General features: G+C 44.6%; 56 protein-coding genes and 1 other RNA gene (2 of these 57 only partly in view). 33 read left to right on the forward strand and 24 right to left on the reverse strand.

Annotated elements, in window-relative coordinates; genetic code table 11:
* The 3 genes from hemE to AABA11_RS03905 form a co-directional block, all read right to left on the reverse strand.
* On the reverse strand, positions 1–648 hold the 5' portion of the coding sequence (gene hemE, locus AABA11_RS03895; protein WP_265728725.1) for a uroporphyrinogen decarboxylase. It extends 453 nt beyond the left edge of the window; the window shows 648 of its 1,101 coding nt (coding positions 1–648); its start codon is at positions 646–648; the stop codon falls past the left edge of the window.
* 165 nt (positions 649–813) lie between these two features.
* Positions 814–1,572 (reverse strand): DUF2927 domain-containing protein, encoded by a 759-nt coding sequence (locus AABA11_RS03900; RefSeq protein WP_338265537.1) that lies wholly within the window; start codon positions 1,570–1,572, stop codon positions 814–816.
* Positions 1,573–1,582: 10 nt separating this feature from the next.
* Entirely contained in the window at positions 1,583–2,119 is a 537-nt protein-coding gene (locus AABA11_RS03905) for an NUDIX hydrolase (protein ID WP_265728727.1), read from the reverse strand.
* A 216-nt stretch (positions 2,120–2,335) separates the two neighbouring features.
* Between AABA11_RS03905 and astE the strand changes: the two genes are divergently transcribed.
* The 8 genes from astE (at position 2,336) to traF (AABA11_RS03945) (ending at position 10,991) form a co-directional block, all read left to right on the forward strand.
* Positions 2,336–3,352: a succinylglutamate desuccinylase gene (gene astE / locus AABA11_RS03910; RefSeq protein ID WP_338265542.1), complete on the forward strand. Its 1,017-nt coding sequence runs from the start codon at positions 2,336–2,338 to the stop codon at positions 3,350–3,352.
* A gap of 130 nt (positions 3,353–3,482) precedes the next feature.
* The gene (znuA, locus tag AABA11_RS03915) at positions 3,483–4,457 is read left to right on the forward strand and encodes a zinc ABC transporter substrate-binding protein ZnuA (RefSeq protein ID WP_338265545.1); all 975 of its coding nucleotides are present in this window, start codon (positions 3,483–3,485) and stop codon (positions 4,455–4,457) included.
* Positions 4,458–4,596: 139 nt separating this feature from the next.
* Positions 4,597–5,571 (forward strand): KpsF/GutQ family sugar-phosphate isomerase, encoded by a 975-nt coding sequence (locus AABA11_RS03920; RefSeq protein ID WP_338265548.1) that lies wholly within the window; start codon positions 4,597–4,599, stop codon positions 5,569–5,571.
* Between the two features lie 25 nt (positions 5,572–5,596).
* The gene (gene kdsA / locus AABA11_RS03925; protein WP_265728730.1) at positions 5,597–6,463 is read left to right on the forward strand and encodes a 3-deoxy-8-phosphooctulonate synthase; all 867 of its coding nucleotides are present in this window, start codon (positions 5,597–5,599) and stop codon (positions 6,461–6,463) included.
* A 3-nt stretch (positions 6,464–6,466) separates the two neighbouring features.
* Positions 6,467–7,048 carry a KdsC family phosphatase gene (locus tag AABA11_RS03930; RefSeq protein WP_338265550.1) on the forward strand — a complete coding sequence of 194 codons (582 nt, stop codon included), beginning with the start codon at positions 6,467–6,469 and terminating at the stop codon, positions 7,046–7,048.
* A complete protein-coding gene (kdsB, locus tag AABA11_RS03935) occupies positions 7,048–7,842 on the forward strand; it encodes a 3-deoxy-manno-octulosonate cytidylyltransferase (RefSeq protein WP_338265552.1) in 795 nt (264 codons plus the stop codon). Before AABA11_RS03930 ends, kdsB begins: the two co-directional genes overlap by 1 nt.
* A gap of 199 nt (positions 7,843–8,041) precedes the next feature.
* Positions 8,042–9,319, forward strand: a complete 1,278-nt coding sequence (gene traF / locus AABA11_RS03940) for a conjugal transfer protein TraF (protein WP_338265553.1) — start codon at positions 8,042–8,044, stop codon at positions 9,317–9,319.
* 103 nt (positions 9,320–9,422) lie between these two features.
* Positions 9,423–10,991 carry a conjugal transfer protein TraF gene (traF, locus tag AABA11_RS03945; RefSeq protein ID WP_338265555.1) on the forward strand — a complete coding sequence of 523 codons (1,569 nt, stop codon included), beginning with the start codon at positions 9,423–9,425 and terminating at the stop codon, positions 10,989–10,991.
* A 15-nt stretch (positions 10,992–11,006) separates the two neighbouring features.
* On the opposite strand, the gene AABA11_RS03950 is transcribed toward traF (AABA11_RS03945), so the two are convergent.
* From AABA11_RS03950 to AABA11_RS03960, 3 genes are all read right to left on the reverse strand, one after another.
* Positions 11,007–11,591 carry a 5-formyltetrahydrofolate cyclo-ligase gene (locus AABA11_RS03950; protein WP_338265557.1) on the reverse strand — a complete coding sequence of 195 codons (585 nt, stop codon included), beginning with the start codon at positions 11,589–11,591 and terminating at the stop codon, positions 11,007–11,009.
* A 4-nt stretch (positions 11,592–11,595) separates the two neighbouring features.
* Positions 11,596–11,773, reverse strand: a non-coding RNA gene (ssrS, locus tag AABA11_RS03955) — 6S RNA.
* A gap of 129 nt (positions 11,774–11,902) precedes the next feature.
* Positions 11,903–12,202 (reverse strand): cell division protein ZapA, encoded by a 300-nt coding sequence (locus tag AABA11_RS03960; protein ID WP_265728587.1) that lies wholly within the window; start codon positions 12,200–12,202, stop codon positions 11,903–11,905.
* A gap of 144 nt (positions 12,203–12,346) precedes the next feature.
* Between AABA11_RS03960 and prfB the strand changes: the two genes are divergently transcribed.
* The 6 genes from prfB to AABA11_RS03990 all read left to right on the forward strand — a co-directional run bounded on the left by prfB (position 12,347) and on the right by AABA11_RS03990 (position 18,416).
* Positions 12,347–13,442, forward strand: a protein-coding gene (gene prfB / locus AABA11_RS03965; RefSeq protein WP_265728586.1) for a peptide chain release factor 2 whose coding sequence is annotated in 2 segments (ribosomal slippage) — positions 12,347–12,418 and positions 12,420–13,442 — 1,095 coding nt in all. Because the reading frame shifts where the segments join, the coding sequence is not laid out codon by codon here.
* 46 nt (positions 13,443–13,488) lie between these two features.
* Entirely contained in the window at positions 13,489–14,991 is a 1,503-nt protein-coding gene (gene lysS / locus AABA11_RS03970; protein WP_338265561.1) for a lysine--tRNA ligase, read from the forward strand.
* 183 nt (positions 14,992–15,174) lie between these two features.
* Positions 15,175–16,236: a histidinol-phosphate transaminase gene (gene hisC, locus AABA11_RS03975; protein WP_338265564.1), complete on the forward strand. Its 1,062-nt coding sequence runs from the start codon at positions 15,175–15,177 to the stop codon at positions 16,234–16,236.
* Between the two features lie 234 nt (positions 16,237–16,470).
* A complete protein-coding gene (locus tag AABA11_RS03980; protein WP_338265566.1) occupies positions 16,471–17,040 on the forward strand; it encodes a sigma-70 family RNA polymerase sigma factor in 570 nt (189 codons plus the stop codon).
* On the forward strand, positions 17,037–17,804 hold the full coding sequence (locus AABA11_RS03985) for an anti-sigma factor (protein ID WP_338265569.1): 768 nt from the start codon (positions 17,037–17,039) through the stop codon (positions 17,802–17,804). The genes AABA11_RS03980 and AABA11_RS03985 overlap by 4 nt, the downstream gene beginning before the upstream one ends.
* 186 nt (positions 17,805–17,990) lie before the next feature.
* Positions 17,991–18,416 carry a DUF7282 domain-containing protein gene (locus tag AABA11_RS03990; protein ID WP_072839543.1) on the forward strand — a complete coding sequence of 142 codons (426 nt, stop codon included), beginning with the start codon at positions 17,991–17,993 and terminating at the stop codon, positions 18,414–18,416.
* Positions 18,417–18,468: 52 nt separating this feature from the next.
* Here AABA11_RS03990 and AABA11_RS03995 read toward each other — a convergent pair whose 3' ends face one another.
* Complete coding sequence (locus AABA11_RS03995; RefSeq protein ID WP_338265576.1) at positions 18,469–19,419, reverse strand: LysR family transcriptional regulator; 951 nt, start codon at positions 19,417–19,419, stop codon at positions 18,469–18,471.
* A gap of 89 nt (positions 19,420–19,508) precedes the next feature.
* On the opposite strand from AABA11_RS03995, the gene AABA11_RS04000 reads away from it, so the two are divergent.
* The 4 genes from AABA11_RS04000 to AABA11_RS04015 all read left to right on the forward strand — a co-directional run bounded on the left by AABA11_RS04000 (position 19,509) and on the right by AABA11_RS04015 (position 21,428).
* Positions 19,509–19,937 carry a DMT family transporter gene (locus AABA11_RS04000; protein ID WP_338265578.1) on the forward strand — a complete coding sequence of 143 codons (429 nt, stop codon included), beginning with the start codon at positions 19,509–19,511 and terminating at the stop codon, positions 19,935–19,937.
* An 11-nt stretch (positions 19,938–19,948) separates the two neighbouring features.
* Positions 19,949–20,410, forward strand: a complete 462-nt coding sequence (locus AABA11_RS04005; protein WP_100185950.1) for a DMT family transporter — start codon at positions 19,949–19,951, stop codon at positions 20,408–20,410.
* 216 nt (positions 20,411–20,626) lie between these two features.
* Positions 20,627–21,070, forward strand: a complete 444-nt coding sequence (locus tag AABA11_RS04010) for a GNAT family N-acetyltransferase (protein ID WP_338265583.1) — start codon at positions 20,627–20,629, stop codon at positions 21,068–21,070.
* Between the two features lie 25 nt (positions 21,071–21,095).
* Positions 21,096–21,428 carry a YnfA family protein gene (locus tag AABA11_RS04015; protein WP_265728576.1) on the forward strand — a complete coding sequence of 111 codons (333 nt, stop codon included), beginning with the start codon at positions 21,096–21,098 and terminating at the stop codon, positions 21,426–21,428.
* 62 nt (positions 21,429–21,490) lie between these two features.
* Here AABA11_RS04015 and AABA11_RS04020 read toward each other — a convergent pair whose 3' ends face one another.
* Positions 21,491–21,991 (reverse strand): lactoylglutathione lyase family protein, encoded by a 501-nt coding sequence (locus tag AABA11_RS04020; protein ID WP_338265589.1) that lies wholly within the window; start codon positions 21,989–21,991, stop codon positions 21,491–21,493.
* A gap of 92 nt (positions 21,992–22,083) precedes the next feature.
* Here AABA11_RS04020 and AABA11_RS04025 point away from each other — a divergent pair, with 92 nt between their 5' ends.
* Complete coding sequence (locus AABA11_RS04025) at positions 22,084–22,956, forward strand: LysR family transcriptional regulator (RefSeq protein WP_265728574.1); 873 nt, start codon at positions 22,084–22,086, stop codon at positions 22,954–22,956.
* A 67-nt stretch (positions 22,957–23,023) separates the two neighbouring features.
* Here AABA11_RS04025 and dxs read toward each other — a convergent pair whose 3' ends face one another.
* From dxs to AABA11_RS04040, 3 genes are read right to left on the reverse strand one after another with little or no spacing between them, the layout of a single operon-like run.
* Complete coding sequence (dxs, locus tag AABA11_RS04030) at positions 23,024–24,901, reverse strand: 1-deoxy-D-xylulose-5-phosphate synthase (RefSeq protein ID WP_338269630.1); 1,878 nt, start codon at positions 24,899–24,901, stop codon at positions 23,024–23,026.
* 48 nt (positions 24,902–24,949) lie between these two features.
* Complete coding sequence (gene ispA / locus AABA11_RS04035; protein WP_338265592.1) at positions 24,950–25,831, reverse strand: (2E,6E)-farnesyl diphosphate synthase; 882 nt, start codon at positions 25,829–25,831, stop codon at positions 24,950–24,952.
* Entirely contained in the window at positions 25,828–26,070 is a 243-nt protein-coding gene (locus AABA11_RS04040) for an exodeoxyribonuclease VII small subunit (RefSeq protein ID WP_338265594.1), read from the reverse strand. Before AABA11_RS04040 ends, ispA begins: the two co-directional genes overlap by 4 nt.
* Before the next feature lie 174 nt (positions 26,071–26,244).
* Here AABA11_RS04040 and pomA point away from each other — a divergent pair, with 174 nt between their 5' ends.
* The 3 genes from pomA (at position 26,245) to dapB (ending at position 28,957) form a co-directional block, all read left to right on the forward strand.
* Positions 26,245–27,000, forward strand: a complete 756-nt coding sequence (gene pomA, locus AABA11_RS04045; RefSeq protein WP_338265597.1) for a flagellar motor protein PomA — start codon at positions 26,245–26,247, stop codon at positions 26,998–27,000.
* 25 nt (positions 27,001–27,025) lie between these two features.
* Positions 27,026–28,018: a flagellar motor protein MotB gene (locus tag AABA11_RS04050; RefSeq protein WP_338265599.1), complete on the forward strand. Its 993-nt coding sequence runs from the start codon at positions 27,026–27,028 to the stop codon at positions 28,016–28,018.
* Between the two features lie 138 nt (positions 28,019–28,156).
* Positions 28,157–28,957, forward strand: coding sequence for a 4-hydroxy-tetrahydrodipicolinate reductase (dapB, locus tag AABA11_RS04055; RefSeq protein WP_338265600.1), 801 nt, complete (start codon positions 28,157–28,159; stop codon positions 28,955–28,957).
* Positions 28,958–29,045: 88 nt separating this feature from the next.
* Here dapB and AABA11_RS04060 read toward each other — a convergent pair whose 3' ends face one another.
* From AABA11_RS04060 to AABA11_RS04090, 7 genes are all read right to left on the reverse strand, one after another.
* The gene (locus AABA11_RS04060; protein WP_338265603.1) at positions 29,046–30,218 is read right to left on the reverse strand and encodes a quaternary amine ABC transporter ATP-binding protein; all 1,173 of its coding nucleotides are present in this window, start codon (positions 30,216–30,218) and stop codon (positions 29,046–29,048) included.
* Positions 30,211–31,110: an ABC transporter permease gene (locus AABA11_RS04065; protein WP_338265605.1), complete on the reverse strand. Its 900-nt coding sequence runs from the start codon at positions 31,108–31,110 to the stop codon at positions 30,211–30,213. Before AABA11_RS04065 ends, AABA11_RS04060 begins: the two co-directional genes overlap by 8 nt.
* A gap of 92 nt (positions 31,111–31,202) precedes the next feature.
* The gene (locus tag AABA11_RS04070) at positions 31,203–32,207 is read right to left on the reverse strand and encodes an ABC transporter substrate-binding protein (RefSeq protein WP_265728567.1); all 1,005 of its coding nucleotides are present in this window, start codon (positions 32,205–32,207) and stop codon (positions 31,203–31,205) included.
* 287 nt (positions 32,208–32,494) lie between these two features.
* Positions 32,495–32,977 carry a MarR family winged helix-turn-helix transcriptional regulator gene (locus AABA11_RS04075; RefSeq protein ID WP_265728566.1) on the reverse strand — a complete coding sequence of 161 codons (483 nt, stop codon included), beginning with the start codon at positions 32,975–32,977 and terminating at the stop codon, positions 32,495–32,497.
* Positions 32,978–33,119: 142 nt separating this feature from the next.
* Positions 33,120–34,532 carry a deoxyribodipyrimidine photo-lyase gene (gene phrB / locus AABA11_RS04080; RefSeq protein WP_338265611.1) on the reverse strand — a complete coding sequence of 471 codons (1,413 nt, stop codon included), beginning with the start codon at positions 34,530–34,532 and terminating at the stop codon, positions 33,120–33,122.
* Between the two features lie 14 nt (positions 34,533–34,546).
* The gene (locus AABA11_RS04085) at positions 34,547–35,527 is read right to left on the reverse strand and encodes a YbgA family protein (RefSeq protein ID WP_265728564.1); all 981 of its coding nucleotides are present in this window, start codon (positions 35,525–35,527) and stop codon (positions 34,547–34,549) included.
* Between the two features lie 33 nt (positions 35,528–35,560).
* The gene (locus AABA11_RS04090; RefSeq protein ID WP_338265620.1) at positions 35,561–36,598 is read right to left on the reverse strand and encodes an NAD(P)/FAD-dependent oxidoreductase; all 1,038 of its coding nucleotides are present in this window, start codon (positions 36,596–36,598) and stop codon (positions 35,561–35,563) included.
* Positions 36,599–36,770: 172 nt separating this feature from the next.
* On the opposite strand from AABA11_RS04090, the gene AABA11_RS04095 reads away from it, so the two are divergent.
* Together AABA11_RS04095 and AABA11_RS04100 are read left to right on the forward strand one after the other, a co-directional pair.
* Positions 36,771–37,715: a MerR family transcriptional regulator gene (locus tag AABA11_RS04095; RefSeq protein ID WP_338265622.1), complete on the forward strand. Its 945-nt coding sequence runs from the start codon at positions 36,771–36,773 to the stop codon at positions 37,713–37,715.
* A gap of 92 nt (positions 37,716–37,807) precedes the next feature.
* A complete protein-coding gene (locus AABA11_RS04100) occupies positions 37,808–38,047 on the forward strand; it encodes a DUF2061 domain-containing protein (RefSeq protein WP_338265625.1) in 240 nt (79 codons plus the stop codon).
* Between the two features lie 88 nt (positions 38,048–38,135).
* On the opposite strand, the gene AABA11_RS04105 is transcribed toward AABA11_RS04100, so the two are convergent.
* Positions 38,136–39,494 (reverse strand): sodium-dependent transporter, encoded by a 1,359-nt coding sequence (locus AABA11_RS04105; protein WP_265728560.1) that lies wholly within the window; start codon positions 39,492–39,494, stop codon positions 38,136–38,138.
* Positions 39,495–39,905: 411 nt separating this feature from the next.
* Here AABA11_RS04105 and ectA point away from each other — a divergent pair, with 411 nt between their 5' ends.
* From ectA to AABA11_RS04125, 4 genes are all read left to right on the forward strand, one after another.
* Complete coding sequence (gene ectA, locus AABA11_RS04110) at positions 39,906–40,403, forward strand: diaminobutyrate acetyltransferase (RefSeq protein ID WP_338265629.1); 498 nt, start codon at positions 39,906–39,908, stop codon at positions 40,401–40,403.
* Between the two features lie 95 nt (positions 40,404–40,498).
* Positions 40,499–41,812 (forward strand): diaminobutyrate--2-oxoglutarate transaminase, encoded by a 1,314-nt coding sequence (gene ectB, locus AABA11_RS04115; protein WP_265728558.1) that lies wholly within the window; start codon positions 40,499–40,501, stop codon positions 41,810–41,812.
* Positions 41,813–41,958: 146 nt separating this feature from the next.
* Entirely contained in the window at positions 41,959–42,348 is a 390-nt protein-coding gene (locus AABA11_RS04120) for an ectoine synthase (RefSeq protein ID WP_265728557.1), read from the forward strand.
* A 300-nt stretch (positions 42,349–42,648) separates the two neighbouring features.
* Entirely contained in the window at positions 42,649–44,091 is a 1,443-nt protein-coding gene (locus tag AABA11_RS04125) for an aspartate kinase (RefSeq protein ID WP_265728556.1), read from the forward strand.
* A 169-nt stretch (positions 44,092–44,260) separates the two neighbouring features.
* Here the strand turns inward: AABA11_RS04125 and AABA11_RS04130 are convergent, their stop codons facing one another.
* Together AABA11_RS04130 and AABA11_RS04135 are read right to left on the reverse strand one after the other, a co-directional pair.
* The gene (locus AABA11_RS04130) at positions 44,261–46,459 is read right to left on the reverse strand and encodes a bifunctional diguanylate cyclase/phosphodiesterase (RefSeq protein ID WP_338265634.1); all 2,199 of its coding nucleotides are present in this window, start codon (positions 46,457–46,459) and stop codon (positions 44,261–44,263) included.
* A 234-nt stretch (positions 46,460–46,693) separates the two neighbouring features.
* Positions 46,694–47,278, reverse strand: a complete 585-nt coding sequence (locus AABA11_RS04135) for a HupE/UreJ family protein (protein ID WP_338265636.1) — start codon at positions 47,276–47,278, stop codon at positions 46,694–46,696.
* Between the two features lie 219 nt (positions 47,279–47,497).
* Between AABA11_RS04135 and AABA11_RS04140 the strand changes: the two genes are divergently transcribed.
* Positions 47,498–47,761 (forward strand): DksA/TraR family C4-type zinc finger protein, encoded by a 264-nt coding sequence (locus AABA11_RS04140; protein WP_100185968.1) that lies wholly within the window; start codon positions 47,498–47,500, stop codon positions 47,759–47,761.
* Between the two features lie 135 nt (positions 47,762–47,896).
* The gene (locus AABA11_RS04145) at positions 47,897–48,481 is read left to right on the forward strand and encodes a hypothetical protein (RefSeq protein ID WP_265728553.1); all 585 of its coding nucleotides are present in this window, start codon (positions 47,897–47,899) and stop codon (positions 48,479–48,481) included.
* A 78-nt stretch (positions 48,482–48,559) separates the two neighbouring features.
* On the opposite strand, the gene AABA11_RS04150 is transcribed toward AABA11_RS04145, so the two are convergent.
* Together AABA11_RS04150 and AABA11_RS04155 are read right to left on the reverse strand one after the other, a co-directional pair.
* Positions 48,560–49,771 carry a ribose-phosphate diphosphokinase gene (locus AABA11_RS04150; RefSeq protein ID WP_338265642.1) on the reverse strand — a complete coding sequence of 404 codons (1,212 nt, stop codon included), beginning with the start codon at positions 49,769–49,771 and terminating at the stop codon, positions 48,560–48,562.
* Between the two features lie 300 nt (positions 49,772–50,071).
* Entirely contained in the window at positions 50,072–51,598 is a 1,527-nt protein-coding gene (locus AABA11_RS04155; RefSeq protein ID WP_338265644.1) for a DUF3612 domain-containing protein, read from the reverse strand.
* A gap of 142 nt (positions 51,599–51,740) precedes the next feature.
* On the opposite strand from AABA11_RS04155, the gene AABA11_RS04160 reads away from it, so the two are divergent.
* The 3 genes from AABA11_RS04160 (at position 51,741) to AABA11_RS04170 (ending at position 56,582) form a co-directional block, all read left to right on the forward strand.
* Complete coding sequence (locus AABA11_RS04160; protein ID WP_338265646.1) at positions 51,741–53,915, forward strand: malate synthase G; 2,175 nt, start codon at positions 51,741–51,743, stop codon at positions 53,913–53,915.
* A 59-nt stretch (positions 53,916–53,974) separates the two neighbouring features.
* Positions 53,975–55,576: an isocitrate lyase gene (locus tag AABA11_RS04165; RefSeq protein WP_265728549.1), complete on the forward strand. Its 1,602-nt coding sequence runs from the start codon at positions 53,975–53,977 to the stop codon at positions 55,574–55,576.
* A gap of 526 nt (positions 55,577–56,102) precedes the next feature.
* Positions 56,103–56,582 carry an MgtC/SapB family protein gene (locus tag AABA11_RS04170; RefSeq protein WP_265728547.1) on the forward strand — a complete coding sequence of 160 codons (480 nt, stop codon included), beginning with the start codon at positions 56,103–56,105 and terminating at the stop codon, positions 56,580–56,582.
* A gap of 14 nt (positions 56,583–56,596) precedes the next feature.
* Here the strand turns inward: AABA11_RS04170 and AABA11_RS04175 are convergent, their stop codons facing one another.
* Positions 56,597–57,274, reverse strand: partial view of a GGDEF domain-containing protein gene (locus AABA11_RS04175; RefSeq protein WP_338265653.1) — the 3' portion only. 360 nt of this gene lie beyond the right edge of the window; 678 of the gene's 1,038 nt are visible here — the last part of the coding sequence; the start codon falls outside the window, past its right edge; the stop codon is at positions 56,597–56,599.

Here is a 57,274-nt window from a genome sequence, read left to right on the forward strand (position 1 = left end):
ACCACTTAATACGCCGCCCCATGTGTCAAAAATTTGCAGTGCTTGGGCACCGGCTAAAATCTGGCCATTCAAGTATGCCGTAACAGATTTGGCGATTTTGCTTAGTAGAGCATGTAGGGTTTCTGGTGAGCGGTACATCATGGCTTTGATGTGGCGGAAGTCTTTGCTTGATCCACCTTCGACCATGTAGGTCGCGAGTGTCCATGGACTTCCAGAAAAACCGATCAGAGGAACGTCTCCGTTTAACGCATGGCGAATAGTGGTAACCGCCTTCATCACATAGTCTAGATCATTGGCGGTGGTAACGGGGATGGCATCGACGTCCGCTTGATTTCGAATAGTGTGTTTGAATTTTGGGCCTTCTCCTGTTTCAAAGTACAGACCCAACCCCATTGCATCTGGAATGGTTAAGATGTCAGAGAATAAAATCGCCGCGTCAAGATCATAGCGTTTGAGTGGTTGTAGTGTGACTTCACAGGCGAATGAATCGTTTTTGCAAAGGCTTAAAAAATCTCCTGCCGTAGCGCGACTTGCTCGGTATTCAGGAAGATAGCGTCCAGCCTGTCTCATCATCCATACAGGGGTAGTATCGACAGGTTGTTTGAGTAATGCGCGCAAAAAGCGATCATTTTTTAGCTCAGGGAACATTAGGACTCTCCGGTGTGAATTTTCAGTTGGCGCATTTTACCTAACTTGGGAAGGAAAAGCAGAGTGAATAAAAACAATTTATGAGAAGGGCGCTTAAAAGACCAATAATATTGATCTATGGCAGACTTTTATTATCGCTATAGAAAGGCGATTTTGTCTGTCAGACTAGTCGCCCAAGTAGGTTTTTAGACTGTATTGTTGTACGCGTTGCGCGGCATTTTCTATGTCTTTATTGGCATGTAATTCTTTTAGTACATTGTTAAATGCGGCTTTTGTTTGTTCGACATTCATGCCAGGCTTGAGATGAGAAGAGTACAACGCCTTGAGTAAGATATAATCTAAAGGGCTTAAATAGGTATCAACACTGACATCATTGAACACGGAAGGAAATACGTCGTTGGAGTCGTTTGGAAGCCCCATTAATTGGGTGATTTCTTCGACAATACAATCTAAGAAACGTGCTTTTCTACGAGCATAGTCAACCGGAATAATAATGCTGCCTTTTGTGATTTCGTAACGGCCATTGCGTCTAAAGTTTCCCAGACAAATGGCTTCGTTTAATGCAGTGCGGATTTTTTCAGGGTCACCTATGTATTGCCTGACTTTGTTTTCAACATTGTCATAATCGGTGAAGATAACAAAAATATTGGCGCGCTTAGGGTCATTCGTAAAATTAATGGGCACCCCTGTAATGTGAGACAGGTGCTGAGCGTGAACACTGAGCAGTTCTTTTTGTAGGCTGGCGTCGCCGCTGTCACTTTCGAAAAAGAGCTTTATTGGCTGAGTCCAGCGTATGAGCTTTGGGAATTTGGTTTCTTTGTATTCGCGTTCCAAGGCAATTTTGATAAAGCTGTCTTGAATATACGCATCATTCTGCCATCTTTCCTCTCCAAAACTGAGGGAAGAGACACAAAAAACGAGCACCCAAAACGCGTTAAAGCGGATCATCGGGCTGGGGTTGGGTTAGCTGGTCGGCATAATGCTGCAATGCGCTTAACGAGTCAGGCGTGAACAATAGGTTGTCTGGGTTTTTTAAGATGGAATCGATGCTCATCTCATGGACGGAAGCGACTTCTTTAGGCTGAAGTGTGAGTGCACCGTGCGCTTTTTCATCATAATGGCAGGTAAAGATTTTCCCCCAAATTTTAAAGCCTTCTCCCTCAGTTAGAAATACGCCTTGGCTTTCAAGAGGAGCGTCAAACCCAAGTTCTTCCTGCAGTTCTCGATGCGCAGAATCGATATAAGATTCGCCTTTTTCAACGACGCCACCTGTGCTAACACCGAAATACCCAGGACAAAAGGCTTTGTCATCGGTTCGTTTTTGGACGAGTAGATTGCCCTTTGTGTTAAAGACCAGAATATAGGTGACACGATGGTAGTCTTTACCAAAGTTCATTAGTCGTCGTGGGATGTCGCCAATAATCTTGTTGCTTTTATCAACCAAGATAATGACTTCCTCAATGTCAGGCATAAAAATACTCAATGTGACGGTGAATACGGTATAAACCGAAAGGGTATCGGCATTTTATCTGAAAGAAAAGGTTTCTAAGGTATTTAAAAAAGGCGTTCGATGTAAAGAAAGCGACCTGTTTTTATGTTTTGTGTACAGCTTGATAAAATCTGCCTAAATGTGGATGCAAAAACGGTATGATAAATATTTATTTTAGGCGCAATTCGGCGAGAGAAAATGACCATGTTGAACAATGATTTTTTGGCCTTAACATTAGCGAACCAAGATGCGCTGGTGCCGTTTCAATTTACGTTTCCTCAAGGTGATGCGTTTGTTGAAGATACGGGGATTTTACGTCTAGAGCCAAATGTTCCAAGCACTGTGAACTTGGTTGTCTCAGTAGGGATTCATGGAAATGAAACGGGGCCTATTGAACTGGTGAATCAATTGGTGACGTCTATTTTAGATGGGCGTGTATCGCTCAATGTTAGATTGTTAATACTGATCGGAAACCCTGTGGCGGCTAACGTGGGCAAGCGTTTTTGTGAGGTTAACTTGAATCGCTTATTCAATGGGGCTTGGCAGCAGTATGATGGCTTTGAATCGAAAAGAGCGGCACGGTTAGAAAAAGCCATAGAAGATTTTTTTGCTCCAGTAGCGAACGACGCACAGCAAATGAAACTGCATTATGACCTTCATACTGCCATTCGAGGTTCTGTGCATGAGAAATTTGTCGTGTACCCTTTTGTTAAAGATGGCATTTACAACCAAGAACAATTGGGATTTTTGGCCGCAAGCGGTATTGACGCCGTATTGTTGTCGCATCAACCAACAACGACGTTTTCCTATTACAGTCACGCTGTTCATGGTGCTCATGCTTTTACCGTTGAGCTTGGGAAGGTGTTTCCTTTTGGAGAAAACGATTTGACCCGTTTTGCGGATCTCAAGCAAAGTCTGATTGTGCTTTTTGAACAGGGAGTTTTGGCGCAAAGCGAGTGGTCTTCAATGAACGTGTTTCGTGTTCTGGATAGCCTGATAAAAGACGATGATAGTTATGTGTTGAATATTGCTGATGACGTTCGCAATTTCACGCAGTTTGAGGCTGGCTATCGGTTAGCGCACTCTAACAAAAGTGACTACCATATTGAGCAATCGGGTGATGCTATTGTCTTCCCTAATACGAATCTACCTATTGGTCAACGCGCCGGATTGATGGTTCGTCTGATTGATCCAAGTGCTTTAAAGCTGGGTTAAGCCTAGGCATACACGCAGTTTGACGGTGTTTTACGTTTTGTTAAGCAAAGAGATTTGAGCAAAATGGCTTGAATCTCTTTTTTTTATATCGTATTGTTACGTTATAACATTTATTTGATGGTATTTAATAATGAATAAACTTCTCTTTGCGCTTGGCGTTTCAGCCTTGTCTCCCATTGCGTTAGCAAAACCTATCATAACCACCAGCATTAAGCCTGTTTCAATGGTTGTCGCCGCAATCGCAGGAGACAAAGCAGAGATACAGCAAATTGTTTCCAGTACCGCATCGCCTCATGATTTTGCAATGCGCCCTTCTGATCTGAAAAAAATCTTAAATGCAGATGTTGTCGTTTGGGTTGGGGAGTCTTTAGAGCGCTTTTTAGAAAAGCCACTTGAAAATGCAGGTAAAGAAAACTCGTCCATTGAGTGGCTGGCTTTAGAGGGCATGTCGTTGCATAACTTTGCTAAAGAACATCATCATGATGATGAAGGCGAAGCAGAAGAAGGTCATCACGACGACCATGAAGCACACGAAGATCATGATCACGAAGCGCATGGTGATCATGATGAGCATGAAGGTCACCATCATGATGGTGTCGATCCGCATGTTTGGTTATCTCCTGATAACGCGAGAGTGTTGGCAAAAGCAGTGACAGCTCGTTTAGTATCTCTAGACGCTGCGAATGCTGAGTATTACAACGGCAATCTTGCGTCTTTTGAGAAGGGTTTGAGTGCGAAAGACGCTGAAATTCGCAGCGCGTTGAATAAGGTTAACAGTGTTCCTTATATCGTATTTCATGACGGTTATAGCTATTTTGAGCAGCATTACGGATTGAGTCATGCCGGTGAAATTACCGTGAGCCCTGAGCGCAAACCAGGCGCAAAGAAAGTGGCGGAGATTCGACATGAGATTGAGGAACACAATGTGCAGTGTGTGTTTAGTGAGCCACAATTCAGTCCAGCCATTGTAAAAACGTTACTGGACGGAACTGATGTTAACACCACGCCTTTAGATCCATTGGGTGCTCAAGTGAAAATGGGAACCAATGCATACTTGTCATTTTTAGACAGTTTGAGTGGCCAATTTTTGAGCTGCTTAGGCTAACGTTTCCCATCAGCACAACTTGCCTACTACCATCTCGCCTACCAAAGAGTGCCATGGAAATTTGCTCTTTAGTAGGCGACTTGCCTTGTCCTCTGTATAATAATGCCACTTTATGTGGATTACAGAGCAAAGAGGCTTTATGAGCGATTCATCCCTATCGAGTGTTCACTCCGATGTTCTTATTGCAAGTGCTCGACAAACCTTGTCAACACAAGCGCAAGCGCTAGCCAGTTTGGCCAATCGCGTCACTGATGAATTCCCCAAAGCGGTGCGTATGATACTGTCTAGCAAAGGCCGCACTGTTATCTGTGGCATGGGGAAATCCGGTTTAATTGGCAAAAAAATTGCGGCCACACTGGCTTCTACTGGCACACCGAGTTTTTTTCTTCATCCTGGTGAAGCGTTTCATGGCGACTTAGGGATGATTCAAGCAGAAGACACCTTGGTGCTCATCAGCTACTCTGGAGAAACGGAAGAGTTAATGCGGTTGCTTCCTTCTCTAAAAAGCTTTGGTAACCCAAGTATTGCTTTAGTGGGCAACATGGATTCTACGTTAGCAAAACATTGTGATTGTGTTTTGGATATTTCCGTAGACAGAGAGACCTGCCCGAACAATTTGGCTCCCACCACCTCAACCACCATGACGACAGCAATGGGCGATGCATTGGCCGTGGCTTTGATGGAATGTCGAGACTTTCAACCTCAGGACTTTGCTCGATTTCATCCTGGTGGCAGCCTAGGCCGTAAGTTATTAACGCGTGTTAAAGATTTAATGCACAAAGATAATTTGCCTGTTTGTGCCCCAGAAACCACCTTGAAAGATGCCATTTCGGTCATGACCCAAGGGCGAATGGGGGTTGTCTTAGTTCAGGATGCTGGCAAGTTATTAGGGATTTTTACCGACGGTGATTTGCGTCGAGCTATGCTCAAAGAAAGTGAAGGCATGATCCATAAAACCATGGCTAGCCTGATGACGGCTAACCCAAAAACCATCAATGAGAATGTAATGATAGTGCAGGCTGAAGAGCAAATGTTGCGCGATAAAATTACTTTGTTAGTGGTGGTGGATGACGCCTTGCGTGTGTCAGGAATCTTAGAAATTTACGATCGCTAATTTAGACTCAAAAAACGGAGTTACCATGTTAAACACGTCACAAGCGTCAAAAGTTATTAAAATTGGTCAAAAAATCGAAGTAGCGAACCACCTTCCCTTTGTTTTATTCAGTGGCGTTAACGTATTAGAGTCCCGTGACTTAGCCATGCGCGTAGCAGAAGAACATGTAAAAGTGACGGAAGAGTTGGGCATTCCTTATGTGTTTAAAGGCTCTTTTGATAAGGCAAACCGTTCTTCTATTAACTCTTTCCGTGGACCTGGCATGGAAGAAGGTTTGAAAATCTTACAGGAGATCAAAGATACCTTTGGTGTGCCTGTGATCACGGATGTGCATGAAGAATATCAGTGTGCGCCTGTTGCTGAAGTCGCCGATGTTATTCAATTGCCAGCGTTCCTTTCTCGTCAAACCGATTTGGTTATCGCTATGGCTAAAACTGGGGCTGTTATTAACATTAAAAAAGCACAGTTTTTAGCGCCTCATGAAATGAAACATATTCTGACAAAATGCCAAGAAGCAGGGAATGACAACCTTATGCTCTGCGAACGTGGCACCATGATGGGCTACAACAACTTGGTGGTGGATATGCTAGGTTTTGGGGAAATGAAGAAGTTTGGTTTCCCTGTCATGTTTGACGTCACCCATTCTTTGCAGCGTCCAGGCGGTCGTGAAGATTCTGCGGATGGCCGTCGTGCGCAAGTCACTGAATTGGCTCGTGCAGGCATGTCTCTTGGTTTGTCTAGCTTATTCTTAGAAACGCACCCAGATCCTGATAATGCTAAATGCGATGGTCCATGTGCTTTGCCTTTGGGTAAATTAGCGCCATTCCTGAAGCAAATGAAGCAGCTTGATGAGCTGGTAAAAACCTTCGAAACATTGGATACGAGCGTTTAAGAAATGGATGCGGCTTTTCTTTCTTCTTATCCGGCGCTAGATGAAGGTCAAGCGTTGTTAGTCAAACTGCAGGCCTTGAAGCTGGTGGTGTTTGATGTGGATGGCGTGCTAACCGATGGTCGTTTGCTTTACACCGAGCACGGAGAAACCATAAAGCGTTTCAATGTAAAAGATGGTGTAGCAATGAAGTTGCTGCCCAAGTGGGGCATTCAGGTCGCTGTGATTACCGCAAAGGATTCCGCACCATTAAGGCAGCGGATGAAAGAACTAAAAGTAGAGCATTTTTATCCGGGTTGTCATAACAAAGCCGAAGCCTTTGATGAGTTGGTTGAGCGCTTGGGTATTGCACCAGACGAAACGGCGTATGTGGGGGACGATGTGATAGACCTTCAGGTAATGCCTAAAGTGGGGCTAGCATTGTGCCCATCGGATGCACATATTTTAGTGCAGCGACACTGCTCGATTACGCTCAAAAAAACCGCTGGAGAAGGCGTTGCTCGAGAAGTTGCCGATATGGTATTGGCTTCTCGCATGACCTTGGAGAGTGCGTACGAATTAGCTCAAAAACCGGAGTTTGAGAAATAATGATGATTCAATCTTTACCTGAGTTTCACATCGTAATCCCTGCTCGCTACGCTTCTCAGCGATTTCCGCAAAAGCTGATGGCCGATTTAGGTGGTAAGCCAGTATTGCAATGGGTATATGAGTTAGCACTAAAAGCGGGCGCTCAGTCGGTTATCGTGGCAACGGATCATGAAATAATCCAAAAAGCCGCGTTAAAGTTTGGTGCGACGGTTGTGATGACACGCGACGACCATGAAAATGGTACAGAACGTCTTGCTGAAGTCGCTGCAAAAATGGGGTGGCAGAGCGATGAAATCGTGGTCAACGTACAAGGTGACGAGCCGTTTCTTCCAGTCGATTTAATCCATTCGGCTGTTATGGCGCTTAGCCGAGATCAGGATGCTGAAATGGCCACCGTCGCGTGCTCTATAGAGCAGCTTGAAGACTTTTTTAACCCAAACGTGGTGAAGGTCATTTGTGACGAAAAGCAGCGTGCGCTGTATTTTAGTCGTTCACCAATGCCTTGGGACAGAGATGGTTTTGCCAGTAACTCAGATCGTATAGGCGTGTTGCCAGCAGACTTTCCAGCGCTTCGTCATATTGGCTTGTATGTGTATCGTGCTAGTTTATTGGCTCGATACGCAGATCTGCCAATGTCACCCATGGAACGGTGGGAAAAACTGGAGCAGCTCCGTTTCCTGCATCAAGGGATAAAAGTCCAAGTGGCAATGGCGGAGGGCTTACCGACTCACGGAGTGGATACCCCTGAGGATTTGGAAAAACTTCGTCACCAACTTTCCTTGGCTTGCATGTAGCTTTTTATAAAGATCTTGCCTGCATTATAAAAGCGACCAATCGTCACTGATTAGGTCGTTTTTTTGTGCTTTTTATTTTTACAATTTGGCCTTCTACCTCATTTAGGGTAGGAAAAATGTAAGTAATGCGTATACAATTAATACAAAGGTGATTGTTTTTTGCTATTTGCTTACATTTCGGTTTTCGAAGGACTAAATCATGAAAAAACTAATACTCGTTTCAAGCAGCTTATTCAGTACCGCTGTACTAGCGGCAATGCCAGTAAATCAGCCTGTTGGGTCTAGCTTTACCCTGAGTAGCGCCCCAAATCAGCGCGCCTTGGCCACTGCATTGGCTAACCCAGCAGCACCATTTCTCATGGTCAACCAAGAAGATGACGATAATTTCCGCTTTGGTATTTTAGGGCCATTGAGTATCGGCATTGAGATGGGGGATGTCAGTGATTTATCGGATCGCGCTGAAAAAATTGAAGATATCATTGACAATTCAACTACAGGAACTGCTGCAGCTGATGAAACGAGAGTGGAAGCTATATTGGCTGATATTGGTGATTCGGCTTATGTGAAGACGTCTGCATCTTTGCAAGTGCCTCTTATGCCTGTGATTTATAAAACAGATAATAACGGCGCATTTGTTTTGGATGCCAGTATTTCCACTGTTGCTAAGGCGAATGTGGTTTCGAGTGATGTAAGTGTAGATCCCGGTACTAATGAATTAGATACTGATGCTTCCTTTAATGCTAAAACTGCAGTGGACTTGGCAATTGGTTTAGGCTACAGCCAATCCATGTGGGAAAACTCCCATGGTATGTTAGTGGGTGGTATTAAAGCGACCATGCATAATATTTCTATGGGTCATGCTTTAGTATCCTTGAATGATGATGATACCGACGCAGGGGATGCGATTTCGGATGCCATTGATGACAAAGCAGTAGAGTCTACCGGTTTTGGTATTGATCTAGGCGCTGTGTGGGTATCCAACTACTATCAACTGGGTGTGACCTTTGCTAATGTCAACGAGCCAGAGTTTGATGGGGTGTCATTGGACACAACTTGTATTACAAAAAGCTGTACTGCAGCTTCTTCTCTGGTTACCGCAGGGAAAGTGACCTCAGGCGGTAAGTATGTGATGGAAATGCAAACTACAATCGATGCGGCTTTTTCTACTAGAGGCAAGCAAGTTACTCTGGGGATGTCTTACGATACAAATGCCGTAAAAGATGCGGTGGGCGATGAATACCAGTGGGCAGCAGCGTCCTTGTCTTATTACGGTGATTCTCATTTCTTACCAGGCATTCGTATCGGCTACCGTCAAAACATGGCAGGTACAGAGCTAAGCTACGCTTCTCTTGGTCTAACGATGTTTAAGCGTTTAAATATCGATTTGGCTGTAGCGCTGGATACGGTAGAAGATGAGGATGGTGATGAGCTACCTCGCGGCGGTTACTTCTCAATCGGTTATGACACTGCATTCTAAAAGTGTAAAGATTTAATAAAAAAAGCCGATAACCTAACAAGGTTTCGGCTTTTTTTATTAATAGGGCTGTTACAAAAGTCCTTTGGTTTATAAGAGCGAATGAATGAACAAGTTTTTGGCGACTTTATGCATCAGTATTGCAAGCTCTTCTGCTGTGGCGAGTATGGCAATTTATCAACCTATAGGGTCTAGCACCGTATTAGGTGGGTATGGAAATCGTCATGCTTTATCCACGTCATTAAGCAACCCTGCTGCCGCGTATTTAATGGCTAATTTGCAAGGTTTTCGTGTCAATTTTCTGGGGCCATTAAGTATTGGACTTGAGGCGGGGGCTGGACCTGATTTGGGGGATAGAGTTGATGCGCTAGAAGCTACCGTTGATGGGGATTTTCCATCTGGATTAGATACCATTGAAGCGGATGCTGAAGCGGTTGCATTAGACGCAATTTATAATTCGACAGAAACGTATGCAGACGCTTATGTTGCCGGAGGTGGCAGTGTTTCTCTTCAAGATTACAATGGTGTGAATTACCGTCTTCCTGATGACAGCTCCGCCGCGTTAAATGCCGCAATTGCTCAGGCAGAGGCTGACGCGACGGCTGCCACCGATGAGTTTGTGGTGGATAAAGTTGCTGAGGTTAAAGCCGAAATAGAGGACCTTATTAATCAAACTAACTCATTGCTCGATGAAGTTGGTGAAACAACTTTTGTGAAATTTTCCACTTCCGTACAAGCGCCTTTTTTACCGTTAATTTATAAAACGCGTCGTCGTGGTGTTTTTATGATCGACGCGAGTGCGTCTATAGTCGGTCGGGCCAGTATTTTAGCGGATAACTTAACGGTAACTGGGCTGGATGATTTGGATAGCATAACATCAGTCGAAGATTTAGCTGCCTTTGATATTGATGGACTTGATTACTCATCTGACATGTCTGTGTATATGAAGCGAGCAAGCGATTACCACTTTAGTATCGGCTACAGTGAGATGGTGTCTCGTACGGAAAGCAGCGCCGTGATTTATGGTGGGCGCTTAAATTTTCATAAACTGTCGTTAGATCGAAAGCTTACCGTGCTGACAGAAGATGGAGATTCCAGTGTGTCTTACGGTGATTATTTCCTGAGTAGAGACGTCGTAGAAGAAAATATCGGTTTAGATTTAGGGGTTATATTAGCCAGCAAGTACTATCAAATGGGTGCCACAATTTCCAATATCAATGAGCCTGAATTTGACTATATACCATTGGGGGATTGTGCTGGCTTATCTGGAACCGATTTAAATACCTGTAACGCCGCCATAAGGCTAGCGGACAAAGGGTATTTGTCACTAAAAGAATCGTACAAAATGAAAGCACAGATGACGTTGGATTTTGCCCTTAAGTCCAAAGATCAGGCTTTCTCCCTCGCTACTTCGTTTGATGCAAATTCTATAAAAGACCCTTTAGGTGATAAATATCAATGGGCGACCGCATCGATCTCATTTTTTAGTCCGACCGCGCTTTTTCCAGGAATTCGAGCAGGCTACCGCAAAAACATGGTGGGCTCGGAGTTAAGTTATATCACTGCTGGGGTTACGATTGGGCGACGTTTGGATATCGATATTGCTTATGCCGCTGAAAACGACCAAGGGGCCAGTGGTACATACTTCTCCATTGGCTATGGCTTTATGTTTTAGTGAAAGGTGTGTCGGTTAAATAAACAGCGTTTTTGTTGGCGTAATTATCGCTTCCAATGGCACGTCCCAACCTTCAACAGGTAGGCTTTTTACTTCTTGGCAATCGTGTGCAAGGCCTATTAGGCGCGGTTTCTCTGTGGTTTTTTTATTAGCAAACGTCCTATCGTAAAAGCCTCCCCCCATACCAAGGCGTCCACCTTTTGAGTCAAACCCAACTAATGGCAACAGCACTAAATCTAGCACTTCACCGGAAACATAGTCCATCGTGACGGGTTCTTTGATGCCGAAGATATTTTCTTGCCAGACTGTTTCTGAGCTATAGCGTGCAAATGTTAGATGCTTGCCTTGCACCACAGGAAGGTAAGTCTCAATGCCTTGTTCCCAAAAATCAGCACACAATACATGAGGTGAAATTTCACCATCATTCGTTAAGTACAAGGCAACACGATTACCACTTGTTAGATGGAAGTGGTCAGCATACTCTTCGAAACGAGAAGATAATTGCAGGGCGGCAGACTGTTGCTCTTGCGAAGATAAATTTCGTCTTGTTTGACGTAATTGGCGGCGTAGGATTTGTCTTGGATCAAGATGAGACGTCATAAAAGGGTTTCCCGAGTTGCCGTTTCGGCTATTGGCCTTGAACCCAGTGGTTCAAGGTGGAAAGAACTGTGACTCTTTAGGCTTTCCGACGCACGGACATGCACACCAAACCAACAGGCTCTTTCCGGGGTATTACTCATAGGCTCAAGGGCGTTAAGCCGCTTCGAACAACCCAGGAAACGAAGTGAAGTATAGAGTAATCTAAGGTAGAAATCACGCCATGTACGATTTCGTTTTCTGGACTGTATGAAGAAAATTCGTGTTATATCCTTGCAATCAAAAAAGTAGATCAAAGAATAAACCAACAATGATTATTCATTGACCAACTTTGTTTGATGCGTCAATGCAGCATCCAGCTGAGAGGTCAGTTCTCGCAACTGTTGTTCGTTCGAACGCGCGTATTTTCGGCCAGAAAGCATATCGTGAGTAATATTCAACGCGGCCAATACCGCAATCTTTTCTAGACCGATGATCTTTCCACTGGCTTTGATCTCACGCATCTGACCATTTAAGTATTCTGCCGCTTCTTTCAAATCGGCTTCGTGCCCTTTAGGGCAATTAATCTTGTAATTTTGTCCCAGTATGTCGACTGAAACGGTTGGCTTATCCATATTGACTCCATTTGATAGCAAGGCCCACAAAAAATGGTCTGTTTTTCCATCATTGGGTAGCGAATGGCATTTTATGCTGCGAGTAAATTCGTTACAATTCCGAATTAACTTTATCCACACTGTTTATAGCAAATTGACGCCAATATGGAAATAAACCCGATACTTTCTAAGATAAAAGACCTCTCTGCCCGTGCTTTAACCCTTCGGGGGTATCTTTGACTATGAGTCAAAGAAAGAACGCTTAGAGGAAGTTAACCGTGAACTGGAAGATCCAGCCATTTGGAATGATCCAGAATACGCCCAAAAACTCGGCAAAGAGCGAGCAGCGCTTGAAGCCGTGGTTGAAACACTAGACAGCATGGAATCGGGTGTAAACGATTCTAAAGAGCTGTTAGACATTGCCGTAGAAGAAAACGACGAAGATTCTGTTGAAGCGGTCGAACTCGAACTGGAAGAGCTAGAAAGCTTATTAGCCAAGTTAGAGTTTCGTCGCATGTTTTCCAAAGAAATGGACGAAAACAGTGCTTTCTTGGACATTCAATCTGGTTCTGGCGGCACTGAAGCTCAAGATTGGGCCAACATTCTATTGCGCATGTATTTGCGTTGGGGTGAAGACAAAGGTTTCAAAGTCGAACTGATGGAAGTATCGGCTGGTGATGTGGCGGGCATCAAATCTGCGACGATTCGCTTTGAAGGTGAATACGCTTTTGGTTGGCTACGAACGGAAACGGGTGTACACCGTTTGGTTCGTAAGTCGCCCTTTGACTCAGGTAACCGTCGTCATACTTCCTTTGCATCTGTCTTTGTGTCCCCTGAGATCGATGATAACGTTGAGATTGAAATCAATCCGGCCGACATTCGTACCGATACTTACCGTTCTTCTGGAGCGGGCGGTCAGCACGTAAATACGACCGATTCTGCGGTACGTATTACTCACGTTCCGACGGGCATCGTGGTGCAGTGTCAGAATCAGCGTTCACAACACGCCAACCGTGATTTCGCTATGAAACAACTTCGTGCCAAATTGTACGAATTTGAAATGTTGAAGCGTACAGAAGCGGCGCAAGCGGTTGAAGACAGCAAATCTGATATCGGTTGGGGCAGCCAGATTCGTTCTTATGTATTGGACGCATCACGCATTAAAGATTTGCGTACGGGCGTAGAAACGTCAAATACGGGTGCTGTGCTAGATGGCAATTTAGACCAGTTTATCGTGGCAAGTTTAAAACAAGGCCTATAAACGCCGTTCCTAATTTAGATAATTTAAAAAGAGTAGATAGCAAATCATGGCTAACGAAAATATCACAGAATCCACAGCACAATCCGATGACAATCGCTTAGTAGCAGAACGCCGCGGTAAATTGTCGGCCATTCGTGCCGAGCGCAATGCTTACCCAAATACCTTTCGTCCAAACGCATACGCTGCGGATCTACAAGCAGAATTTGGTGAATTAGAAAAAGCCGAGTTAGAAGAAAAAGACCATAAAGTGAGTATTGCTGGTCGTATTATTCGTAACCGCGGTGCTTTCATGTTGTTGCAAGACATGACGGGACAAATCCAAGCGTATGTCAACCGCAAAGCCTTGTCTCCTGAATTGCTTGCTGATCAAAAAACGTGGGATTTGGGCGATATTATCGGTATTTCAGGTCCAGTACACAAATCTGGCAAAGGCGACTTGTACATTGATATGCAAGAAGCGCAATTGCTAACCAAATCTCTACGTCCATTGCCAGATAAGCACCACGGTTTATCTGACATGGAAATGCGTTACCGTCAGCGTTACGTTGATTTGATCGTAAACGAAGAGTCTCGCGAGACGTTCCAAATGCGTTCAAAAATCATCTCTACGATTCGTCGCTTCCTAGAAGACCGCCGTTTCATGGAAGTTGAAACGCCAATGCTGCAAACGATTCCAGGTGGTGCGTCAGCACGTCCGTTTGTTACCCATCACAATGCGATGGACATGAGCATGTATTTGCGTATCGCACCAGAGCTTTATTTGAAGCGTTTGGTGGTTGGTGGTTTCGAGCGTGTATTCGAGATTAACCGTAACTTCCGTAACGAAGGTACATCGACTCGCCACAATCCAGAATTCACCATGATCGAATTCTACCAAGCGTACGCAGACTACAAAGATCTTATGGATCTAACGGAAGACATGCTTCGCACAGTAGCAGAAAAAGTTCTTGGTACGACGAAAGTGACATACCAAGGTTCTGAATACGATTTCGGTGCGCCGTTTGTCCGTATGAGCATGCTTGATTCAATTTTGCACTATAATCCAGAATTGACCGCAGCGGATCTAGAAACATTAGAAAGCGCAACGGCTGTAGCGAAGAAACTAAAAATCGACGTGAAACCAATCTGGGGCTTGGGTAAACTTTGGACAGAAATCTTCGAAGAAACCGCAGAGCACAAATTGGATCAACCGACTTTCATTACCGAATACCCAGCGGAAGTATCACCTCTGGCGCGTCGTAATGATGACAATGATTTCATTACCGACCGTTTTGAATTCTTTGTTGGTGGTCGTGAAATCGCTAATGGTTTCTCGGAGCTTAACGATCCAGAAGATCAAGCCGAGCGTTTCATGCGTCAGGTTGCAGAGAAAGACGCGGGTGATGACGAAGCCATGCATTACGATGCAGACTACATCAATGCACTAGAATACGGCCTACCACCCACCGCTGGTGAAGGTATTGGTATCGACCGTTTGGTGATGTTGTTTACTAATGCACCTTCGATCCGTGACGTATTGTTGTTCCCACATATGAAGCCTCAGGACTGATCCTAGGCCGGACAGTGACTGACAAATTCTAATGTATTTATAAGGCCTCAAATGAGGCCTTATTTTGTTTCTATTAAAAGTATTAAAGGGGTCAGATCCCATTAATAGAAACAAAATTTGCCTTATCTAATATCTACTTTTAAAGGACTCTGACCCCCTTTATAAAAAGTAATGGAGAGTTATATGAGTCGTTTTTGGACAGATAAAATTGCTTCTCTTGACCCTTATGTGCCAGGCGAACAACCGCAAGACAAAAAGTACATCAAGCTAAACACCAATGAAAGCCCATATTCACCGTCGCCTAAAGCCTTAGAAGCAATGGCGCTTGAGGTCAGTGAGCGTTTACGTTTATATCCAGATCCAAACTGCGTGACCTTGAAAAACGCTTTAGCAAAAAGCTACCAATTAGAAGCGAACCAAGTGTTTGTAGGGAATGGCTCGGACGAAGTGTTGGCGTTGGCGTTCATGGGGTATTTTGCTGGTGGCAAACCATTGGCTTTCGCTGACATCACTTATAGCTTCTATAAAGTGTACGCTGGTTTATACAGTATCGAACCAAAGCTAATCCCACTTAACGAAAGTTTTGATATCGTACCTGCGGATTACAATAACCTAGATGTGTCCGGTGTGGTGATCACCAACCCGAACGCGCCAACGGGCAAGGCGTTACCTTTGGCGGATATTGAAACGATTCTAAAAGCGAATCCAGATGTGGTTGTGCTAGTGGACGAAGCCTACGTGGACTTCGGCGCACAAAGTGCTGTGTCTTTGATCAATCAATATCCGAATTTATTAGTGGTACAAACCTTGTCGAAATCCCGTGCCTTAGCAGGGATTCGTGTTGGCTACGCATTGGGTCATCCTGATTTGATCGAAGGCTTGGAGCGATTGAAGAACTCCTTCAACTCCTACCCAATCGATCGCGTTGCTTTGGCAGGTGCGACAGCGGCGGTGGAAGATGAAGCCTACCTAAAAGAGATTTGTGATAAAACCATTGCCACTCGCGAGCAATCTGTTAAAGATCTGGAAGCGTTGGGATTCAGTATTATTCCGTCTGCGACCAACTTTGTATTTGCCACTCATCCAGACAAGGACGCCGAGCAAATTTACTTGGCTCTAAAGGAGCGGGGCATTCTTGTTCGCTTCTTTGGCAGCAACAAAGCACGAATTGGCAATTATCTTCGTATTACGATCGGCACGGACGACGAAATGGCTTCGCTTACGGCTGCGTTGAAAACACTGTAATTGCCTATTTAAAGCTTCTACTAAAAGCTGTATCTAAAAACCGCTCCTTGATGAGCGGTTTTTATTGGCTTTAGTGCGTTTGTTGTTTTTAAATAAAGCGAAACGCTTCGAGTGCGCTTAAAGGAAATAGCGCTTAAATGGCTTATTGAGGTTATGCTTTCTTGGATTGGGTTTGGTTAAAAATAGTGCAATACTGGTACTCTATAAAATGGATACTTAACCGATGCGAGCCTTATGACGTCACCTTTATTATCGGAACAACCCACTACAGAATCCCTCGCAAATTTGCTTATTCGCGTGGCAAAAGAAGATCGTCTTGCCTTTTCTGAATTGTATGAGTCTACCCATCGGAAACTTTTTGGCATTGTTTATCGTATCTTGAAGAATCAAGCGGTATCCGAAGAGGTGCTGCAAGAGGTTTATCTTAGAATATGGGATAAAGCATCTAGCTTTGATGCGAGCGTCGCGTCCCCCATTACTTGGATGGCAACGATTGCGCGAAACCGTACGATCGATGAGATACGGAAAAATACGCTGCCAGACAGTGAGGTCGATGTGGATTTTGATTTAATCGCTGATGACTCGATGACGCCAGATGACTCTTTTGCTAAAAGCCGAGATTTATTAAAACTGGAAGCGTGTTTAGATGGCCTTGAATCGCCTCGTGCAGAAATGATTAAAGCGGCGTATCTGGACGGGTTTTCTCGTCAAGAACTTGCAGAACGTTTTGGGCAGCCGTTGGGCACCATTAAAACTTGGCTTCATCGCAGCATTAAGCAGCTGCAAGGTTGTATGAATTTATGAATAACGACGAAGAAACATCCATTCAAACAGTGGCGGCCGAGTACGTACTCGGTACCTTGGATAAAGACGAGCGCGACGCGGTAGAAGCTCGTCGTGTGAATGAGCCTTTGCTTGAGCAAGCCATTGCACAATGGCAGGCTCATTTTTCTGGGTTGAACGATTATGTGCAAGATGCAGAACCAAGAGCAGGCTTGTTTGACGAGGTTTTGGCCAAACTCGATCAGCAAACGAATAATAATAAACCCCTGAGTAAGAATGCACTAAACTCAGCGGCCTCTTCTGTTGTGGTTGAAATGGAGGCGATGCGAGTCAAGTTGAAACGTTGGCGATTTGGTGCGTTTGGCGCATCGGCTATGGCGGCTTGTCTTGCCATCGTTATGGTGGTTAAAGCACCCGTTGCGCCAGTGGTTCAGGCTAATGCGCCTTTTGTTGCTGTGTTTCAAGCAGACGATCAGCAACCTGCTTTTATTATGTCGCTGGATATTGAGACTCGTCAGTTGACGGTTCGCCCTGTTACTGCACAAGGGCAAGGGGAAGGTAAAACCTATCAGTTGTGGATTAAAGCAGATGAGATTGGCCCAGCGCCACGTTCTTTAGGGTTATTAGCGAATGTGGCTGCGCCCATTCAAAAACAGATTGATTATGATCCGGCGGTGATTCGCCATGCGACGTTTGGTATCAGTGTGGAACCCGCTGGCGGTTCTCCAACCGGTGTGCCAACTGGTCCTGCTATTCATGGTCGACTCTATCCAACGTCTTTATAATTTAGACATCATGATCGTCAAAGCCAATCTAAACAGGTTGGCTTTTTTATGTTTTAACCCTTATTTTGAGGTTTTAGAAAAATAATTAAAAAAACATGTATTTGCTGAAACCTTTTTTAATTGTGCTCGTAGCTATGAATGTAAAAGAAAAATACTACTCAATAAGACACAATGTAGAGGTTTATTATGAAAAATACATTTTCACGTATTGCGCTTGGTTTAGGTATTTTGACAATGACTGGTGCTGCGTTAGCGGATGGAATGAGCGGTAAACTTGCGGTAAAAGGCAGTGATCAGGATGTATCGGGCGGAACAGTCAGCGCTGACATGGTAATGGCGGATAGCAACGGTTGGTTGGTAGTACATCGTACAGATAAAGCGATGAAGCCCGGTCCTGTGGTGGCCTATGCACCACTTAAAAAAGGTCAAAACCATGATGTGGCAGCGATCCTTACTGAACCTGTTAAGTCTGGTGAAATGTTAATGCTGATGTTGCATGGTGAAGCTGGTGGCATGAAAACAGGTATTTTTGAATACACCTTAGGTGCGAAAGAAGATGGCCCGATCAAAGTAGACGGGAAGCTAGTGATGGACGTTATTACAGCAAAATAATATAGAAAATTATCCAATAAGGGGCAGATGGATTTTTATCTGCTCCTTATTTTTATGTATTTTCAATTAGGCGTTTATCCCAGTAAGGATGCGAACGGCCAAAAAAATCTGCCATAAAGTCGAGAAAATACACAACCTTTGATGACTTCATTCGATTGCCTGGATAGAGAGCGTAAATACTTTGTTGAGTATCTTTTTCTGATCCTTCCCAGTGTTCTAGCAAGGCGACCAATTCCCCAGACGCCAAATGCTGAAACACCAACCAGCGTGGAAATAAGATAACCCCTTGGCCAGCTAAAGCGGCTTGTACCAAAATATCCGCATTATTGCTGCATAAGTTACCAGCGACTTCAATACATTCGAATACTGGCTTTTCTTCTTGTCGGAAGAACCAGTTACGACGTCCGTTATTACCCTTATAAACCAAGCAGTTTAAGTCGAGAAGTTGCTTAGGCTGAATTAGGGAACCGATTTTTCCTTTCATGTTTTCAAGATAACTGGGTGCTGCACACAGTACGAATTGCTCATCTGCGATGGCTTGGTAATTCAGGCTAGAGTCTTCAAAACCGCCAATGCGAATAACAATATCTGACCCATTTGCCACGGGATCGACATAGGCATCAGTAAGCATCAATTCGACATTAATGTCTGGGTAGCGTTGCTGGAACTGACCAATTAATTGAGATAAGTGTAGTCTACCAAATGAAACGGGCGCATTGATGTTCAGGTTGCCTTGTGGCGTAAGAAGCGAGCCTTTGGCGTGCTCTGTTGCCAAATCCAAGCTGGTTAATGCTTCTCTTACTTCAGCGAAATAATAATCGCCCACTTCGGTGAGTTTTACCGCGCGGGTATGTCGATAAAAAAGGCGTTGGCCAAGTTCTTCTTCCAAGGCTGAAATATATCGAGAGATAGAGGAGGGCGGTAAATCCAACTCGCGCGCTGCTGCAACAAAGCTGCCTGTTTTGGCAACGGAAAGAAAAACCCTAAGAGGTTTGATGCTCATAATGCAATTATCACTTGTTATCTGTGTTATTGATTTAATTTAAGCACTAATGAAGAATGCCCGCAACGAAAACGAGTGGAATAAAATATATGCAAATAATGGTTTATCTCTTGGTGTTGGCTGCGGGCATGGGATTGTCTATTGAAGCTGGGCTCTTAGGGCCTTTAGGCGAATTGGTCGGGCACTTTTCAGCCACGTTGGCGATTTTTATGATTGGTTCGATATTGTTGTCATTGATTATGATTTTCTTTGCCAAGCCTAATTTGCCTGAACTATTCAAACAGCCTAAATGGTTACTGACGGGCGGCGTATTAGGTCCCGTTTATGTGGTTTTTCTTACTATAGCCACACCAATTATTGGTGTCGGTATGACGATGACCAGTGTTTTATTAGGACAAATCGGTATGAGTCTGGTGATTGATCATTATGGTTTGTTGGGCAGTGAAAAACGCGGGATTGATCCGTATCGAATTTTGGCCGTGGTGATGATTGTTGTCGCCCTTTGGCTTTTGAGTTAGGAGCAAATAGTATGACCGTATTTTTCGCAGTTTTTATGTTGATATTGGGCGGTGTTGCCCTGTCTGTACAATCTTCAATTAATGGACGTCTTGGTAATAGTGTTGGCGTGATAGCCAGTGCTTGGCTGACTTTTGTGATTGGTTTCGCTATCTCGTTCTTATTGTTTTTCTTCTTTGAATCGAACCATGAGGTCACCCTTTTTAGTGCGCCAAAATGGCAACTTAGTGGGGCTTTATTTGGCGTAATGTACATGTTGATCGTGGTGTTTGCGGTGCCCAAAATCGGTATCGCAGCGGCGACAGTGTGTACAATTTCTGGTCAGTTGATCATGAGTTTGATTATCGATCATTTTGGTTGGTTAGATAACAATATTATTCCATTAGACAGTAATCGATATGTTGCCATTTTATTATTAATTGGTGCCATCACAATGATTTATATGAGTAACAAACGTATCGCAAAATCAGCTTAATAATTCATCCTGTCCATCTTTAATGGCCTAGCCGATCTGTAATCAATAGATCGGCTAGGCCATTTTTGTCTTTATTCCTTCATCACGAGAAGTCTTCTCAATTTAGCTGTTTCAATAAAAGTCTCCGAACTGCGTTCTGTATTTTGCATTTAGCTTGTAAACTGGCATTTTTGGCGAAACACTGTCGACTATAGATTCAGTAATTACGGAGTAGAAATGGATATTCAGAAAGTTGATATGGCTGATTTGGAACTTGTTAAGCACTTTATTGGCCAAGTATCTGCTGTGGATGTGTTGCCTCATTTTAATGATCAGGGAAAAGCTGAATACAAGGCGCGAGTCTTGGCAGATATCGTAACAACGTTTGATATAGAACGTTTTCAGACTCTTAAAGCCGTTTGTGCAGGAAAAATTGTTGGTTTTGGTGCGTTACGCGATGGCAATTATCTTACTCACTTATTTGTGTCTAAATCGCTGCAACGCCAAGGAATAGGAAAGCGACTCCTTAGTGCTTTATTAAATATGACAGAAGCTAATGAAATCAGCCTGCGCTCGTCGGTGAATGCGATTGGCTTTTATGAATCTTACGGGTTTAAAGCAACAGGGAGTGAGGCTGATTTTAATGGCATCCGCTTTGTGTCTATGTGTTTAACGCGTTGATTAAATTATTAGAAGGAAAGTTCTTTTGCCTGAGTTAAAAACAATAGGTCTTTTTATGGTGACAGCACTGGCAGAAATTGTCGGCTGTTATCTACCTTACCTTTGGCTGCGTGAGGACAAAACAATCTGGTTGTTAGTACCAGCGGCGTTAAGTTTAGCTGTATTTGCATGGCTGCTGACTTTGCATCCAACGGCATCAGGCAGAGTGTATGCGGCTTATGGCGGTGTTTATATCTTCGTGGCGGTTTTGTGGTTATGGGTTGTTGACGGTATTCGTCCAAGCACTTGGGATATAGTTGGTTCGGCGGTGGCTATTATGGGGATGGCCATAATCATGTTTGCGCCAAGAGAATCATAAATCGAAAGGCTCGGTGGTTGAATGTCATCGAGCCATCAATAGGTCGCTTAACTCAAAGCCTGTTAATAAGCCCCTTCACTGTATATCAATTCATAACTGTGACTGTAAATTTCTAAGATATTACCAAATGGGTCTTCCATGTAAATCATGCGATAAGGCTTGCTGCCCGGATAATAGTAGCGTGGTTCTTTCATGCGTTTTTTCCCACCGGCGGCGACAATTTTTTCTGCCAGCTCTTCTACATTTGGATCTTGTACGCAAAAGTGGAATATTCCTGTTTTCCAGTATTCGAAATTATTTTCTGGGTTCTCTTGCCCTTTAAATTCGAATATTTCCACCCCAATTCGATCACCTGTTGATAGGTGTGCAATGCGAAATTTCTCCCAGCCTTTACCAAAAACATCGGTACACATTTCACCAATTGGGCTGCTGTCTTCAATGATGTCGGTGGGTTTCATAATTAAATACCAACCCATGACCTGAGTGTAAAACTCGACTGCTTTGTCTAAGTCGGGTACGGAAATGCCAATGTGTGAAAAATTGCGTGGATAAACATTACTCATAATTTCTTCCAATGTTGAGGTTTTAAGTAGGTTACAAACCCACGATCATTAAGTAAAATTATCATTTGAAATATTTATGAGTATATTTTGTAATGATTAATCCTCATTGGCTGCGCAGCTTTTGTTCTTTAGTGGAAATAGCCCATTTTACTCGAACCGCTGAGCAACTAAACATGACGCAATCGGGTGTGAGTCAGCACATTCGAAAACTCGAAGAGCAGCTTGGGAAGCCGTTGTTAATCCGTCATGGAAAGCAGTTCACTTTGACAGATGCCGGTGAGTGCTTGTATCAAGAGGGGCGGCATGTTCTTAACAGCCTAGAGCAGCTTGAAAAACAAGTGGGTGAGGATTCGGCATTTGAAGGCGTGGTGCGAGTGGTGTCGCCAGGCAGTGTTGGTCTTAAGTTGTATCGCCAGCTGTTACTTCTGCAAAAAAAACACCCTAATCTGATCATCGATTATCGTTTTGCACCCAATCGAGAAGTGGAGCGATTTATTTTAGAGCACAAAGCCGATATTGGTTTTATGACCAGCTCGTCTGTAATGAATGATGTTCATATGCAAGCCATCGCGGAAGAAGAATTGCTTTTGGTGACGCCCAATACTCTTCAATCGCCGAGTTGGCGGGAACTGCAGGCGTTAGGTTTTATTGATCATCCAGATGGCGCCTACCATGCTGGATTGTTGCTAGGGGCGAATTACCCTGAGTTTGAAGCGGGTCAAACCTTTAGAAAATCGGGTTTTTCGAACCAGATTAGTTTGATTTTAGAACCGGTTGCTATGGGGCTAGGATTTACCGTATTACCACGTCACGCGATTTCCGCGTTTAATAATCCAGATCGTATTTTTGTCAATTCCTTGGCGAATTCGGTGTCAGAGACTCTTTATCTCGGTGTTCATCGTCACAAGCGTTTGTCGAACCGAATGCACACTGTGATCGAAGAGGCGAAGCGTTGCTTGCGATAAAAAAGCCACGTAGATGGTATTAAACTGCGTGGCTTTGCATACGTTGCTTTCTACAAAGAGGGTAGTATTAGAGACTGTTTTGCTTTTTTTCGATGCTTTGCAAAATCCCTTCCGCATCCAATCCAACGCGTTTTAGCATAGCTGCATGACTAGCGTGTTCTTCATATTGATCCGGTAAACCTAGGTGAAGCGTTGGGATGGTGATGTTGTTCGCCAATAAAAATTCGCTTACTGCGGAACCCGCACCGCCCATGATGGCGTTCTCTTCAATGGTCACGATCAGTTTTGCACTGCGCTGAGCCAGTAACGCCTCTTCATCAATCGGTTTCACAAATCGCATATCGAGCAAAGTAGCGTCTAGCTTATCTGCCGCTTGCAATGCATCGTAAGTAGGGCGGCCAAAACCACAGATAACAATACCTGATTGCCCCGTTCGTAGTGTGCGAGATTTACCGATTGCAAGCGTGCTTAAGTTCGACTCAATGTCCACACCTTGACCCGTTCCACGCGGGTAACGCACTGCTGCAGGGCCTTGGTATTCGTAGCCTGTTTGCAGCATTTTACGGCATTCGTCTTCATCCGATGGAGCCATCACTACCATGTTGGGAATGCAACGCAGGTAACTTAAATCGTAAACACCTGCGTGTGTTGGACCGTCTTCGCCCACCAACCCAGCTCGGTCAATGGCGAATAATACATCAAGATTTTGCAGTGCCACATCGTGAATAAGCTGGTCATAAGCACGTTGCAGAAACGTGGAGTAGATAGCAACCACTGGTTTGATGCCATCGCATGCCATGCCTGCGGCTAGCGTTACGGCATGTTGTTCGGCGATCGCGACATCGAAATATCGAGTTGGGAAACGATCCGCAAAATCAATTAGGTCAGAACCTTCTTTCATGGCTGGCGTAATCGCAACCAGTCTGTCGTCTTGTTCTGCGGCATCGCAAACCCATTTCCCAAAGACATTGCAGTATTTTGGTCGTTTGCTTTTTTCTGTATTGGGTTTCGGGTCTGGTTCGATCTTGTTAATGGCATGATAGCCAATAGGATCCCCTTCGGCGGGTTCAAAGCCTTTGCCTTTTTTCGTGATAACGTGCAAAAACTGCGGTCCAGAGCGGTCTTTTAAGTTTGAAATGGTGGTGAGCAAGTGGTCTATGTCATGACCATCAATGGGGCCAATGTAGTTAAACCCTAGCTCTTCAAACATCATGCCTGGTGAAACCATGCCTTTCATGTGCTCTTCGGCTTTGCGCGCTAATTCAAGAGCAGAGGGCAGTCCAGAAAAGACTTTTTGGCCACTTTTACGAATATTGTCGTACGTTTTGCTGGCCCAAATGCGGGCAAAATAACTGGATAACGCACCGACAGGTTTTGAAATCGACATTTCATTGTCATTCAAAATAACCAACATATCGGCTTTAACGTCGCCTGCATGGTTAAGGGCTTCGAATGCCATGCCTGCTGACATTGCGCCGTCACCGATAATCGCTACCGCTTTACGTCCAGTGTTCAGTTGTCGTGCTGCGAGAGACATACCCAATGCTGCGCCAATAGACGTGCTAGAGTGACCAACGCCAAACGTGTCGTAATCGCTTTCGTCCCGTTTTGGGAAGCCTGAGATACCGTTTTCTTGGCGAATATTTAACAGGGCATCACGACGTCCAGTTAAAATTTTATGAGGGTAAGCTTGATGACCTACGTCCCAAACAATGCGGTCTTCAGGCGTATTGTACAAATAATGAAGCGCAACGGTGAGTTCTACAACACCCAGTCCGGCACCAAAATGTCCGCCTGTTTGCCCGACACTGTAGAGCATGAATTCTCGGAGTTCGCGGACGAGCGCTGGCAATTGCTCTTTTTTAAAGGCACGCAAGTCAGCAGGAGAGTTGACTTGATCAAGTAGCGGTGTGTTAGGTCGCGCTGTTGGTATCTCTTCGAACATGGGCACAGGTTTAGTCACATTTGGTTAATCTAAAAGTGGGTAAGTATATCAGTGGTTGCGGTCAATAATATAGTTCGCAAGCTCAACTAACGGTTGTGCCGCATCACCAAAGGGCGAAATGGCAGCAAGCGCTTGCTGACGAAGCGTTTGAGCGAGTGCTTGAGCCCCTTCTAAACCGAGCAGTTTAGGGTACGTCGGCTTATTTGCTTCTTCGTCCGAAAATTGTGTTTTACCAAGAGTGGCGGTGTCACTGGTGATGTCAATAATGTCGTCTTGTACCTGAAAAGCAAGGCCTATTGCTGCGGCATAAGCATCTAATGCCGACAGATCTTGTTCGCTTATTGCACCAGTGCTGATGGCACCCATACGAACACTTGCCCGAATGAGTGCGCCAGTTTTATGTTGGTGCATTTGCTCTAGCGCTTCGATGTTTATTTGTTTGCCTACGTTGGCAAGGTCGATCATTTGGCCTGTCACCATGCCATATCGGCCAGACGCGTGTACTAATTCTTGAATGAGTTGCAGTTGCGTTGCTGTATTTTTGTGTTTAGGGTGGCTCAATAATTCAAAAGCAAAGGTTTGCAGTGCGTCGCCAGCAAGAATAGCGGTCGCTTCATCGTATTGAATATGGCAAGTGGGTTTGCCTCTTCGCAAATCGTCATCGTCCATGGCTGGAAGGTCGTCGTGTATTAATGAGTAAGCATGAATCGATTCGATTGCTGCCGCGCTGGCGTCGGTAAGTTCGTTGGCCTCGCCAAATAAAGAGGCCGAGGCGTAGGCCAGCATGGGACGAACGCGTTTGCCTCCATTGAATAGGCTATAGGTCATTGCATCCTGTAAATGACTGGCAGGCTGATACTGGCCTAAATTTTGCGTAAGATAGTCATCGACTCGGTGGCGAGCGTATTGAGAGAAATCATCTAAAGTCACGAATTTAATTCCGGATCAAAAGTTTCTAGGTGTTCACCATCTTGTTTTTCTAACAAAATTTGAACTTTTTGTTCAGCTTGGGTGAGAACAGATTGACAATCTTGGCTCAGTTTTACACCTTTCTCGAAGGCCTTTAAGGCTTCTTCAAGAGAAAGCTGATTTGACTCAAGCTGAGTGACAAGGGCGTCTAATTCGGTAAGATTTTCTTCAAAATGACGGACGGTTGTTTTTCGGGACATGATGACTACTCTTAGTTTAACCCACGTTTTGTAACAGAAAATGCGCTACTGTTCGAGGGCGTGTTAATGAAAATTACAAAAATCATGTAAGAAGATGTCATTCTTAGTCTTTGTTTCGTATAGAATCACAGGAATGTATCGGTAACATTATAGCTTTTTTGTTAGGAGACGTGTGTGGATATCGCAACGTTAATAGGACTTATTGGGTCATTTATAGTTATCATCGCCGCCATTTTTGTTGGTGGTTCGGCGGGGATGTTCATAGACACCGCATCCACACTGATCGTGTTAGTTGGGTCTTTGCTTGTTCTTTTGATGACTTATCCTCTCAGTCAGTTTCTTGGCGCTGTTAAAGTTGCCGCGAAAGCGTTCATGTTCAAAAGTATCCCGTTAGATACATTGATAGATGAAATTTATGGTTTAGCGGACGAAGCGCGTAAGGGGGGATTGCTGTCTTTGGAAGGCAAAGAGGTGAGCCACCCGTTTTTGTCGAAAGGGATTCAGATGCTCGTTGATGGGCATGATGGAACCGTTGTGAGAAATTTGCTCTCGAAAGACATGAATCAATCCTATTACCGCCACAGTAGTGGCGCGAAAGTGTTTAAAACATTAGGTGACATCGGCCCCGCCATGGGGATGATCGGTACCTTGGTTGGTCTGGTACAGATGTTGGCAAACATGTCCGACCCAAAAGCGATTGGCCCTGCAATGGCGGTGGCATTGTTGACCACTTTGTATGGCGCCATGTTAGCGAATATGGTGTGTTTGCCTATTTCAGCCAAGCTAAACACTCGAGCAGACGAAGAGCTTACTTGTCAGAAATTGATTCTTGATGCTTTGCTGGCGATTCAATCTGGACAAAACCCTCGCATTCTGGATGGTGCATTGAAAACCTACCTTCCGGAAGGCAAGCGTGTTGAGCGTGAATAACATTACAGTTTAAACGGATTCGATAATGAGTGATGAAGAAGAGCAAGATTGTCCGGAATGTGTAGAAGGTTTGCCCGCTTACATGGGAACCTTTGCGGACCTTATGTCCTTGCTGATGTGCTTTTTTGTGCTGTTGTTGTCCTTTGCCGAAATGGACGTCATCAAATTTAAACAAATTGCAGGCTCCTTAAAAGAGGCGTTTGGTGTACAGCGAGAGGTGGAAGCGGAATCCATTCCAATGGGCACCTCGGTTATTGCCCAGGAGTTTAGCCCCGGCAGACCGGAGCCTACGCCGATTAATGAAGTAAAACAGAAAGCAGACACAACCCCTGAAAATACCTTGGAAGTGATTTGTAAGCCCGGCGATGCGGCATTAAAAGAGCAAAGCAACTCGGGTTCGCCTTCGCCGGTCACCTTTGTGGATAAATCCCATGCGGATCTGGATCGTGAGAAAAAAATCCAAGAAACCGAAGGCGATGCACAGATGATTGCCTCGGTCATGCGTGAAGAAGTGTCGAAAGGTTTGGTGGAAATTGAAACGCAAGAAGAGACCATAACGATTCGAATTAAAGATCAGGGGTCATTTGAATCGGGCTCGGCAGAATTGAACTACGATTTTATTCCGGTGATCGATGCCATTCGTGATGTTTTGGTGGGAATACAAGGGACTATTTCGGTTGAGGGGAATACTGACAATATTCCAATAGTAAGCGGTCGTTTCCGGTCAAATTGGCAGCTGTCTTCAGCGCGGGCGATTTCGGTAGCGGAAGAGCTTTTTGCGACAGGGCAGCTTGACCAAAGTCGATTTGCCGTTACGGGCTATGCTGATACGCGACCTTTGGTGCCGAATGATACACCAGCGCATCGAGCAACCAATAGACGAGTAGAGATCGTCATTAAGCAAAACGACACGTCTCGCCCTAAAATGCGTAATACAGTGGACGAAATTCCTACCGATGGTGTGATTGAGTTCGACCGAGATGCGGTGGATGAGCTTAAACCGGATGAGATTTTTTAAAAATCTTTAATACGTTAGAAAAAGAGAGCCTCGGCTCTCTTTTTTGTGTTTGGTCTTTAGCGTTGTGCATTTTTAATGCTGAGATTCAGGTGAATTTTTGCTATGGTTTGCGCAGACCAAATTGAGGAAGAAGTGATAATGCGAGTAGCAGTTATTGGCGCGTCTGGGCGCATGGGAAAAAATTTGATTACCGCCATTCATGATGCCAGTGGCGTTACCTTGGGTGCGGCTATTTTAAAGCCAGGCAGCAGCTTGATTGGTGCTGATGCTGGTGAGATCGCAGGTGTTGGTAAACTGGGGGTGGCCGCTGTTGCCTCTCTGGCTGATTGTGTTAATGATTTTGATGTATTGATCGATTTCACCACGCCTGTATTAACGTTAGAAAATGCGGCTTTTTGCGCAAAATATCAAAAGGCCATTGTGGTGGGCACAACCGGTTTGAATGATGCTGAAAAGGCGGCGTTGATGGAGTGCTCTGCGCAGTCTCCAGTCGTTTTTGCACCAAACATGAGTGTTGGTGTGAACTTGACACTGAAGCTATTGGCAACGGCTGCTCAGATCTTGGGTGACGATTACGATGTGGAAATTGTCGAAGCGCATCATCGCCATAAAGTAGACTCTCCTTCCGGTACGGCATTGCGAATGGGTGAAGTGGTTGCCGAAGCCTTGGGTCGTGATTTAAAAGAGTGTGCTGTTTACGGGCGTGAGGGACAGACGGGCGCTCGTACGCAAAAAGAGATCGGGTTTGAAACCATCCGTGCAGGTGACGTCGTTGGCGAGCACAGTGTTTGGTTTGCTACTGAAGGTGAGCGTATTGAGATTGTTCATAAAGCAAGCAGCCGTATGACTTTTGCGAAAGGCGCAGTGCGTGCAGCGGGCTGGTTACAAGGTAAAGCCGCTGGTATGTATGATATGCAAGATGTTCTCGACTTAAAATAACGGCATGATACTGAAAATATGAGTTAAAAAATGGCCGCTAATCTGCGGCCATTTTTTATGCGCTAAGGTGTAACAGAGAGTGCTAAAGTTAGGGGGAGAGCACCTTGGCAAGTTTGCTTGATTCCAATCGTCCTTTCAGTTCACCTTTTTTATTGATTACTGGTAAGTCGAACTGGGTGTTTAAGCACATCGGGATGACTTTTTGCAGTAGATTTGTTTGCCGTACGGGTTCTACATACGTAAGAACAGGTTCTAATAAGTCGTCGTCTTTTAGCTGACAGAATTGTCGCTTCGTTAGAACGCCTTGGTAATTACCATCACGGAATACAAAAGCATAATCTTTGTCCATAGGGAATTGGTCTTTGACGTCGTTTGCTGTAAGGCCTTCGACTTTGTCTGTATCCGTTGTCATCACCGTATGAACGGTCAGTGCTCGTGCGCGGTTCACGTCTTTTGCAAAGGCTTTGACATAGTCGTCGGCAGGATTAAGTACGATGTCCACAGGACTGCCCACTTGCACCAATTTGCCATCTTTTAGAACCGCAATGCGATCCCCGAGTCTAAGGGCTTCATCTAAATCATGAGTAATGAAAATGATGGTTTTCTGAAGGTTCTCTTGTAGCTCCATTAGTTGCTCTTGCATCTCGCTTCGAATCAGAGGGTCAAGTGCAGAAAAGGCTTCGTCCATCAACAGTATCTCGGCATCGGTACAAAGCGCTCGAGCCAGCCCAACGCGCTGTTGTTGTCCGCCTGATAGCTGGGAGGGAAATTGGTCTTCGTAACCCGCGAGACCGACAGTTTCTAACCATGACACCGCCTTGGGTTTCCATTCAGCACGTTTTTCACCTTTGATCAGAAGACCATAGCCTACATTGTCCAGCACGCAGCGATGGGGCATGAGCCCAAAGTGCTGAAAGACCATGGCCATTTTATGACGTCTAAACGTGATCAAATCCTTTGGCGATAGCGCCATGATATTTTCGCCATCCACTTTTATTTTACCTGCCGTTGGGTCTATAAGGCGGTTAAAATGGCGTATCAGTGTGGACTTTCCTGAGCCTGATAACCCCATGATGACAAAAATTTCACCGCGTTTAACGCTTAAGTTAATGTCTTGCAGGCCAATGGTATGACTGGTTTCGGCGAGTATGTCTTCTTTCGAAGCACCGGCTTTGACTTTGGGCAAAACCTCTTCAGCTTTGGGGCCAAAAATTTGGTACAGACCTTCAATTTCAATGAGTGTTTCGCGTGGATTATCCATTCTCTGTCCCCTCAAGGTGTTTTTGTGCTCGTTTTGCGTAGCTTTGAGAGACACGATCAAAAATAATGGCCAGTGCGACAATGGCCAGACCGTTTAATAAACCCAGTGTAAAATATTGATTAGTAATGGATTTCAATACAGGTTGTCCCAAACCTTTAACGCCGATCATTGACGCCACAACAACCATAGCGAGCGCCATCATAATGGTTTGGTTAATGCCTGCCATGATAGTTGGCATAGCAAGGGGGATTTGTACGCCAAACAATCGCTGGGTGGGCGTTGCGCCATAAGCCGTTGCCGCTTCTAAGGTTTCGCGATTGACTAGTCGAATGCCTAAATTGGTCAAACGGATGACGGGCGGAATAGCGTAAATGACCACGGCGATAACGCCTGGAATTCGTCCAATACCTAGCAGCATAACAACAGGAATCAAGTAAACAAAAGCGGGCATGGTCTGCATAATATCAAGCAATGGCGTGATGATGGACTTAGCTCGGTCGGATCTTGCCATCAAGATACCGATGGGGATGCCAATACAAATAGATAAGATGGTACACACGGTAATGATGCTTAGCGTCCGCATCGTGTCTTCCCACATGCCAAAGTAACCGATGGCCAGAAAAGACACCAAAACGCCAGCACAGAGCTTCCAAGAGCGTGTAGCGGCGTAAACAAGTCCTATGATGATGGCCAGAACAATCCACCAAGGTGTTTGTATTAGAAGGTTTTCAAACCAGATTAAAAAATGCAAAAGGGGATTGAAGAAGTTTTCTATGGATTCGCCATAGGCGCGTGAAAAGGAACGATAAGCGCCGTCTAGCGTTTGTCGAATCGCAAGTAAATCTCGACGACTCATGTCCGGAAATTCAGTTAACCAAGAGGTGTCTGACATAAATGAGTTCTCAAAGAGTAAAGCAAAGGAATAGTCGCCGCGCAGGAGGTGTTCGTTGCGCGGCTCGAAAAGTGAAACGTTTTTAAAGCGACTTATAGGTTATCAAGAGCTTTTTCTATGTTTGCTTTTACGTCCTTGCTGACCCATTTCGACCACACATCCTCGTGATTAAACATGAAATTTTCTGCCGCGTATTGACCGTCTGCTTGGTTGTCTTCCATCCAAGCCAATAACGCGTTCATTTGCGCATTTGTAAAGGCACGCTTTTCTGTATAGGCATACGCTTCAGGCGCTCTTTTCTTGAAGTCTGCGGTGGTCACTGTGAATACTGGGGAAGGTGGGTACATGGTCACTTTTGGGTTCAAACAGCTGTCTTCGGCAATGCATTTGATATAGTGCTCGGTGTCGACACCGGTACCAAAGTCGACTTTTACCATTTCGTATTTTCCTAAAATGGCGGTAGGAGCCCAGTAGTAACCGAACCACGCCTCCTCTCGCTCGTAGGCGCGGCTAAGTGAGCCAGAAAGCCCTGCCGAAGAACCTGGGTCAATCAATTCGAAACCCGCATCTTTAAGATTCAACGCCTTAAATAAATTACCGGCTGTGATCTGACAGCCCCAGCCTGCAGGGCAACCATAAAATGCAGAAACAGAAGGGTCTTCGGAGCTAGGGAAGTCTTTAGCGTGTTTTATGACACCTTGAATCGTTGCAAGTGAAGGGTCTTTGTCGACCATGTATTTCGGTACCCAAAAGCCTTCTTCACCACCGTCGGACAGGGATTTGCCTGCAATGCTTAAACGCCCGTCTGCTACGCCACGATCAATCAGTGCTTTGACGGCATTGGTCCACATTTCTGGTGCGATATCTGGCTGGCCTTTTTCTGCCATGGAAGTACTGGTTGGCATGGTATCGCCGGGTATTAGCTCGGCATCGCAGCCATAGCCGTGCTCTAAGATAAACTTATCGATATTGGCCATTAAAGACGCAGAATTCCAGTTCATGTCGGCGATTTCAACCTTGCCACAACTTTGAGTTGCTGCAAATGATGACGTGGCTGTGAGGGTTAAAAGCCCTGCTAAGATGCTTTTTTTATACATTGGTGTGTTCCTTTTATGTTTTGAGTTATAAATTTTATATCCTTTTAGTTTACACATCTAATCAGTTATATCAAATCCGGCTTTGTTTCTTTCTTTTTGTATTTTTTAAAAATACATACAAAACAATAACTTGCATTTTATTTTTTGTGTTTGTTATGAGGTTTTGGTTTTTTATTGTATTTAGATGTAACTATTAATTTGCGAGTGCAAGTTGAGAGCAATAAAAAAACCCGACGGTCACTGGTGTGAACGTCGGGTTTTGAATAGGAAGCTGTCTAAGGAAAGAATTAAATATTTGGTGAGTTGATGTCGAGCATGGGAGCAGCATCAATGTGTTCCGCGTCCATCATCATGGCAATACGTTGTAGCGACGCCAAAATTTGCGTTTGCTCCCAACCTTCTAAAGACTCGAATTCGCCGACAAATTTTTCATGCAACAAAGGCGGCGCTGTGTTTAATATGGTTCGACCTTCAGGGGTCAGTCTTGCGTTTACAATGCGTTTGTCTTTTTGTGCTCGAACTCGCTCTACCAGCTTGCGATCTTCCAAGCGATTAAGAATGGTGGTGACGGTGGCTTGGCTTAAAGAGACACTGTCTGAAATTTTACGGACAGTGACGTCGCCAAGTTCTTCAATAGAGCGAAGTACCATGATTTGCGGGATGGTTAAACCACAGGCTTTTACCACACGTTTGGATTGTAAATCAGTCGCACGAATGATGCGTCGTAAATGAACAAGAACATCGTGCAGGTGTTGTGGTGAGTTAGGCATAGCAATATGAGATCCAAGAAATTTTTTGAATTATATGATTTTGTTGGAGCCTGTAAAAGCGAAGATTAAAAAAATATTACAGTTCAAACTATAGCGGTTGTTTGCGATTTATGCCGAAAAAGAAACAACCGCGTATCTGGCGTTATCGTCCTTTTAATTCATCAAACGCTGCAATGGCCGCCAGTCGTGCTGGTTTATAGTCAATAATGGGGGCTGGATACTTGCAGAGTTTTCTCTGTTCCGGTTTGGGGTCATGAATGGATTTAGCGTCCAACTTGCTCAGCTCTGGTACAAAACGCCGGATAAAATCGCCATTTTTATCGTAGGTTTCCGATTGGCGGGTTGGATTAAATACGCGGAAATAGGGCGCTGCGTCACAGCCTGTTGAAGCGCTCCATTGCCAGCCGCCATTGTTGGCAGCGAATTCGCCATCAATTAACTTGCTCATAAAATAGGCTTCGCCTTTTCGCCAATCAGCAAACATGAGTTTGGTAAAGAAGCTGGCGACGATCATTCGCAAACGGTTGTGCATCCAACCGGTTTGGTTCAGTTGTCGCATGGCGGCGTCCACAATTGGGAATCCGGTTTTCCCCTCGCACCAAGCTTGAAATTCGGCGTTGTTATGTCGCCAAATCAGGGCGTCAGTTTCAGGTTTAAAAGGACGATTCATGCACAGAGCGGGAAAGTGAGCCATTAATTGACGATAAAAATCTCGCCACGCGAGCTCTTTCAGCCAAATGCTGTCTTGCCAGCGTCGTTCTTCTTGGTTACAAGTATAGAAAATGGCTTCTAGGCATTGTCTTGGTCCAAGCGCACCCAAAGCAAGGTATGGCGAAAGCGTGCTGGTGGCAGGCTCAATCGGGTAATCTCTGCTTTCTTTATAATGACGCTCTTTGTGATGGCAAAATTGCCAGAGTTTTTGTTTGGCTATGTCTTGGTCAGCGGGCCATAAATCGTCACGGTAGGGCTTTGCCCAAGGTAAATCTAGGGGTTTGACCGTGAGTGCGTCTGCTTGCTTTTCTGGAGCAGGAAATGGGGTGATGTCTTGCTCAGCCAGAAGCGTAATCCAGCGATTAAAAAAAGGCGTGAATACTTTAAATGGTGTTCCTTGCTGGCTTAGTACATCCCGAGGAACAATCAGGTCGGTTGCCTGTACATGGCAGCTGATATCGAGTGACTTTAATGTTTCACAGACAGCTTGATCTCTTTGCTGTTCGTGGATGGGCAGATCTCGATTGAACCAAAAATGTTTGATGTTGTTTGAGGTGCAGAATTGCGCGATCAATTCGGGCAGTGTTTCGAACGTTTCTGTATCTAGGCAATGCAATGGGATACCCAATTGGGCGAGCGTGCTAGACAGGGTATTTATCAGACCGGCACGAAGTCCAGTTTTGGCATCCGATTCGTTATGTTTCGCCCATTGTTTGGGCGTTGGCGTGACCAACACGGCAATGCCTTCTTGAAGCGAACTCGCTTCAAGAAAGGCGAAATGCAGTGCCGGATTGTCCTGACATCTAAGGTCGTTTCGTAACCAAACGAGGTGCGTAATTTTCATTTTTCAGCGCTGCCTTAAACCGTGTTACGGATGCCAAGTGGTGATGGGTAGGGGATGAAATAACTTTGTGAATTAATGTATTCGCTGCCGTAATGCTTTAAATAGTGATGCAGCAAGGTAACAGGTGTTGCTAGGTTTACTTCGCCACGACGGTATTGTTCAACCACGTCTAGAATGTCTTTTCTGACCGAAACATCCACCGCATGCTTCAAATAACCCACTAGGTGCATCAACACGTTGCAGTGGTTTTTACGCGCAGCGGGTTTAGATAAGGTGGTCATGAGTATGTCAAAGTAGGCGGTTTTTAATTCGTTAAACGGACGTTTATCGTTGCCAGATAACATGCGACCCAGTTTGCGATAAATAGGTTGTGAGTGCGCCATGACCATGTATTTGTAGCGGCTGTGGAAGGCAATGAGGTCTTTCATTTTGGCGTCTTCTCCCAGGCTGTGGCGAAAGTCATGATGAGTAAATACGCGCAATAAAAAGTTTTCTCGTAACGCTGGGTCATTGAGTCGACCGTCTTCCTCAACGGGAAGTAGTGGATAACGTTGCTGCAATGCCTTGGTAAAAAGTCCTGCACTACGTTGCATGTGGGGATGGCCATTTTCTTGATATACCTTGATGCGTTCCATGCCACAGCTTGGGGATTTCTTCATCAAGATATAGCCATCCAAGTGCGATAAGTTCTCTAGGTATTTATTCGAGGCCGCCATGAATACGTCTGAAACATCTTCTTCGGAATTCTTACTGAAAACCATTCGTGGATTATCGGGGTTGCCTTCTAGACGCAGTGTTGGACGTGGTGTACCAAAGCCGGCGGCAACTTCTGGGCAAAATTTTTGATAGTCAAAATAGTGACTGAGTATTTTGTCGCAATAATCAGAATGACTGTGTCCACCGTTGTAGCGTACATTTTCACCCAGTAAGCAGGCGCTGATTCCGACAGGGATTTTGTGCGTTAACTGATCTGGTGATGGTTGAGAATGTGGCATAATTACGTCCTCCAAAAGTCTGTAATGGCGCTTTTAATTTAAGTCTTTTAAGTCTTTTAAGTTTTTTAAGTCTTTTAAGTGTTTGGTTAAAGACATTGCGCTGAGCAATGCGCCTTCGGCATCACCTTGGCAAAGCCAATCGCCAATTAATCCAACCTGATGTTCTGGTGACCACACGAAAGGACGATTTGCTTTGTGCTCGGTAAATCGACTTAAAAACCAACGATGTGGGTCGCCATGTTTTAGCACTCTGTGTTCGGTTATTTCAGAGAAAGCCTGCAGCAATGCATCCGCAATCCAGCCTTTGTCGGTATCGAGGTGTTGTTTCGTCCAACTTGGGTCTGTTTGAATGACCCAGCGGTCTACGTTTTCTAATGGACGCATGGGTTTGTGGTTGTCTTTGATCATTCGCTTGATCGGTGAACCTTTTGGTTCAATCAAGGCACCAAGGTCACAAGGCTCTGTTTCTAGCCACATGGCCCACTGGGATTCATAGTTTTCGCACGCTCGATTGGCTCTTAGTAGTGGCACCGCTAATTTGTCGTGAGTGGCGAGCAAAGAGGCCGCTTGTTGCGCAGGGGTGGCGATAATGAGGCTTTTTGCGATGACAACCGGTTTGTATTTATCGTCTCTTAATAGCCAAGTGGGTTGTTCACTGTCGTTGTTTAACTGATCCAAATGGTGAATTCGAGTGTTGGTGACCAATGTTGCCGCTTCAAGCCAGTGGCGAGTCAATGTGCTCATTTTTGGAACGCCCACAAAAGCTTTTCCCTCTTGGTCGTTGCCTTGCTGCCAGGGGGCGATGATATGGTCTTGTGTGAGCGGCTGAAAAAGCGCCAGAGTGTCTGGGTGTTTAGCGAGAATATAGGGGGTTCCTAAATCACAACTGATTTCGTTTTCTAATCGTTTACTGCCTGCGCGCCCGCCACTGCCGCGGCTCTTTTCGATGACACAAACCGATTGACCTGATTGAGCGAGTAAATGCGCACACAAACTTCCAGATAAGCCAGCCCCAATAATAGCCACATCAAAAATGGGTGTGGTTGTCTGATCTAAAATGGATGTGTTCATGGTTTTTACTCTCTTGTTGATGTCTTTCTTTCTTATACAATATAGAATCTTGTACAAGAAATGCAACAGTCTTATACAAAAAAAATATTTGTATAGCTTTTTTGTTCTCTGTTAAGTTTAGAACACATCAACTGAATAATTTCACTTTACTAATGATTTTTGGAAAATTTGCATGAGTCAGTCGAGTACATCAAAAAAGACATCCGCCCCAAAGAAAACCGAACTTTTAGATGACACGGTCTTGTTAGACGATGCGTCTTATTTTCCTATCCGAGAGCTGTCGTTAAAAACGGGGGTAAATTCGGTCACGTTGCGAGCGTGGGAGCGTCGTTATGGTTTATTAAAGCCAAAACGAACGGGAAAGGGGCATCGACTTTATGATCAGGGCGATGTGCAGCGTGTTGACGCTATATTACGATGGATTCAGCAAGGTGTGGCGGTCGGTAAGGTTCGGGCTTTGTTGGATCAAGGCGCGTTAGCTGACGAGGCCGTATTGTCCAACGAGTGGCTAGAATGGCAGACATCATTAGTAAACGCAGCGAAAGCCTTTCAAGCTGACAAAATTGAGCAAATGTATCAGCAAATTTTTTCTCAATATCCCGCACAAATCGCGGTGAAGGATTGGTTGCTTCCAAGCTTTGAGCAATTGGGTAAGAGTGCGGCTCTCGCGTTTTGTGAGTCGATTATGTTGGGGGCATTGGTCGCTAGGGTTAACCAAGTTAAAGCTCAACAAAAGTCGCGTTCAAACGTACTTATTACAGGGTTAATGGGGCAGCGGAGTCTTTGGTGTTATATGGCAGCCGCGCTTTTGATGGACAAAGGCTTATCTTGTCGAGTGGTCGCAAATGTTCAGCACAGTGATGATTGGTCAGAGCTGGTCGCTGGTACCAAAGCGTCGTCGGTACTGGCATTTTGTGAACAGGATGTGGCGAGCAAAACCACTGATTTACTCAATAGTATGCAGCAATGGGAGCGCCCTGTTGGGGTGGTTGGTGCCAGTGTTTGGTTGGCAGCTCATGAAGCCGGTACGACAACGATCAATGGCGTTAAAGTCTATTCAGACCCTTTCGATGGCGTAATGGATTTTATGAACCAAGTGATTGCGGTACAGAAGTAAGGAAAAAACTATTGATTGGATTTATATAATATATTTTTGCAATTTGATGCGATCATTTATTATCTCTATTAATTAAGTAAAGGAGATAAGAAATGGCTAAGACAATGACTTTCGCAGTAATGCACTTTTCAATTGCGTTTTCGGTCGCGTATCTCATCACTGGCAGTCTATTGGTGGGTGGTTTAGTGGCCATTGTAGAACCGGCAATCAACACCGTTGCTTTTTATTTCCATGAGATTATTTGGAATAAAGTACAGCAATCGGACGTTGCATCAGAATTGAGTAGTGCGCTTCGTACTGCTGGTGAAAACTACGCTCTGAGATCCATGTGATGTCAGTAAAGTGTGTTGCGCATACAAAAAATAACCCCACTGAAGCATCAGCACCAGTGGGGTTTTTTATATCGTAAACCGATTAGGTTTAAGACATTGGATTGATCAAGAAATACAGTACGACCGCCACAGCGATTGGTGCAGTGAACTTCATGGAAAAATTCCACAGCGTGTACACTGTGCTTGGAAGCTGAAGCTCTTCTTGAGCGAATTTGTCTTTCACTACCCAGCCGGCAAACAAAGCAATAAGGATGCCGCCCAATGGCAACATAATATTGGCTGTGATGTAGTCTAAGAAGTCGAATGTATTCTTGCCGAATAACGTGACATCAGACATGAAGCTGAATGAGCCTAGGCACGCAATTCCCAGTCCCCAAACAACAATTCCTAAACCAATAGAAGCGGTGATTCGTTTCATTTTGAAACGCTCTACCAAGAAAGCCACTGTTGGCTCTAGCAAAGAAATCGCAGAGGTCCATGCCGCAACACCGACTAGAACAAAGAACAAGATGCCAAATAGTTGTCCGAATGGCATTTGTCCAAAGGCAACTGGCAAAGAGATAAACATCAAGCCAGGACCAGCCGCAGGATCCATTCCGTTAGAGAAGATAATAGGGAAGATAGCCAAACCTGCAACCAATGCTACCAGCGTATCCAATGCACCAATTGCCAATACCGTTTTACCGATAGACGCTTTTTGAGTCATGTATGAGCCATAAGCCATTATGGTTCCCATACCCAATGATAGGGTAAAGAACGAGTGACCTAATGCAATTAGAGCTGCGTTCCACGTAAGTTTGCTGAAATCAAACTCGAACATGAAGTTCCAACCCTGAGCAAAACCATCGGTTGTCATGGCATAGCCAAGTAAGATGATCAAAAGAACAAACAACGCAGGCATCATGATGCGAGTGGCTGTTTCAATGCCTTTATTTATACCAGCGGCAACGACGGCAACTGTCATGATGCTGAAGAGTGTGTGCCAACCCAGCAACGTGGCCGGATCCGCCAATAACGCACCAAATGTAGCGCCGGCAGCATCAGACGTTACGCCTAGCATTTCGCCCGTTACCATGGCCTTGATGTAATGTAATACCCAGCCACCCACAACAGAATAGAATGAGAAAATCAAAACGCCAGACAGCATTCCCATGAAGCCAATGATGCCCCAAGAGCGGCTACCTTCTGATTCTTCTGCGACATCGCTTAAGGCGTTGATGGGGTTTTTACGGGCGCGACGGCCAATGAATACTTCGGCCATCATGATTGGGATACCCACCAATAATATGCAAGCCAAATACACTAATACAAAAGCCCCACCACCGTTTTCACCTGTGATGTAAGGAAATTTCCAGATATTACCTAAACCAACAGCGGAACCTGTTGCCGCTAAAATGAAAATCCATCGGCTAGCCCATGAGCCTTGGATTGATGTTTTATTTGTCATAGTTATCTCTAAATGATTGATAGCAATATATAAACAGCGTTCGGAGCTGGTTTCATAGCCAAACCACTGCTTCCCACTTTTACCAGTTTGTTAAGAAACTGGTAAGCAAAGCTCCGAATAGGGGCAGGATTTTCCGAATTTCAGTGCGTTTATGCAACAAAAAAAGACTTTTTTATTCTATTTGCTTCTATTAAGTGCATTTTTTTGAATTTGGTGCGGTATAAATATGAGAAATGTTAGTTATGTAATGATTAGATCTCTAAATAAATGCTGGCCAGGGATTTGTTTTTAAGTATAATGTTTAGACATCAAATCAATTGCTTTCTTTTTCTTGCGACTAAGATGGCAAACATGAGAGAACGACTCAGTTTTGAGAGACGTTAAATACTTTGATTTCTAATGGATAAAGGTATGAATTCAAAAAAAATAGTGTTTTCAGCACCGAGTGCAGCAGATGGAATGGCGATTCACCAGTTAGTGGCATCGTGCCCTCCACTGGACACCAATTCCGTTTATTGCAACTTACTGCAAGCAAGCCATTTTAGTGACACTTCGATAGCAGCGCGTTTAGTAGATGGTGAGTTGGTGGGCTTTGTTTCTGGCTATGTGATCCCTAACCGACCAGACACGTTATTTGTTTGGCAGGTGGCCGTAAGTGAAAAAGCACGTGGTCAGGGACTGGCAAAGAAAATGGTTTCATCACTGCTTGAACGATCTAGCTGTTCTGGCGTGCGTTTCATCGAAACCAGTATTACCGCAACAAATGATGGCTCTTGGGCATTGTTCCGCCGCCTTTCCGATCAACTTAGTGCCTCGTTAGAAGAATCTATCCTGTTTGATAAGCAGGATCATTTTAAAGGGCAACACGATACCGAGCATCTCGTTCGAATCGGTCCAATAACCGTGTGATTTAGAAGCCGAGACGCTGGAAAGCTAGGCTTTCGCTCTCGACGTTGTTTTCTAAATACGGCTACTATTTAATCAATTTAAAGGATGATAACAATATGAAAATTTTTGACGAAATTGAATCAGAAGTACAATCTTACGCTCGCTCTTTCCCTCGTGTTTTTCACCGTGCACTGGGTGCGCATTTGTACGACCAAGAAGGCAACCAATACCTCGACTTCTTAGCGGGTGCGGGTACTTTGAACTACGGTCATAACAATCCAGTTTTTAAGAAAAAATTGGTTGAATACATCATGGAAGACGGCATTACACATGGCCTTGATATGCATACAAAGGCCAAAGGCGAGTTTCTGGAAACGTTCAAAAAATACATTTTAGAACCCCGTGGCCTTGAATACATGATGCAGTTCACCGGACCAACAGGGACGAATGCGGTTGAAGCTGCACTAAAATTAGCACGTAACGTTACTGGCCGTGAAAATGTTATTAGTTTCACCAATGGTTTTCATGGTTGTAGTTTGGGGGCGTTATCTGTAACGGGTAACTCTCATCACCGTGGTGCAGCAGGTACAAGTTTGGGTGCTGGTGTTTCAACCGTTCCGTTTGATGGCTATTTGGGTGAGGGTATTGAGACGACAGAATACCTAGACAAAGTGTTGTCTGACTCCAGTAGTGGTGTTGATACACCAGCCGCAGTGATTGTTGAAACCGTGCAAGGTGAAGGTGGCATTAATGCTGCGAGCTTTGGCTGGTTACAAAACTTAGAAGCCGTATGTAAAAAGCACGGCGTGCTATTGATTGTCGATGATATTCAGGCAGGTTGTGGTCGTACAGGGACTTTCTTTAGCTTTGAAGACGCGGGTATCAAACCTGACATTGTTACCATGTCTAAATCACTGAGCGGTTATGGTCTTCCGTTTGCGGTTGTTCTAATGCGCCCAGAGCTAGATGAATGGAAGCCGGGCGAACATAACGGTACGTTCCGTGGTAACAATCTAGCGTTTGTTACCGCTAAAGTGGCGATTGAAACTTACTGGAAAGACGACGCATTTGAAAAAGAAATCAAGCGCAAAGGTGAGTACATTCATGAGCGTACACAAGCCATCGTTAATGAGTTTGGAGAAGGTAACTTTACCCTTCAAGGTCGAGGTATGATGCGTGGTATCAACTGTGTTAGCGGTGAGTTGGCGGGCAAGATTACCAAGAAATGTTTCCAGAATGGTCTGATGATTGAAACATCAGGTGCTGATGACCAGGTGGTTAAATTCCTTTGCCCTCTAATTATCAGCGATGAAGAACTAAAACAAGGTATTGATATTCTAGAGCGCGCTATTCGTGATGTGTGTGCTAAGGAAGACGACATGCCAGAAGCCAAGAGCTACTTCGATGAGAACTATGACATTGCTGTCTAGTTCCTCTTCTCATGGAACCGCTGCGTTATTTTAGCGGTGGTTCCAGTCCCTCACTTGAGTGAAGTAAATAGTAAGTTCGAAACCTCAAGTTTCTTTCGGTATTGATACCGGCATTTAATCGATCTTCGGATCATAAGGAGAAAAGAATGTTTGCACGTGATTTAGCAGAATGTGAGAAAACCGACCGCCGCGTAGTGTCACCAGATGGCAATTGGGAAAGCACACGTTTGTTGTTGAAAGAAGACAACATGGGTTTTTCTTTTCATATTACGACGATTTATGAAGGCAAAGATTTTGACATGCACTATCAAAACCACCTTGAATCTGTGTACTGCATCTCCGGCGAAGGCGAAGTAGAAAGCCGCGAAACAGGCCAAAAACATCATATTAAACCGGGTGTTGTGTATGTCTTAGATAAGCATGATGCGCATACCTTGAGAGCCTTCAAAGAACTGAAATTGGCTTGTGTTTTTAACCCACCAATCACGGGTAAAGAAGTGCATAACTCTGAAGGCGCTTACGAGTTAATTGATTAAGCGTGTGCTTTAACGCGAACTCTTTTTAATTTGTATTGTGAGCGTTATGCGTCTTTGACTAGGGCGCATAACGTTATACATATTCACTTTTCTGCTGCATCTTATTGTCCTTTATTGTGATTCTGTTTCGTTCAGAAAACATAAATCATAAAGCCTTGTTAGATCACGCTTTGTCTATGGATTACTGTGCTTAAAAAATGCGATTAATGCTTAAATTTTCCGCAACCTTATGACAATATAGCGGCAGTTTTTGACTCCGGTCGAAGTTTGCTTTCGACCCCTAGATAAATTGGGTAAATAATGGGACAACATACAGTTGAAAAAATTGGCGGTACGTCCATGAGTGACTACCGTTCGGTTCGAGATAATATTATTTTCAAGCCAACTCAAGCGAACAACATGTACCAGCGTATTTTTGTTGTTTCTGCTTATGCTGGTATGACAGATAAGCTGTTAGAACACAAAAAAACTGGCGACGCTGGTGTGTTTGCTTTGTTCGCCCAAGAACGTAAGCAAAATAATTGGTTCCCTGCGTTGCAAGACGTACGCGCCGCAATGTTGGAAATAAACCACACCTTGTTTGAAGCGGGTGAGTTGCGTGAAAAAGCCGACGCATTTTTAAATAGCCGTTTGAAAGACGCGCAAGAATGTTTGGAAGACTTACATCGTCTTTGCCAGCATGGTCATTTCTCAATCAGCGAACATCTAGCTACCGTGCGTGAAATGTTAGCCAGTATCGGTGAAGCACACAGTGCTTGGAATACGGCTCATTTATTACAGCGTGATGGCGTAAATGCGGTATTTGTCGATCTAACTGGCTGGAATAGTCCAAGCCATATGTCGCTTGATGAGCGTATTCTTGACGCATTTAAGGGCGTTGATTTGAGCAAAGAGCTACCAATCGCTACGGGTTATGCGCACAGTGAAACGGGTCTAATGTCTACTTTTGACCGTGGTTACAGTGAAATGACTTTTAGCCGAATTGCGGTTTTGACGGAAGCCCGTGAAGCGGTTATCCACAAAGAATTCCATTTGAGCAGTGCTGATCCTCGTTTAGTGGGTGAAAGCAAGGCGGTGCCGATTGGTCGTACGAATTATGACGTGGCGGATCAACTTGCCAACCTTGGAATGGAAGCCATCCACCCGAAAGCGGCGAAAGGCTTACGTCAAAGTGGCATTTCATTGCGCGTAAAAAACACGTTTGAACCAGATCATACAGGTACTTTGATCACGGGTGACTATGTCAGTGACGCACCTTGTGTAGAAATTATCGCGGGTTGTCGTGGTGTATTTGCCGTTGAGCTGTTTGACCAAGACATGGCGGGTGACATTGATAAGTTTGATGTTGCCATTCTAAAAGTACTGAATCAGTTTCATGCTCATATCATTGCGAAAGACATTAATGCCAATACCATTACGCATTATTTAGCGATCAACTTGAAAACCCTAAAGCGTGTTATGCGAGTGTTGCATGAGCGTTTTGAAGACGCAGAAATTACACAGCGTAAAGTGGCGATTGTGTCTGCAATTGGCAGTGACATGAAGACGACGGGTATGCTTGCTAAAGCAGTGAAAGCCATTGCTGAACAAGATGTTAACGTGTTGGCGATGCACCAATCTATGCGTCAGGTAGATATGCAGTTTGTCGTTGATGAAGAAGACTACGAAAAAGCAATTTGCAGCTTACACAAAGAGTTGGTGGAAGTGCATAACCATGGCCGCGCCATTTGTTTAGCTTCGTAATCTACCTGTCTCCTCAGTGATCTTAGCGTGTCTTATTAAGGCATTATTCGTATCATTAGCAGACATAAAACAACCAAGTATGAAAAATACTTGGTTTTTTTATGTCTGCAGGATTTGTTTTTAAGCGTGAATATTGACGTCGAGTACGACTAAATGTCGTTATATACAATTAAATGTCGTTATGTACAATGGGCCCGGCTTGGTTAAATTCATCAACAGTGATAGCTTTACTGACATAGTAGCCTTGGCCAAAATCGCACTGAAATGACACCAACATTTTCCATTGTTCTCTGGTTTCTATCCCTTCTGCGAGCACTTTGATATTCAATTTGTGCGCCATGGCGATAATGGCCTCGACAATTTTTCTATCATCCGCATCATTCTCTAAATCCATGATAAAGCTGCGATCAATTTTCAGCAGATTAACAGGGAGATTCTTTAGCTGAGAAAGTGATGAATAGCCTGTACCAAAGTCGTCAATAGCAATGCAAATCCCCATGTCCTTAAAGGTCTGTAGTAAGCCTCTGGCTAGGTGAATGTCTTCTAAGATGGAGGTTTCGGTAATTTCAAAACCAATTAAATGGGCAGGGACGTCGTATTCTTTTAACAGCCTTTGTACAACCTCGACAAAGTGAGGATCAGACAGCTGACGCGAGGCGAGGTTAATATGCAGTAACAGATCCACTCGACCTTCTTGTTTTCGTTTAGCCAGGTAAGCAATGCTGCTTTCGACAATCCAATAGCCTAACTCAATGATTTTTCCGGTACTTTCGGCCAATGGAATAAAGCTATCAGGAAAGATGAGCCCTTTTTCTGGGTGATTCCAACGAATTAATGCTTCCGCACCAAAAACATGATTTGTGCGAAGGTCGAACTGAGGCTGATAATACATTTCAAATTCGTTTCTCAACAAAGCAAGAGTAAGGTCATCTTCTGCTTTGATGAGGTTATGGGTGCTGATTTTCATGGTTTCTGTATAAAAAGCGAACTGGTTTTTTCCCTGCAATTTCGCTTGATACAGTGCCATGTCTGCATTTTGCATGATGGTCACAAGATCTTGTCCATGTTCTGGGATCATTGCAATACCTAAGGAAGTACTCAGTACATACTCTCGATTGTCTAATTTTGCGGGTGCTCTAATGCCTTGTAGAATTCGGTTGGCGTAGTCTTCCGCTTCTTTTTCGTTATGAATATTTCCTAAGAAAATACCAAATTCGTCACCGCCCAATCGTGCCACTAAGTCCGATTTGTTTTTTAAGGTGTTTAATCGCTCACCGACGATCATTAACACTTGGTCACCAACATCGTGACCTATGGTGTCGTTAATGCGTTTAAAATTGTCCAGATCAAAATAAATGAACGCGGAAATACGGCGATATTTCACATTGCTGGATAATATTTTGGGTAAGTTGTCTTGTAGGAAGCGGCGATTAGGTAATTTAGTGAGAGGGTCTTTGTAGGCTAATTCTTCAAGCTCTGCTGTTTTTTCTTTCACCAGATTTCTTAGCTTTAAGGGCTGAACTAAAATCGCATACAAGGCAATAGACAGTAACAGTGCAACCAGTAAGCTGAAGCCGTATCCGGTGACACTTCTCTCTTTCAGCTGACCGTCAAGTGCTTTGCTTATTTTAAGGCTCCAAGTGCCAACGGGTAAAATGAGATCGGTTGACGCTTGTATGTCTGTCAATGGGCTTAATGAGGAGGACAAGACAATCATTTTTCTACTCGTGGCGTGTTGTCTTGATAAACTGTATTGATAGCCTTCACTTTCTAATCGCTTTAGCTGCGTGGTTTCTAGTAAGTTATCTAAATAAATAACCGCCGAAGCAAACCCCCAAAAAAGTTCTCGGTGCGTGTCTTTATGCAAAAAAATGGGCGCACGACTGATGACCGCCACACCCCCTTGTACTAAAGCAACAGGCCCGATGACAAACATGCGATGATTGGAAATGGACAGCATGGCTTCTTGTTTAAATCTGTCTGTGGTTAAAATGTCTAAGCCGATTGCCGCCTCATTGCCTTCCATTGGGTAAATGTCCGAAATAATCCCGTTAGGGGATAATTGCAAATTCTCGATACCACCGATGGAATCAATCAATTTATTGGCATAACTAGGGAACCATTCGCCAGCGCCATTATTTTGTTCGACTTCATAGGCAAGGATTTGAGCAGAGGTGAACGCAGAAGACAGTCGTCTTTCTAATACAGAGGCCTGAGTGCGAGAGACGCCGCTTAGCAAGGATTGCTGTTGATTTACAATGGATCGGTTTGTTGACTGAGTCCAATAACCTCCAAAGGATGCAATGGCAAAGAAAGCAATCAATGAAATAATTAAGGCGGAAGGCTGCTTAAATTCGGCTTTCTTCAACTAACTGTCCTTTACTGGTAATGGATGAAACATATGAAGATTATATCGGTCGGTGTGTATCGACTTGATGACATATCTCATCAATAAATACGGCCATTAATTGTACGAATTATAATCTAAATTCCGTGTAATGTTTTTAATTTTTTGTCGTGTTAATTGAAAGTTTATGTCCCTTTTTGCTGTCATTTGGCATCACCACGTTGCCCTAAAAACAACGTGGCTTGCTTTAAAAAACTAAGCTAGTGCAAGGAATAAACCTGCAATGGCAATAATGCTGCCTGTTACGCGAGTCACAATAGGCGCTTGGAAGCGAGCAATAACAGCCCCAAAACCAATACCTATAACATGCAACAACGCAGTCGCGGCCGCAAAGCCCAATGCGTATTCCGCGCCGTTAGCATTCAGTGGCATTTCTAAGCCATGAGCGGCGCCGTGGAAAATAGCAAACAACCCAGCAATACCGGCACAAGTAACAACAGAGAAGCGTGCAGCGCCAAGAAGCAATGCGCCCATCAGAATCACTGACAAGACAATACCTTGCTCAATGAAAGGAACCTGTACGCCAGCAACGGCCAAAGCGCCACCAACCAACATAGTCCCAACAAATGCAGCCGGTACAGCCCACAGAGCACGGCCGCCAAGGCTCGCTGCCCAAAGGCCAATGGCTAACATCGCTAATAAATGATCTAAGCCACCCATAGGGTGCATAAAGCCAGTCATAAAACTTGTTGTGTGTTCATGTCCTGGGTGAGCGGATGCAAGAGCTGGTATTGCCGCAACCAGTGCCGCCAATCCCATTTTAAGCGTAGATAAACGCATGGTGTTGTCTCCATAAAATAGATAAATATGAATAAGACCCTACAAAATGGTCTTTTCGAAACCACCGCTCTTGCGGCTGGAATCGTGAATTCTAACATACCTAATGACATGATAAGTTGAATGATGTCACTGAGCTCTAACGATTTTTTCAGTTTGTCGTGTCTAAACGATAAGGCTATAGTCTTGCGAATAAGAAAAAGGATAACAAGAGGGACACAGATGGCAAGTGGTTGGGCGCAAGATGGCGCGGTACAAGATCAAATAGACGCAACGGTTGATTCCGAAGTGGAACGCGCAAAAAACAGCATGCCAAAAGGCGAGAGCCTGACTCATTGTGAAGAATGCGATGCAGTGATTCCTGAGCCTCGCCGTAAAGCGATTCAAGGTGTACGTTTGTGTATTCAGTGTCAGTCTGAGCAAGAGAAGAAAGGCCGTTCTGCTTTGTACAATCGAGCTGGCAGTAAAGACAGCCAACTAAGATAATGATTTATCTCATTGGTTAACGAGAATTTCCCCTGCTTGAATGCCTGCAATATGGTAAGGTTTCGCCTATCTAAAAGGGCGTTTTGACAACGAATCTGATGCCCTGTTTCTTTCAGAATTAATAAGGATGAGGTTGTGGCCGACACTTACTCAACAGAAGTAAATAAATTAGAAAAATTACGCGCAGCTTGGCTTCCAGCAGTAGAGTTTCTTTTTGGCAAAGCGGTTGCTGACGCTAAGTTTGATGGCTTTGAGGTCAGTGATGGTATTGCCAAACCTGGTGCTGTATTTAAACACCCAGATGAGCCATATCGTTATAACATTCAAATGCCAGCCCGAGTATTCAGCAATGATGTCATGCTGTTGGCGGATGTTATTCAAGAGATGGTGCGCGGCCAATATCCAGTTGGCTTTGACGGCGCTACTACGCCAGCCTTGTGTGAAGGCGTTGCTGTTTTTGGAGCGATTACCGCCATCAAACAAGTATTCGGTGAGGAGTCTGTCGACTCGTATTTGAACGCGTTGCGTGAACAAGCTTTTCCTTATTACGACGCGTTCTCTTACGTCGCCGTATTGCTGGCGGAAGATCCTGAAGCGATCAAAAAGCTACGTGAGGTTCAGCCGTTTTTATACAACGTAGAGCGTGCCGATTTTGACACGGCTCAAATAAACATTGATCGGAAAATCAAAGACATTCTTTTATTGGCATTTCGTGCTTAACGAACGTTTTCAGCGATCAGACATAAAAATGCCGCGTAATCGCGGCATTTTTGTTGGTTACTTTGATTGAAATTGGTCTTAGCCTTTCAGCTCTGACAACTCTTCACTGAACCAAATTTTGCGTTTAAAACGTGGGTTTTTAGACGACATATCGATTTTGTAGGGGTTTGGCTCGTGAGTTTGTGGCAGATCAAGAATGTTGCAAAGCTCTTGAGCAAGCCATTTCTCTACTTTTAGCACGACCATTTTCTTACGTAAGCGACCTTGCTCATCACGGTTTAAAATCGTTGGTAAGGTATTTAGCGTTAAAATTTCACCAATCGCTGGATGTGCCATACGCTCACGACCTTCATCACTGGCATAAAAATGCGATACCGCAAACACCATACGTTCAGGATTGATTTGCTGTAAGAATTGGCAGGATTTTACTACGGTAGAGCCAGTACGAACCATATCGTCGAACAATACAATACTAGCTCCATCTAGTCCGTCGAATGTGTGTTCGCTTTCTTTGTGTAGAGTGATTTCTACTTTGCGTTCAGCTGTGCGGTCTTTATCCAGCATGATGAATTTTGCTTTGCTTAGACCTAGAGTTTTGAACATCTCTTTAACGAAATCGCGTGCGCCTTTGTCTGGTGCGCAAAGCACAAGCCCTTCACCGTCTTCACCGTAATTCAAAATGTTTGAATTCAACAAGTAGTGGGCGTAAATCTCATAAGGGATTAAGTTATGGAAGTCGCCTTCAAACACTTCGGTAAACATCTTTTGCACAGAATCTGAGTGGTTGTGAATGGTCATCACCGTATCCACACCAGACAGTTTTAATAGTTGAGCATAGAGTTTCGCCGTAAACGGCTGGCCGTCGAACTTTTTAACGTCTTGGATATCACGTTCAAAGCTGGTTTCACCAAGGCTCTTATGAGGGCCACGATCTTGGGCGCTGTAAAATAGATCTGGCTCAACCAGAATGACGCGGTCGGCACCGTTTTCTTTTGCAGCACGAGCGATGATTAAGTTTGCCATTGCCAATTCTTGGCGACTTTTTACATGGCTTCCAGTGCTCACAATAATGACAGACTTGCCTTTTAATTTGCGGCCAATGTTATCGAAATCTGCTTCGTCAGAAATGAAACGCGGGCAAAATTCGGAGTTCATGAACTGCTTCATACTGATCAAATCAGCAATGTCTTCGTGTTGGCCCATTGCATAGGCGACATCAATAGCGAAAGGGTTATCGGAAGAGTTACTAACTACAACAACATTAGTTGACTGGCCGGTCGACAAAGTCATGGAAGATCCTTAACTAAGGGGTAGGGGAATTTGCGCTGATTTTAATACTTGTGGGCGTATTTCGATAGGGTTGATTACGGATAAATGGCATTTTTATGTCGAACTAGTAAGTTAGCGCGATTTCTTGAATTTAAAATTGAATGACAAATTTTCTGTTTGGTGGCCGTTTGGCAGTGAGGGATTAATAGGAAAGGCCGTATTTTATTCATTGATATCAATAAGGTGTAGCCAGTTTAGGAGGAATTGATTTAGTGAGGTAAAGACGAAAAATTGCTATTTATTCGTCTTTACCGCCACTTTTTAGCGGTTACCGCATTGCTGATAACAGCTGGGTGATCTTGGGCAGACGGCGCCACGAGAGCAAATTAGTCGAGCGTCGTTGTCGATCCCTCGTTCCACCCAATTGATGTTGAGAATTTTCGCCACGCTCATGAGATCCTTTTTAATGCTTTTGGGGATATGTGCGGAGCCTCCGCCTTTGACGCACGTTTGTTTTAAATCATGGGCGATGGACAGCGCATCTTTGCCTTGGGCGTTGATCGCTGGGTTCAAATCGATGCCAGAACACAGTACGTGGCTATTCCCAGCTAGGTCTTCTACTTTGATGGACTCACAAGCGTAAATTCGCGGTTCGTCACCAACGTTAAGTATCGATATTTGCGCCGAGGTACCCGTGCTAGGTTCGCTGATTTTGCGAAACACAGACCAGTGTTGGCAAGGATCTTCCACGGTGCTCATGTTTCCCCATGGCAGTGGAATGCCATTCCCACGATACACGGCTTTAAGTTTACCCGGTGCGTAGGCATCAAAATAATGCCAATGTGGATAGGGAGACGTGGCGGTCATACGGCGCATAGCGACAGACTCTGACACGCCCGCCAATTTCGCCGTGTGAATTTCATATCCGTTGCGATCGAGCAGGTGTCGAAAAGGTACTTTGGGGCACAGTAACGCGCCAGCAAAGAAGCTGCACTCGAAGTCTCGCCATGCGTAAAGAATGTCTTGGGCGTCCATACCCGATGATTGTATTTTGGCCGTTTGTGCTTGCAGTGGTGAAATTTCGTTACGTCCAGTGACCAAGACATTTTTGAGGCCGTCTTTATCGTGTAATACGGTGTGACCTATGTGTACGGCCAGGTTGTACTTCAAGCGTTGTGGCTGTGACTTCATTATCTGATTGATGTAAATGGTGCTTGGCGGATCAAAAAAGGATGTGACCACGTGGCTTTCACTGATGCCCATTTCTTGTAATACCGCCAAAGGCGTTTTGCGGAACCACTTGATTTGCAGTCCCATTTGTTTGGTGATGTCGACAATCTCGTCAAGGCTCAATGGCAAGCGTTTGAGTCCGACTTCTTCTGCCGCGCGCTCTAAATCTGGGAAATGGTTTTGATGGTGTTCTTGGTGAGCGCGAATCAATAGATGCGCAAATTGGCGACCGCTGGTGCCCGTTTGGGAGAGCATCTCAGGAATGGCAATCTGCAAGATTTCTTTGGAGAATAAAAAGTTTGGTTCTAACGCCATGCCATCGATACCACCACCGGAGCCTTTTGATGGCGTAATGGCTTCTTCTTCGGGAATATCGTCTAAAAACCATTCGACATTTTTTTGAAAAACGCTGGCAATAACCTCCAAAACGTCTTCACTTGGAATGCGTTTCCCCCGTTCTATCATCGACAAATATGACACCGATGGCGCACATTCTGCGTCGATTTTTATACATCGTGCCGACAGGTCTTCCATCGTCAAACGGTTGCGTTTACGGAGGTTGCGGATCTTTGTGCCCAGAAAATGGGCTTTGCGGTTGAGGCTATTTTTATTTTTCATTTTTGTAAAATTTACACTGTGTAATTCTTATTGTGAAATTTTAGCTTAGTTGCGCATAGACTATAAATCAAGCAATCGTTAACGAGTTCAAACGCATTGCTAACCTTACGAGCCAGATAAAAAAAGAAAAAGGAAAGTAACGATGAATATGCCTCAACCTAAAAATAACAGTGAAATTCATCCCGGGTTTTGTCGCTTCATCAATGAAGAAGTGCTGCCTCTTCACGCCATCGATCAGACAAGGTTTTGGCGAGATCTAGAACAGTTAATGATCGATTTGGCTCCCATAAATCGCCAATTGTTGGCGACTCGAGACGCGCTACAGCAACAGATTGACCAATGGCACCTTGCTCATAAAGGTCAAGCTATGGACATAAAAGCGTATGACGCTTTTTTGCGCGAGATTGGTTACATCGTCACAGAAGGTGAAGATTTCAGCATTACCACGACCAACGTGGACGCAGAAATTGCCAGTTTGGCTGGGCCTCAGCTGGTTGTACCGGTGAAGAACGCACGTTTTGCATTAAACGCTGCGAACGCCCGTTGGGGCAGCTTGTACGATGCCTTTTACGGAACGGATGTTATCCCTAAAACGGGCGAACTTGCGACGGGCAAAGGCTACAACTCAATCCGTGGCGATCAGGTTATCAGTAAAGCCAAGGCTTTCTTGGATGATGTGTTTCCACTGGAAACGGGGTCACACAATGACGTGACGAGTTACGTTGTTTACTACCATCACTTGTTGGCCTTTTTCGATGATGGCAGTCAAAGCGGATTAAAACAGCCTTGTCAGCTGGTGGCTGTGAACGGTCAACGCAGCGAACCAGAGGCCATTTTATTAAAGAACAACGGATTACACGTAGAGATTCAGTTTGATCGTAATGGCAAAAATGGGGCAAAAGACAAAGCCAATATCAATGACATCGTCATCGAATCGGCGCTGAGCACCATTATTGATTGTGAAGATTCTGTGGCTGCGGTGGACGCCGAAGACAAAATAGAGGTTTACCGCAATTGGTTAGGGCTGATGCAAGGCACGTTAGAGGCAAGCTTTGAAAAGGACGGTCAGCGCCAGACGCGTCGAATGAATCCTGACCGTATTTTCACCGATTTAGATAACCAAGAATACCGCGTACATGGCCGTTCGCTTTTATTAGTGCGCAATGTTGGGCACTTGATGGAATGCGATTTGATGCAAGACGCATTAGGTAACTTTGTTCCAGAAGGCATTATGGACGCGGTGGTCACAATATTGATTGGCGCGCTTGATCTACAGCGTACCGAAGGCATGCGCAACAGCCGAACAGGTAGCATATATGTGGTGAAACCTAAGATGCATGGCCCAGAGGAAGTGGCGTTCAGCTGTGAATTATTTCGCCGTGTGGAAGAGATGCTGGGCTTGCCAGAAAACACAGTGAAAATCGGCATCATGGATGAAGAACGTCGTACCACGGTGAATTTAAAAGAGTGTATCCGTCAGGCGAAATCTCGGGTGTTTTTTATAAATACCGGCTTTTTAGATCGTACCGGTGACGAAATTCACACCAGCATGCAAGCCGGTGCATTTTTGCCAAAAGATCAAATTAAGAACCAACCTTGGATTCAGGCGTATGAAAACCGCAATGTGGACATCGGCTTGCGCTGTGGCTTACCAGGTAAAGCGCAAATCGGCAAAGGCATGTGGGCCATGCCTGATGATATGGCGGCCATGATGACGGCTAAAATTGCGCACCCAAAAGCCGGAGCCAATACAGCGTGGGTGCCTTCGCCAACGGCGGCGACCTTACACGCACTGCACTATCACCAAGTGAATGTGTTTGAAGTGCAAGATCGGATTAAGACGCGAGAGCAAGCCAGTTTAACGGACTTGCTGACGATTCCGACGATCCCAAGCAATTTGACGTTGTCGAATCAAGTGATTGATCGAGAAATAGAAAACAACGTGCAGGGATTATTGGGTTACGTGGTGCGCTGGGTTGAGGCGGGTGTAGGCTGTTCGAAGGTGCCTGATATTAACAACATCGGATTAATGGAAGACCGTGCGACCTTGCGTATTTCCAGCCAGCATTTAGCGAATTGGTTGTTGCATGGTGTGTGCAGCAAAGAGCAGATCGATACGGTGATGCAGCGTATGGCGCACGTCGTGGACGAGCAAAATACAGCCACTGAAGGCTATCGTCCAATGGCGCCTAATACGCAAAACAGCTTTGCCTTTAAAGCGGCGCAAGATTTGATTTTTAAAGGTGTGATTCAAGCAAATGGCTACACCGAACCGTTATTGCACGCTTATCGACTACGTGTAAAAGAAGCGAATTGAGTTAAGTGATTTTTAATGTGAACAACCCCTTTATATCATCCAAATAGAGCGAGAATATTATGCAAACTTATAAAAATAAAATGCAGCAAGCGAATCAAACCATCACTCAACAAGGTGCGACTTGGGCGGCGATTAATCCAGAATCAGTAGCAAGAATGCAACTGCAAAACCGCTTTAATACCGGTTTAGACATTGCCAAATACACAGCAAAAATAATGCGTGAAGACATGGCAAGCTACGACAAAGATTCTGCGAATTACACTCAATCTTTGGGATGCTGGCATGGTTTTATTGGCCAGCAAAAAATGATTTCTATCAAGAAGCATTTTGGCACAACACGAAGCCGCTACTTGTACTTGTCTGGTTGGATGGTGGCAGCCATGCGCTCTGAGTTTGGCCCATTACCAGATCAATCTATGCATGAAAAAACGTCTGTGCCAGCGTTGATCGAAGAGCTTTATACCTTCTTGAAGCAAGCGGATGCTCGTGAGTTGCAACATTTGTTCAAAGAAGTAGACGATGCCAGAGAGGCGGGCGATCAGCTTCGTGAGCAAGCGGCGCAGCAAAAAATTGATAATTTTGAAACCCATGTAGTGCCAATTATTGCTGATATTGACGCAGGGTTTGGTAATGAAGAGGCCACGTATTTGTTGGCGAAGAAGATGATTGAAGCGGGTGCATGTTGCATTCAAATTGAGAACCAAGTGTCTGATGCGAAACAATGCGGCCATCAGGACGGCAAAGTAACCGTGCCGCACGAAGACTTTTTGGCAAAGATTAACGCGGTACGCTATGCCTTTTTAGAGTTGGGTGTGGACGATGGTGTCATTGTAGCGCGTACCGATTCTTTGGGTGCTGGTTTGACACAAAAAATCCCGGTGTCTCAAGCAGCGGGCGATTTAGCGGATCAGTATAATGCGTTCATTGACGGTGAAGAAGTGACGTCTTTAGAGCAAATGAAGTCTGGTGACATGGCGATTAAGCAGGGGGATCGATTGATTAAGCCCACTCGTTTGGCCAACGGTTTGGTGCGTTTTAAAGCGAATACCGGTGAAGACCGTGTGGTACTGGATTGCATCACTTCTCTGCAAAATGGCGCGGATTTGTTGTGGATCGAGACAGAAAAACCTCATATCGGGCAAATTGCGAGCATTGTAAACCGCATTCGCGACGTGATGCCAAACGCGAAACTGGTGTACAACAACAGCCCGTCTTTCAACTGGACGTTGAACTTCCGTCAGCAAGTGTTTGATGCTTGGCAAGCAGAAGGTAAAGACGTGGCGGAGTACCGTCGTGATCAATTGATGTCTCAGGATTACGATAATACGCCATTGTCAGCCGAAGCAGACGAGCGCATTCGTGCTTTCCAAAGAGACGCGGCGGCACAAGCGGGAATCTTCCACCATTTGATTACCTTGCCGACGTACCACACAGCGGCGCTGTCTACTGACAATTTGGCGAAAGATTACTTTGGTGATCAAGGAATGCTGGGCTACGTTAAAGAAGTTCAACGCAAAGAAATTCGCCAAGGCTTGGCCTGTGTGAAGCATCAGGACATGTCAGGCTCGAACATTGGCGATGATCACAAAGAGTACTTCTCTGGTGCGCAAGCGTTAAAAGCGTCAGGGAAAGACAACACGATGAATCAATTTGCGATCTAATGTTGTTTGATCGGGTTTGTGGCAACACAAATCGCACACATTGATAGCCAAAGGCCAACAGTCTTCCCCCTGTTGGCTTTTTTTTGTCCTAAACCAAGCGAGCCAGTTTTATATGCTGACTGACCGTGGACCAAATGCCGATTAAAAGTGTCGAATACGGCAAAGGAAAAGCGTTCCTGTGGCCGCTTATACACCTCGAATCGGTCTATTTGAAGTGGCAGAAGATGGCTGGAGACATTGGCGGAAAAAGGCATTAAGCCAGTGAGTAAAGTATTGGTAGGTGATTGATAACACTCATCTGGGTATGTTGAACGATGACGACTTTGCTACTTGCTCAACCAAAGGGCAGTTAGAGCAAAAAAACCTTAATAGGAATGCCGTTTGGTGTTATTTTTTTATGGGCATTGTGCTTATTGGTGTCTAAACGGGTGTGAGATTAACCGCTGTACTAAGCGTAAAAATTCAGTACATTATAGTGTGATGTTACGTTTTTTCTCATGATGGCGTTTGCCCTAAGACAGTGTGTATGACGATAGAATCAGTATTTTCCATTGCTCCCTATAGTTGGGGGTCGATTGTGACCGCGATTTTTTGCGGTGTTATTGTGGGATTAGAGCGACAGTTGAGAGGCAAGCCAGTTGGCATTAGAACCTCGGCACTGATTGTGTTGGGGACGTATGTGTTTATTGCGTCTTCGATGTTTGTCGCGGCCGATACAACGGACCCTTCACGTATTATTGGTCAGGTGATCACGGGGATAGGTTTTCTTGGTGCCGGTGTGATGCTGTCTAAAGACGGAGCGGTGATTGGTGTGACATCGGCCGCGACGATTTGGACGTTAGCGGCCATTGGTGTGTGCATTGCCATTATTGGCTCTTATGTGGCGATTAAGCTGTCTTTCATCGTAGTCGCCATTTTGTATGGGGTGGATATATTAGAAGAATATTCGTCTGCTTTTACACGCGGAGTGCATTCTAAATACAGTCGCTGGCGCAAAAGAGATTAATTCGGGTTAACTGTTTATTCAGACACTTCGACACAATTTCGACCTTTATCTTTGCCTTTATAAAGGGCTTTGTCTGCGCGTTTTATCATTTTCAGAGCGTTGTCATTTTGCGGGTGTCGTTCGGTGATACCAATCGTTATTGTAAGGGGAAGGTTGAAGTCACTGAACTTGCCTTGAGCCACGATTCCTTTTAGGTATTCTGCCACTTTCACTGCATCCAGTTGGGTTGTGCCGGGCAGAAGAATAATAAACTCTTCTCCTCCAAATCGTGCAATGGTGTCGCTTTTTCTGATGTTGTCTGCCAGTAATTTTCCTACCTGAACTAAGCAAATGTCTCCCGTGTCATGCCCATACATATCGTTTACTTTTTTGAAGTAATCGATGTCGATAAGCAGAACACTTAAAGGGGATGTTGATAGACTGGCACTGTCTAATTCTCGGCTAAAGTTACGGTTTAGCCCTCGGCGATTAAGCAATCCAGTCAATGGGTCATGGATGTTTTCGTCTCTTAATTGTTCGGTAAATTCGGTGTATTTTTTCAGAAAAAAACGGCCAAAAACACCGCTAAAGATAATGGACATGGTTAACCAAAAACCGCGTACTACTGATTTTTCTCGCGAATAGTCTGCTTCCGATAAGTCCACAATATCGGTACTGAATATTGTCGCTAAAACCACACAAACCGTAAGAAA

The organism is Marinomonas pontica (assembly GCF_036322735.1).
GTDB lineage: Bacteria > Pseudomonadota > Gammaproteobacteria > Pseudomonadales > Marinomonadaceae > Marinomonas > Marinomonas pontica.

Bases quoted from the DNA above. Each gene is read 5' to 3' on its own strand.
- AABA11_RS03905 (WP_265728727.1), bottom strand. From the start codon at position 2,119: ATGCCTGACATTGAGGAAGTCATTATCTTGGTTGATAAAAGCAACAAG.
- astE (WP_338265542.1), top strand. From the start codon at position 2,336: ATGACCATGTTGAACAATGATTTTTTGGCCTTAACATTAGCGAACCAA.
- znuA (WP_338265545.1), top strand. From the start codon at position 3,483: ATGAATAAACTTCTCTTTGCGCTTGGCGTTTCAGCCTTGTCTCCCATT.
- AABA11_RS03920 (WP_338265548.1), top strand. From the start codon at position 4,597: ATGAGCGATTCATCCCTATCGAGTGTTCACTCCGATGTTCTTATTGCA.
- kdsA (WP_265728730.1), top strand. From the start codon at position 5,597: ATGTTAAACACGTCACAAGCGTCAAAAGTTATTAAAATTGGTCAAAAA.
- AABA11_RS03930 (WP_338265550.1), top strand. From the start codon at position 6,467: ATGGATGCGGCTTTTCTTTCTTCTTATCCGGCGCTAGATGAAGGTCAA.
- kdsB (WP_338265552.1), top strand. From the start codon at position 7,048: ATGATGATTCAATCTTTACCTGAGTTTCACATCGTAATCCCTGCTCGC.
- traF (WP_338265553.1), top strand. From the start codon at position 8,042: ATGAAAAAACTAATACTCGTTTCAAGCAGCTTATTCAGTACCGCTGTA.
- traF (WP_338265555.1), top strand. From the start codon at position 9,423: ATGAACAAGTTTTTGGCGACTTTATGCATCAGTATTGCAAGCTCTTCT.
- AABA11_RS03950 (WP_338265557.1), bottom strand. From the start codon at position 11,591: ATGACGTCTCATCTTGATCCAAGACAAATCCTACGCCGCCAATTACGT.
- AABA11_RS03960 (WP_265728587.1), bottom strand. From the start codon at position 12,202: ATGGATAAGCCAACCGTTTCAGTCGACATACTGGGACAAAATTACAAG.
- lysS (WP_338265561.1), top strand. From the start codon at position 13,489: ATGGCTAACGAAAATATCACAGAATCCACAGCACAATCCGATGACAAT.
- hisC (WP_338265564.1), top strand. From the start codon at position 15,175: ATGAGTCGTTTTTGGACAGATAAAATTGCTTCTCTTGACCCTTATGTG.
- AABA11_RS03980 (WP_338265566.1), top strand. From the start codon at position 16,471: ATGACGTCACCTTTATTATCGGAACAACCCACTACAGAATCCCTCGCA.
- AABA11_RS03985 (WP_338265569.1), top strand. From the start codon at position 17,037: ATGAATAACGACGAAGAAACATCCATTCAAACAGTGGCGGCCGAGTAC.
- AABA11_RS03990 (WP_072839543.1), top strand. From the start codon at position 17,991: ATGAAAAATACATTTTCACGTATTGCGCTTGGTTTAGGTATTTTGACA.
- AABA11_RS03995 (WP_338265576.1), bottom strand. From the start codon at position 19,419: ATGAGCATCAAACCTCTTAGGGTTTTTCTTTCCGTTGCCAAAACAGGC.
- AABA11_RS04000 (WP_338265578.1), top strand. From the start codon at position 19,509: ATGCAAATAATGGTTTATCTCTTGGTGTTGGCTGCGGGCATGGGATTG.
- AABA11_RS04005 (WP_100185950.1), top strand. From the start codon at position 19,949: ATGACCGTATTTTTCGCAGTTTTTATGTTGATATTGGGCGGTGTTGCC.
- AABA11_RS04010 (WP_338265583.1), top strand. From the start codon at position 20,627: ATGGATATTCAGAAAGTTGATATGGCTGATTTGGAACTTGTTAAGCAC.
- AABA11_RS04020 (WP_338265589.1), bottom strand. From the start codon at position 21,991: ATGAGTAATGTTTATCCACGCAATTTTTCACACATTGGCATTTCCGTA.
- AABA11_RS04025 (WP_265728574.1), top strand. From the start codon at position 22,084: ATGATTAATCCTCATTGGCTGCGCAGCTTTTGTTCTTTAGTGGAAATA.
- dxs (WP_338269630.1), bottom strand. From the start codon at position 24,901: ATGTTCGAAGAGATACCAACAGCGCGACCTAACACACCGCTACTTGAT.
- AABA11_RS04040 (WP_338265594.1), bottom strand. From the start codon at position 26,070: ATGTCCCGAAAAACAACCGTCCGTCATTTTGAAGAAAATCTTACCGAA.
- AABA11_RS04050 (WP_338265599.1), top strand. From the start codon at position 27,026: ATGAGTGATGAAGAAGAGCAAGATTGTCCGGAATGTGTAGAAGGTTTG.
- dapB (WP_338265600.1), top strand. From the start codon at position 28,157: ATGCGAGTAGCAGTTATTGGCGCGTCTGGGCGCATGGGAAAAAATTTG.
- AABA11_RS04060 (WP_338265603.1), bottom strand. From the start codon at position 30,218: ATGGATAATCCACGCGAAACACTCATTGAAATTGAAGGTCTGTACCAA.
- AABA11_RS04065 (WP_338265605.1), bottom strand. From the start codon at position 31,110: ATGTCAGACACCTCTTGGTTAACTGAATTTCCGGACATGAGTCGTCGA.
- AABA11_RS04070 (WP_265728567.1), bottom strand. From the start codon at position 32,207: ATGTATAAAAAAAGCATCTTAGCAGGGCTTTTAACCCTCACAGCCACG.
- AABA11_RS04075 (WP_265728566.1), bottom strand. From the start codon at position 32,977: ATGCCTAACTCACCACAACACCTGCACGATGTTCTTGTTCATTTACGA.
- phrB (WP_338265611.1), bottom strand. From the start codon at position 34,532: ATGAAAATTACGCACCTCGTTTGGTTACGAAACGACCTTAGATGTCAG.
- AABA11_RS04085 (WP_265728564.1), bottom strand. From the start codon at position 35,527: ATGCCACATTCTCAACCATCACCAGATCAGTTAACGCACAAAATCCCT.
- AABA11_RS04090 (WP_338265620.1), bottom strand. From the start codon at position 36,598: ATGAACACATCCATTTTAGATCAGACAACCACACCCATTTTTGATGTG.
- AABA11_RS04095 (WP_338265622.1), top strand. From the start codon at position 36,771: ATGAGTCAGTCGAGTACATCAAAAAAGACATCCGCCCCAAAGAAAACC.
- AABA11_RS04100 (WP_338265625.1), top strand. From the start codon at position 37,808: ATGGCTAAGACAATGACTTTCGCAGTAATGCACTTTTCAATTGCGTTT.
- AABA11_RS04105 (WP_265728560.1), bottom strand. From the start codon at position 39,494: ATGACAAATAAAACATCAATCCAAGGCTCATGGGCTAGCCGATGGATT.
- ectA (WP_338265629.1), top strand. From the start codon at position 39,906: ATGAATTCAAAAAAAATAGTGTTTTCAGCACCGAGTGCAGCAGATGGA.
- ectB (WP_265728558.1), top strand. From the start codon at position 40,499: ATGAAAATTTTTGACGAAATTGAATCAGAAGTACAATCTTACGCTCGC.
- AABA11_RS04120 (WP_265728557.1), top strand. From the start codon at position 41,959: ATGTTTGCACGTGATTTAGCAGAATGTGAGAAAACCGACCGCCGCGTA.
- AABA11_RS04125 (WP_265728556.1), top strand. From the start codon at position 42,649: ATGGGACAACATACAGTTGAAAAAATTGGCGGTACGTCCATGAGTGAC.
- AABA11_RS04135 (WP_338265636.1), bottom strand. From the start codon at position 47,278: ATGCGTTTATCTACGCTTAAAATGGGATTGGCGGCACTGGTTGCGGCA.
- AABA11_RS04140 (WP_100185968.1), top strand. From the start codon at position 47,498: ATGGCAAGTGGTTGGGCGCAAGATGGCGCGGTACAAGATCAAATAGAC.
- AABA11_RS04150 (WP_338265642.1), bottom strand. From the start codon at position 49,771: ATGACTTTGTCGACCGGCCAGTCAACTAATGTTGTTGTAGTTAGTAAC.
- AABA11_RS04155 (WP_338265644.1), bottom strand. From the start codon at position 51,598: ATGAAAAATAAAAATAGCCTCAACCGCAAAGCCCATTTTCTGGGCACA.
- AABA11_RS04160 (WP_338265646.1), top strand. From the start codon at position 51,741: ATGAATATGCCTCAACCTAAAAATAACAGTGAAATTCATCCCGGGTTT.
- AABA11_RS04165 (WP_265728549.1), top strand. From the start codon at position 53,975: ATGCAAACTTATAAAAATAAAATGCAGCAAGCGAATCAAACCATCACT.
- AABA11_RS04170 (WP_265728547.1), top strand. From the start codon at position 56,103: ATGACGATAGAATCAGTATTTTCCATTGCTCCCTATAGTTGGGGGTCG.